The sequence below is a fragment of the Fibrobacter sp. UWH1 genome (genome assembly GCF_002210365.1).
Lineage (GTDB): Bacteria > Fibrobacterota > Fibrobacteria > Fibrobacterales > Fibrobacteraceae > Fibrobacter.
The window spans coordinates 1-57,076 of sequence record NZ_MWQG01000022.1 but is presented as its reverse complement, the minus strand read 5'-3'; the positions used below and the strand labels follow the sequence as shown (position 1 = coordinate 57,076).

Sequence of the window (57,076 nt, the reverse complement as noted above, 5' to 3'; positions counted from 1 at the left end):
CGACCCCGACCTTGGCAAGGTCGTGCTCTACCAACTGAGCTATTCCCGCGGGGTGTGCCATATTTAACTATTTTTTTTTAGCTTGTAAAGGGTCTTTTCTGATTTTATTTAATTTTTTTGAAAAATTATTCTTCCGTGATTTTAAAAGAGTCCGGCAGCTGCAAGGAGAATATCAAAGTACCGTTTCTCTTTCCGCGAAGTTCAAAAAGACCTGCCTTGGAACACATGAAATTGTGAGGCAAGGGGAGGGGGAGCTTGGCGAACAGGTCTTCCGAAATCAGGAAATCCTGGCCTAACTTTGAACAGAGCGTCTGGATTCGGGCGGTCGTATTCAGAACGTCTCCATGGTATGCCATTTCACTTCCGAAGTTTCCCACCTCAGTGGCGATCACTTGTCCGCAATGGGCCGCAGCCTTAAAGTCTGGGGCAATTCCGTAGCGTCTCAAAAAGCGTCTTTTGGTGTTGTGTAGGCATTCCTTGAAGTCATAGAAGCAGTTCAATGGTCTTGCCCTGCTGCGACAAGCACTTGTTTTCCAGGTAATAAAGGCTCCATCGCCTGCAATCTGATAGATTTCTCCATGATTTTCTTCGCAACAGTTCGATAAAAGCTTGTAGTAGTCTCGAATAAAGTTGCTGTATTTGATGTTGCCCAGTTCTTCACAGATGGTGGTGGAATTCTTCAAGTCGATGAACATGAATACCAGGTCCTCTTCCACTGGATCCTGGTATTTGCCTAGGACCGTGTTGATGAAGACTCTAGATCCGAATTTTTTGTGGACTGAACGGACGAATGTAATCAAGTGGCCCAGGAGGAACAAGCCGACAATCAGAACCTGGTTACCGTGTTCCTTAAATGCGGCCTGTACCTGGCGCAGTGCATTCTCGTTAACAAGACCTTCGCGGCTGTCGATGTACCAGATTAGAATGCAGAGCATCAAGTTGACGCAAATGCTAGACAAGAAAAACCAGGAACGGATTAACAAGGACGTGGCCACGGGGCGGCTGTCCATTTCGTCCTGAAGAATCACCACGTCGTAGATGCCGTGGGACAGACCTGTGAACAGGGACAACTGCAACATGAATAGCAATCTGGTGGGGTCCATGCCGTCGATGTTTCCGTAGGTAGACAAGGCCGTCGCACCCATAGAAACTACAATCCACGACAGGATGTAGAAACAGATCGCCTTGAATTTACGCTGTGTCATGCGTGTCATTGCCATAGGAGTATCCCGGTCAATGAATGAATAACGGCAGGGCCCAGATCATGGCAATGATGACGATGTCTTTGTAGGAGTCGTCCAGCAGAAGGGTTGATGCCAAGAAGAAAATGACGGTAGAAAGCGTCAAAAAGAGAATGAGGGGAAGGCGCTTCCTCATTTTCTTTTTCCAATTCTTCTTTTCGTTATTCTCCATATACCTTATATAATCTAAATTTCAGTGAATGTTTCTCTAAAAGTAGTAGATTCTGTTGTAAAAAAAATGTTTGGACTGTATATTCACATCCCTTTTTGTGCGAAAATTTGCGATTATTGCGATTTTCACGTGATGCCTGCGTTTCCGAAGCTCTATCAGGAGTATACGGATCTACTTTGCCGTGAGGTTGAATTTTTTGATGCCGCCCATCCGGGATTGCTAAAGACGGCGCAAACCTTATACCTTGGTGGGGGAACCCCGTCGATTCTTCCGTTGGACTGCCTGAGCCAGATCTTTGGCTGTTTGAGGTCTTTGGGGGTGGATGTTGACTCCCTAAAAGAAGTTTCCATGGAATTTAACCCGGAATCTACCCGAAAGCATACGGTAGAGAAGGCTTTGGAACTTGGAGTTCGACGTTTTAGCCTGGGGTTACAGACATTTGACGGGAATTTGTTGACTACCATAGGCCGTTCCCACTCTGTGGAAGCGGGTATCCAGGCTCTTGACTTGTTGACTTCTTCCGGCGCTCAGGTTTCTGGGGATTTGATGTTCAATCTTCCCGGTCAGACTGTTAGAAGTTTCCTGAATGATGTGGATCGGCTGTCCGATTTTAACTTGAATCACATCAGTTTTTACGGTCTAACGGTTTCGCCTAGGTCTATGTTAGGGCAAAAGGTGTCAAAGGGGCTGCTGAATATCGATGAAGATTTGTATGAAGAAATGTACTTGAACGGCGTTGAACTTCTTGGTCGAAAAGGATTTGAACGTTACGAAGTCTCAAATTTTGCCCGCCCTGGTTACGAAAGCATCCATAACCGGAACTATTGGTCCCGGGGAGAATATGCCGGTTTTGGCCCGGGAGCCCATAGTTTTTTGGGAAACACCCGTTTCTATGCACCGGAGATGTACCCTCGATGGAGGGATTTTGTCCGTGAGGGGGCACCGGAATCCCGACTTACTACTGATAAATTAAATGATGAGGATGTGCTCATGGAACTCCTCTGGCTGTCATTAAGACAGTCGTCAGGCCTTGATCTTCAAGGACTTAGCTCATTTGGAGTGCGTCTGCCGCCCTCTTCATACGAAAAATGGCTTAAGAAGGGGTTCGTTTCGATGGAAAATCATGACCGCCTAAAGCTTTGCGGCCGAGGTTGGATTTTTATGGATGAAATCGTTACGGACTTGGCTAATTCCTATTCTGAATTGGAATAAATGAAACTGTAAAATAGCGTGAGATTCAAGTCACAAAGGCGTAAACCCCTTTTGCTTTTTCTTAAAAAAAACATATCTTTGTAAAAGAGAATTTGCATAAAGAAGGATGCATTTTTCTCCTGTTATTGAATTTTGAATTGGATTAGAGGTTTAAGATGCAGTTGTTTAAGTCACATATCTCCGCTATGTGGGCGTTATTGCTCCTGTTGATTTGCTCGACAGCGGCCTTTGCCGAAAATGTAGACTGCGTCAACTACAACAAGAATGACCCCAAGGCAACACCGGACGTCCGCTGCAAGTACGCCCGAATCTGGTCTACCCGAACAGCAGTGCTTTATGTGGTGGATCCGGATTCTGCCATCATGAGAAAGAATGCTATCCCTTACAAGGACTTCCTGGTTTACATCCCTAAGGAAGTTAGCACTGACACTCTGACCGTTACCAAGGCTTCTGACTCCACTCAGATAAAAAATCTCACTCCTGTGAATTCCGGTGCGGATTCTGTTGTCGAAGTCAATATTTATGGCCACTACGCTTATGAGAACTTCCAGCTGGGTACTGCAGTCTCCGAATCGGATATCGATCCCATTGTAAGTCTTGTCTATAACTTCTATGCCCCGGAACTGGAATACAGCATTGATGGTAAGGTCATAACCGATGTGTCTAAACTGGACTACAAGGTTGGCGATACTGTAAAAGTTGACGTGCGTGCTGTTATTCCCTATGGCCCCCAGGCTGACAGAACGGACTCCACTCTTGAAAGGACTTTCTTCTTCTCTGCTTTTGGCGATAGCAAATCCCTCAAGTTCCTGAGCCCCAGTGGTTCCGACCTGACCTTGAGTGATGGATCAGTCCGTCTGAAAATCGAAAACGGTAAGTCCAGCTTCCTGGTTGTGGCAACAAAGGCCGTTACCGATGGTTCCACCTTCACTCTTGGTGGCTTTGATGATGGTAAGGACTCCTCTGGCAAGACCAAGTTCCTTGTGGATGAGAAGTTCCCCGGCGAATTGCAGTTCAAGAATCCGGATATGCCTTCTCTGGACGGTGCTGCCATTTATGATACCGATGGTGATGGTATTGGCGATAGCATTGCTACCTGGTTCAGCGGCAATATGGATTCTGTGTCTGTGGACAGCTTCTACTACAGCTGGCCTGATGATGAATCTTTCAAGAAGTATTCCGGCGATGTCAAGGAAAATAAGAATGGAGATATCTTTGGCCTGCCCGATGTGAGCGTGAAACTTCAGAAGGATTCCGCTACCGGTGCTGTTAAGGCCTATGTATGTTCCACCTTGGGCAACCGCTGCGATACCCTGAAGACCGATCTGAAGGATAGCATCGGCGCCGCCATCCAGTCTGCATCCCTGATCAAGGGCAATGGCAAGACTGACACCCTGGTTGTCCGTTTCAACAAGGACATGGATGAGTCCTGGACTTCTGGTCGTGGCCTGGTCCTGAATGGAGAAGCCATTGATGTCAATGCCGTCAAGAAGGATGGCAATGTCTGGACCTTCGTTGTGAAGACTGGCGTGGTTGAAGTTGGTGACATGATCAAGATTGAAACCGTTTGCGGCAAGGATAAGTGCCCCGACGGCATCCTGACTTCAGCTGACGGTGTGCCTACGTCCAAGAACAATAAGGAAGTTCCTGTTGACAACGCTGGCCGTGTTTATGCAGACAACGAAAATAACGGCTTCTATGATCGAGATGGTGACGGCCGTATGGATAGTGTTTCTCTGGGCTTCAGCACTCCTATTACAGAAGATGACTTGAAGAATCTGGAATTGAAGTTCTACTGGTTGGATAAGGATGGTGATGTTGTTGAAATTGTTCCGACTAGCATCTATGACCTGGTCATTTCTGACGATGGACTGGTGGTTGGTTATGCCCTGGATCCAGATAAGTACAACATCAAGCCGATGCTGACTTCTATTGATTCCGTTTCTTCTAAGGGTAAGGAATATGGCTATGCCAAGCTGATCAATAAGGTTACTATTGACGGCGAAAAGACCGAAGAAGAAACACTCTGTGGAATGCACGACTATATGCCGCCTGTTATTTCCACGACCTTCCTGAATCCTGAGTCTTTCCAGGAAATGGAACCGGATCGCTTTACCGTTACCTTCTCTGAACCCATCGATTATAAGAACTTTAACTTGACCGATGACTGCCTCGCCTTCTATGTGGATGGGGAATGGGTCCATTACGACTTGAGTGACGCTCAGTGGAGTAACGGTGGACGTACCGTTACCTTTATGATGGAAGCAGGAGCTGATCTGACTAGCCGTATGAATCCTGCAGATTCTGTTCGCTTTGACAACTTCACTTCTGGCTTGAAGGATCTCGAGGGCAATAACGTTGCCGAAGTCACTCCTCCTGTGATGGTGAAGGGCGATCCTCGTGTGGTTATGAAGACAACCTCTATGGCTGACTTGAACCGCATGGAAGAACTGAGCGAAAGAGCAAAGCCCTTTACTCTTGACCATGTGGAATCTGAACTGAGCGAAGAACAGAAGGCTTCTCTGGGTGTCCTGATGGATGTCAGCTTTGCAACCATTATGAAGAATGGTTCTGATGGTGTATCCAAGGTGGATATCGATAAAATCGGATTGAAGTGGGAATTGTATGTGTATACAAACCTTGGCGCATATGTTGGACACGCCTCGGGCAAGATTGATTGCGACGATCCGTTCTTTGACGGCAATTGCCTTGAAAATCCGGATAAGTTGTATGTTCGCTGGAATATGCGTTCCGACAATGGCCGTAAGGTTGGCGTCGGTATCTATTTGGCAAAGTTTAATATTCGCGTGTACGGCGCAGAGGAAGATTTTAAAGTTGAAAGAGTCTTTAGATGGGGCGTTTCCGCAACTAAGCACTAGGGACGATTTCAGAGGGTAGTGATATGAAGAAGATTACAAGATACATAACAGCTATGCTCATGGCGGCTGGTTCCGCTGTGGCCGCAAATATGCCCGCCCCGGAAAATCCGGCGACCGGTATTTGGATTCAGCAGGTGGGTGACATTGTCCCTCATCCCTCTTCCAAGGCTACTCTGTACTACACAAAGTACCAGAATGATGGGGTCGGTGACCGTGTCAAGGGTATCAGCTATCAGTACAACGGTGCTGGCTACCTGCTAATGAAACCTTCTGATAAGAAGGTGGTTTGTTCTTACAATGATGGTGTTCATGGTGCCGACGGTATTGTTCAGCATCCTGATGGTGATTTGCTTGTTGCAGGTCAGGAACAGAAGACCATCTATAAGGTGAGCAAAACTGCTGGTAATGGAAACAACTGTGTTGTGAAATCAGGTACTCCTGCTCAGGAGACTTCTGGTATTTGGCACTTGATGATGGATCCTACCCAGAAGATTTTGTGGGGTTCGGGTATTCCTGGGCCTCTGTTTAGGTTCTCTACCGAAACGGATGTGACCGAGAAGAACTTCTCTTCTAAGGGTTATCACGTTGAACTTAGACCGAATGCTTCGAATCGCCGAAAGGATAAGAATCTTGCTACGATAGTTTGGGATGGTGATGGAACTGCGTTCTTTACCTATTCTGACTATATGGGTGGTGGTTGCGAACCGAATCACGAAAATTGTACTGCCGATAAAATTAAAGAGAGAAGGGGTGGCGCCTATTTCGGGTATTTCACTGATACAACCTATGTAACGGTAACTGAAGGAAATATCGGTACCTATGGTGGAAAGGTGGGCGAAAAGGTCATCAAATCCTTTGGCACGAAGATCTTGATTGACTCTTTGGAAGGTGCTCATGGTGCCACTTATGATGAATACTCCAAGACCATCTTCGTATTCGGTGGTTCCAAGATTGTTCAGATTCAGCCCTACCGTGAAAACGGTGCCTTGAAGGCCAAGGTGGTCGCCACCATCGATATGCGTGAATATTTCTTTGAGGAAACTCTTGAAAATTTGACTCTCCCGAGAACGAAGGATGGTGCTTATACCGGTTGGCGCCTTGACCAGGGTACTGTCGATGGCTATGGTCATTTGTTTGTTGCCAGTAACACAGGCCACATGGTCTTTGTGGACTATGTTGGCAATTCCCAAAAGCTGATCAAGGATAATATTCTTATCCATGTGCAGTGGATTGACAACTTTTTGGACGATTTGGCCCCTCTTAAAGGTGTTATTGTCGACCGCGCTGGTGGTACGTCTGGCGCAGACGAAGATCTTTCCGAAGAAACCTATCAGAGTAGTTCTGCTTTGATTACCTATAATGGATCTAGCAGTAGCCTGGGTGGAAGCAGCTCTTCTAAGGGTGGCTCCAGTACTTCTGGCAAGTCTAGCAATTCCAACGGAAGTTCTAACTCTAATAGTAGTTCCGGCTCTAACGGTGGCAATGGTTCCAGCGGTTCCAATGGTAATGGCAGCTCTGGTTCCAATGGTGGCAATGGCTCCAGCGGTTCCAATGGTAATGGCAGCTCTGGCTCCAATGGTGGCAATGGCTCCAGCGGTTCCAACGGCGACAATGGCTCTAGCGGCTCTAACGGTGGCAATGGTTCCAGCGGTTCCAATGGTGGCAATGGCAGCTCCGGCTCCAATGGCGGCAATGGCTCCAGCGGTTCCAATGGTGGCAATGGCAGCTCTGGTTCCAATGGCGGTAATGGCGACAATGGTTCCAGCGGTTCCAACGGCGGTAATTCCGGTAGCAATTCCTCTTCTAGCAGAAGTATCGGAGCCGGTGAAGATGTTGACGGAAAGTCCAGCTCCTCCAGAGTCTACTATGGTGCTGATGATTACATCCAGAATGAAGGTTCTGATTACGAAAGCTATCCCTCTGCAGATGACTTTGACAAGGGTGACTCTGCCGTGGCTAGCGTAATCGTCTTGAATCCCACGACTCCGGGTACTAAGAATTCCGTGGTAATTAATGGTAACAGTTACCTGCTGAATGATAAGCCCAAGGGTGATTCTCTGAATCTGGAATACAACTCTGGAAAGAATACCGCAAAGGTTGGACAGGTTCTGGCAATTACTCTGGACTCTTCTAAGGTGAAGGAATACTTCGGTGATGTGGATTCCCTGGAAATTATTTCTGAATCTGTAATCGCCTTGATCGATAAGGAAAATGGCGGTACCAAGACTCAGACCATCAAGGTTAACTCTGATGGTTCCGTGACCTTCTACGTAACTTCTGATAAGGTGGTTTCTGGTGGTGCCATTAAGGTTAGAGGTGGCGGTGAAATGATTATCATCGACAACATCACCTTCTACGATCCTATTCCTGATGCTCGTGTCGGTTACATCAAGGATACTGATGGCAACAATACCTTGGACTACATGGAAATTCTCCTGAACGATTCCCTCTCCGGCAACTATGATCTGGATAGCGTGAAGATCGTTCTGGGTAAGGATACTATCAAGTGCGCTAATCCGAAGCTTAATGATTCCAAGGATCGAATCCTGGTTGACGTAAGCAAGGTCAAGGGCTTGCCGGCCGTGGGCGAATTCCCGAAGGATGCAAAGGCTCTGATTTACTACGGTGATGGTAAGGGTGCTACTTATGGTAGAGAATCTTCCATTGTTGAAGTGGGTAGCTTTGTGATTAAGGATGCATATGCAATCCGCAATGCTAACGGTATGGACTCCCTGTTCCTGCAGTTCAGTATTGATCTGATTCCGGCTGACGTTGGTTCTCCTGAAATGCTGATTATGCTCAAGCAGGAAGCTGAACGTTATGGCTTCGACGTGGGTCAGATTAAGAAAGTGTACATGCCTACAAAGGATATCGTGATCCTGGTTGCAAAGACCTTTGATCTCAAGGGCGGCAAGAAGGATAGCGTGTCTCTGTATCCTAACGTGACCTTCAGCAGCTTGCCGTACATTACTTCTGATGAATACGATCGTGAAATCCCTGTGACGGTAACGGACCGCTTTGCCTCTGCAAAGAACTCGGAATACTGGGATACCGATGGAGACGGCGTTCTGGACCAGATTGTGACCGTGTTCGACAAGAAGCTGACGGCTGCAGATCTTGAGTCTGTGTACATGTCCTTCCCGTGGTATAGCAGCAGAGGCTTGCTGATTCAGCTGCAGGCTCAGCCTGGTGAATTGCGTATTGATCCTAAGGACTCTACCCGAGTCATCTGGGATGTTCATGCCGCAACTCCGCTGGCTTCTGGAGTCACCAGCATTCGCGAAGATCTGCCCGAGGCTACCATCTACACGTACTACAGCGTGTTTAATGAAACCTTCGTGAATGAAGAAACCGTGCCTCCGGTTGACAAGATGTCTCCTGTGGTTTCTCAGGCCTTCCTGAGCTATGGTTCCAAGGCTGACACCTTGATTGTGACCTTCTCTGAACCGATTCTTACCAAGAACCTCAAGGGCGAAGACTTCTTCTCCTATATTCATGGAGGAAAGACTATCGAACTGGATCCCATGCGTATGGAATGGTCCTCTGATGGCTACTCTGTCAAGTTGATTCTGGATGGTGGCGTATCTACCATTATGCCGGGCGACTCCCTGATTGTCCGTAAGGGTGCCAAGGATGCCATTAAGGATAACTATGGCAACGTTGCTGGCGACGATCCTCAGCCGGTTATTATTGGTGGCTTGCTGAACCATTTGGTTGAGGCTACTAATATGGGTACCTTCGATGCCAATGATGATCGCGTCGTTGACGAAGATGGCGATAAGAGCTACACTCTCCAGACTGTAAGCTCCGTGAACCTCCGCTATGTGCCTGGGTCGACGACTAAGGAAGACCTGCAAAAGGAAGGCGCCTTGGGTCAGCTGGTTCAGTTGGGTGAACGCTTCGTGCCGCAGCTCCTGGATCGCGCTCAGGTCGGTGTAGATGGTTCCTACGATCCTTCTGTGCTGGATTCCCTGAAGCCTGAAGATGTCTACATCTCGTTCATCGTGAACTTCTTCGACCATTTGGGCCAGTATGTGAATGACACCATTATTACGGTTCCCTGTAACAGCCCCAAGTTTGGTGGCAACTGCCTGGAAACCGATAAGAAGGTCTTCGTGAACTGGAACTTCAAGGATCATAACGGCCGCTTTGTTGGAACTGGTGTGTACAACGTCCAGTTCAAGATGGTGGTCCGCTATGAAAACAAGAAGATCGAAGAAGAGATTAAGGATAAGTGGGGCGTTCGCCGCAAAAAGAGCAAGAAGAAATAATCCGCTGTCCTAGAAAATTGAAAAGGCTTCCGCAAAAATCGCGGGAGCCTTTTCTGTTCAATGAGGTGGGCGGAGCCCCCTGCGTCAAAGCGATCGCCGGCAGTACCTACAAAAAACGCAGACGATAAAAATCGTCTGCCAAGGGGTCTAGGGCTAATGAACACTTGGCAACTTAGTTGCCTTAGTGAGAATTGTCCTCATAGGGGATGTGCAGGGGCCCCTGCATCTAAGCGGCCATTACTTGTTAATGGCTGCCAAAAATGCGTCTTTCTTTTCCTGGAGGAATTCCTTGCTGTTGTACTTGCGGATACGGCGGAGTGCCTGGTCACGCAACTGACGCACGCGTTCGTGGGAGATGTTCATGGATTCGCCCACTTCACGGAGGGTCTGAGGAGCTTCCTGGTTGATACCGAAGATGCCGGTAATAACCTTTGCTTCGCGTTCCGGCAGCTGTTCCATAAGGTCGCGAGCCAATGCTTCGACGCTCTGGATTTCGGATTCTGCTTCGGGATTGGAAGCGCCGCCATCGGGGAGCACTTCGGCGTAAGTTGCCTTGGAGTCTGCCTTCAGGGGGCTGTCGAAAGAAACGCCGCGCTGACCGATCTGGATAAGTTCGCGGATTTCTTCGTTGATTTCCTTACCGCGGGACTGTTCGTGCAATGCCTTACGCACACGTAGGTGCTGGTTTGCAGGGAGACGAATCAGGTTGCCCTGTTCGTTGATAGCGCGGGTAATATAAGCCTTGATCCACCACACGCCATAAGAAATGAACTTAAGGCCACGGGTGTGTTCGAAAGATTCGATTGCGCGGACGAGGCCCATAGCACCTTCGCTAACCAGGTCCGGCAGGGGGATGGGGCAACCGCGGTACTGGATTGCCACCTTCAAAACGAAACGCATATTTGCAGAGATCAGCTTTTTACGGGCGATTTTATCGCCTTCTTTTGCTTTCTGGAAAAGAATCTGTTCTTCATCTCTGGAGAGGGGAGCGGTGCGACGAATATCTTCTAGGTAACGCTTTAGAGTAGTATCAGTAGAATCAATATGCATGTTTAAACCTTACTCCTTTAATATCGCATTTTTTAAAGCAAGTTGCGTGCCAATAGTGTAAATTTTTGCGAAATAAAGGGCGAAAAGGGCATTTTATTTCACGACGTGTAACGAAATTTAGAAAAATTAGATGTTTTGTCTTGAAATTTAAACAAAATTTGTCATTATTTTATGACTTATGGCAGGATGTTCGTATTTGTTGCATTCGTAAATCGGGGGCCCACTTCTTTTTGACAAATTCGTATATTTAGCTCGTTATGTCAATTAAAGAACCCGATCAATCTGTCTGGAACAGGTTTTGGAAAAGAAAGAACGATATGGACAAGGTTTACCCTTCGTCCCCGTCGGTCATTGAAACGATTAAGAAGAATTTTAAGCTGGAAGGGCTGAAGGTTCTGGAAGTGGGGGCCGGTACTGGTCGCGATAGCGCGGAACTGGCCCGCCTGGGAGCCGAAGTCTATGTCCTGGATTTTGCCGAAAATAGCCTGAAGATTGTGAATTCCCTTCGTGAAAGGGAAAACCTGACCAATCTTCATCTGGTTCGCGGCGATGCGTTCAAGGCTCCCTTCCCGGATAATACCTTTGACCTGGTTTTCCATCAGGGTCTGGCTGAACATTTCAAGGATTCGCTGCCCCTGCTTAAGGAAAACTACCGCATTGTGAAGCATGGTGGGCATTGCCTTTGTGACGTGCCCCAGACGGTTCATCCTTACACTGTTATCAAGCATATCCTGATTGCTATGGATAAGTGGTTTGCCGGTTGGGAAAAACAGTTTACCATGCCCCAGCTGAAGAAGCTGATGAATGACGCCGGCTTTGAAAATGTCTACCAGTATGGCGACTGGATGCGTCCCAATCTGTATTATCGCATGGTTCGTGAACTGGGCTTTAAGGTGGGCATTGAACTGCCTAAGTATCCCTTGCAGGGTACGGCCTACCAGAAGATCAAGGATTCCTTGCTGGATTCCCTGGAAACCAATCCGCTTATGCATTACACTCAGCTTTGCATTGGAGTCTTGGGTCGTAAGCCCTAGCTGATGAACATACTTGTCGTTAACTATCGCGATCGACTGCACCCCGCTGCCGGGGGCGCCGAAAAGCACCTACACCGAATTTTTTCGTTAATTGCCCAGATGGGCCACAAGGTGGTCCTGTTTACGACCGCGTTCCCTGGATGTAAGTCCCGGGAAGAAGTGGACGGAATTACCGTAATCCGCAAGGGTGGCGATTTGCTGTTCCAGGTGAATACGGCGCTGAACTTAAAGAAGTTGGATCGGGAATTTGATTTTGATGTGGTGGTGGAAGACCTGAACAAGCTTCCCCTGTTTACACCTTATCTGACGAAGAAGCCTGTGCTGGTGCAGATGCATCACTTGTGGCGTGGTTCCATTTTCCATGAGGCGTCCTTCCCGGTTGCCTTGGGCGTGTGGCTCTTTGAGACCATCATTCCGTGGTTCTACCGAAAGGAACCCTTTGTGGTGGTGAGTCCCAGTACCAAGCGCGAACTGAACGAGATCGGCGTGGATGAGTCCCGTATTTCTGTAATTTATAACGGTTCCGATGATTGCCGCGTTGAGGATAGTTCTTCCGTTGGCAGCGTTGCCTCTGCGGGTATGGGCGTGCCTTATTTCTTGTGGCTGTCCCGCGTTCATCGCTATAAGGGAATCTGGACGGCTCTTGAGGCTTTTGAAAAGTTTGCCAAGAATCATCCGGATGTGAAACTTGTGGTGGCGGGTGATGGCCCGTTGTTGAAGAAACTTCCTGCTTGGTTGCAACAGCATAATCTTGAAAGTCAGGTGGACCTTCTTGGCTTTGTCAGTTCTAAAAGAAAACGTGAACTGCTTGCCGGAGCCACGGCCTTGCTGCAGACTAGCTATAAGGAAGGCTGGGGTCTTACGGTTGTGGAAGCGGCGAAGCTTGGTACGACGACCATTGCCTGCGATGTGCCTGGTCTTCGTGACAGTGTGCGTAATGGCGAGACGGGCCTGCTCTTTCAGGCGGGTGATACGGATGCCTGCGCTTCTGAGATGGATCGCCTGTATAGTAACGATGACTTGAGGACTCGCCTGGAGGCCGGTGCCGCTGCTTATGCCGATGAATTCCGCTGGGATATTGCGGCTGACATGACTTTGAACTTGATGCAGAATCTTGTGATCCAACATCAGGTTGGGGGTGACGATGAAGAATAATCGTATGAAGCCCTTTATGGTGTTCTGCCTGAAGCTGGTGGTGACGCTGGTTCCTGCTTACTTTGTGTATAGGAACATAGTGTTGGCGCCCGATTGGAACGTCGGGGACTTGTACGAATTGTTCAATGTCAAGAGCGTGCTCCCGTTTGTGCTGGCGCTTCTTTGTCTGGGTTTGTCCAACTTTACGGCTTGCTTGCAGTGGAAACTTTTGCTGGAGCGTCAGAATGTCCATCTTTCTTATGGACGTCTGTTGAAGTTGTATTATGTCGGCTTGTTCTTTAACAACTTCATGCCCGGTAATGTTGGTGGCGACGCCAAGAAGGTTTATGATATCCGCATGCAGGGCGGGCAGGATACTGTCGGGGCTGGACTTACGGCGACGTTCTTTGATCGTCTGTTTGGATTGTTCTTTATTACGTTGTTTGCACTCGCTGTCGGTTTTCTGTTCTTTATGCATGATGCGGAACAGCGTGCCTTTATGTGGCCTTCAGTCTGGATATGCCTTGGATTCTGCGCCTTATTCGCCTCCCTCTTTAGTCGTAGGCTCGGCCGACTGCTTTGTAAGATCATGGCGAAAGTTTTCCCGGAGAAGGTGAATGCTCGCATGCTCCGTATGTTTGAACGTTTTCAGCATTTCCGTTCTGTGAAACTCTGGGTTTCTATTAGCAGTTTGTCGGCGGTGACGCAGGCTTTGCGAATCCTTGTGCATTTCTTTTGCGGAATTGCAGTCGGTGTAGATCTTTCGATTTCCTGGTATTTCTACTACATCCCGCTGGTGGCGATTATTAGCGCCTTGCCTATTTCCATTGGCGGATTTGGCCCTCGTGAATTGCTGGCTCAATCTTTGTTTGCGAAAGCCGGTGTCCCTAACCTGGAATCGGTGGTGATCCAGCTCCTGGCTTACTTCGTAAGTTTGATTCTCAGCTTGTTTGGGGCTTTCGTTTTCTTGCTTGGTGGATCTGCGAAAAATGCGGATCCTGCCGAGAAGGCCGACTAGGGCTGTCTTAACTTGTCCGTTTATAGAACGGTTAGACGTTCTGTTATGCGGTCTTTTTATATACCGGTGGTGATTTACATGTAAATCATCCCATTCCATACGGGTTTGTATGGATATGAAATCTGCCGAAAGTCCGGCTGAAAAAATTCTCTCTGGTTTGAATTCTGACCAGAGGGCCGCTGTTTTGCATGATCACGAATCTGGGGCTCAGCTTTTGATTTTGGCTGGTGCGGGGTCGGGAAAGACATCCGTGTTGACCAAGCGCATCCAGTACCGCATACTTTGCGGTGTGGCTCCCGAAAAAATTCTAGCGCTGACTTTTACGGCTAAGGCGGCTGCTGAAATGCGGGAGCGTGTACAGGCCTTGTTCCCTAATGCGGGGGTGCGCCTTTGCACGTTTCATTCTCTTGCGCTTTATATGTTGAAGTGTAAGGTTCCTGCAAATGGGGATGGTTCTTCGGGGGAGGTGTGTGCGTACGAGTTGCTGGGGTTTAAGAAGATTCCCTCTCCGACAGAATCTGCAGAGAGAAACTTTGCCCATCGGCTTATGGAACTTAAAATAAAAAGTGGAACAGTCCTTCGTGAAAATCTCTTTTCTTATGGGTTGTCGGCAAAACTGCAAAAGAAGTTGGCACCCCTCCGGGAGGAAGTCCATCAGACTGGTCGTGTGGTTTTTGAAGATTTGATATTTGAGGCGATTCGCCTGATCGAAGAGTTTCCCTTTGTTCGGGACTATTTTCAGAGTCTTTGGTCTGAAATTCTTGTTGATGAATATCAAGATATCAATCCGACTCAATACCGTATGGTTAAAGGTCTGCTTGGAAATCGGAAATCCCTTTTTGTTGTGGGGGACGATGACCAGGCTATTTATGGTTTCCGCGGGGCTGATATCGGCAATATTAACCGCTTCCGAGACGATTTTAGGGAGAGTACGCTGATTCGCCTGGAATGGAATTACCGGTCTGTTCCCAATGTACTTCATTTGGCGAATCAGATTTTTACGAATAAGCCCATTCATTTGCGGAAGGTCCTGCGTGCTGGAAATCCTTCGGGCTCCAAGGGGAATCCCATCTTCAAGGAAAATCGGAAACCTGAAGTGTGGGTGTCCGATAATCCGGTGGAGGAAATGCAGAAGGTTGTTCAGTCCATTAAGGAACTTCGGATGGGCTATGACTTGGAATGGAAAAACTTTGCCATTCTTGTAAGGTATAACCGCCAGCGGCTTTATTATGAAGAGGCCCTGCGGGATTATAACATTCCCATTGCGGGAGGGCCTGCAGAAAATGGTGAGGAAGGGGCCGTCCTGGAAAACGGGGTGCATGTGGAAACTGTGCATGCGTCAAAGGGGTTGCAGTACGCGGTGGTCTATTATGCGGGGCTTGCCGAGGGGTTGACTCCTGGGGCGTGTACGGGATCTAGGTCTCAGCGGAAAAGGCAGTTGGAAGAGGAGCGTCGTCTGTACTATGTGGGGGTGACTCGTGCGGAGGCCTGTCTGATTTTGTTATATTGCAAACGTAGATTTTGGAAGGGGCAGTTGTGTAAGTTCAAACGTTCCAGTTTTTTACCGAAGGAAAGCTCCTGTAAGTCTAAAGGTTTGATGATGCCTCTCGTTTTTTTTAGAATTTATGTCGTCCTGATTGTTCTTGGCTACTTGTGTGTGCAGATGATTCGTGTGCCCTATGCCAAGTGGCGGCATGGCGGAGATATGACTCCTTGGGTCGATGGCCGTATCCAGTTCTTTTCTGCTTTCTGTTTGAAGATGCTCCGTGTGGAATTGAATATTGAAAATCAGGCTGCGCTCGGCAAAGTGGATTGGACTCGCCCCGTATTTGCGGTTGGAAACCATGGCTCATTTTCGGATATCCCTATGGTTTTTCTTGCCCTTCAGCGGACATTTGGTTTTGTGGCCAAGGAGTCTCTGGGCAAGGTGCCGTTCCTTCATTTTTGGATGAAGCAGATTGGCTGTGCCCTGGTGAACCGTTCCAAGGGTGGTGCCGCAGCCGCCGTACGACGTGTTATCGCGGAACGAGGAGCTGCTCCCCGCTTGTTTATCTTCCCTGAAGGAACCCGCAGTAAAGACGGAGCTTTGGGTCCTTTTAAGAGTGGCACTTTCTATTTTGCCCACGAAAATGACGGCTTCATTCTTCCCTTGGTCATCAAGGGCTCTGCCGCTGTCTGGGAGAAACGAAAGAATGCCGGACCGTGCAAGGTGACGGTGAAAATTCTTGATCCTATTGACGTGAAGGCGTTGAAGGAATCCAATCCCGATATTGATCCGAAGCAGGATTTGTGTCCTATGGTTCATGATCGTATGGAAAGTGCATTGAGGTAGGGACTGCTATGATTGGTGTTTTTGATTCCGGTTTTGGCGGTCTAACTATTTTGCGGGATTTGCAAAAGGTGTTGCCGCAGTACGACTACCTGTATCTGGGGGATAATGCCCGCGCTCCCTATGGTTCCCGTAGCTTTGAAACCATTTACCGCTATACGTTGCAGGCGGTTCGTGAACTGTTTAGTCGTGGATGCCCCCTGGTGATCCTAGCTTGCAATACAGCTTCTGCACGAGCCCTTCGCAGTATCCAGCAGCAGGTGCTTCCTTTTGAATTTCCTGATCGCAGGGTGCTGGGGATTATCCGTCCCACTGCAGAAGAAATTGGACGTGTCAGTAAGACGGGGCATATCGGGATTTTTGCGACGGCAGGAACGGTTTCTTCGGGAAGCTATCCCATCGAGATCAACCATTTTTATCCGGAGCTGAAAGTGACTCAGCATGCGTGCCCCATGTGGGTGCCCTTGGTTGAGTATGGCGAACGGGAATCCGATGGTGCTCGTTACTTTGTTAAAAAGGAGGTGGAGGCCGTTTTACGTGAGGATCCTGAAATCGACACCATCCTTTTAGCTTGTACCCACTATCCGCTGCTGGAAAAGGCTATCCGCGAATCTACTCCGCCGGGGGTGAACCTGGTGTTTCAGGGGAGTATCGTGGCGGACAAGACTGTCGACTATCTGAAACGTCACCCGGAAATAGAAAAACGACTTGCGAAAAACGGTAAAACCAGTTTTTTGACTACAGATACGGCCGAATTCTTTGAAAAAGGCGCCTTTTTCTTTGGAATGCAGGACATTTCTGCTGAATCGCTGACCTTTTAACTTACAAAATTAGTATCTTATACAAAAAACGACGAACCATCTAGGATGGTCCGCCCGTGAGAGTTTTAATTAAAGGGGGGACCTCGGGCCGTAGTCCGGGGTTCTCGAAGTCTAACCAAGTCGAATCTATTTCGAGTATAATTAACGGATTGTATAAAAATGCCGAAGACACAGATTAATCTCGATGGTTGGCAGGACTACCGCGGTAACGCCGCAGGCAGCTTGCTTTATGTAGAAACTAGCCACCAGTCTGAAATGCCGGTGCGCGACCAGCTCAACGAAAATGGCAAGGGCTTCCTTTCTGAACCGAACTACGAAACCAGCACCTATGGCCTCGTGAGCTGCTACAATGTGAAGGCTGTGAATGCTATCCTCAAGGCCAAGAGCCGCTACATTCTTTTCGGTACCCGCTACGAAGGTCTCAGCGATTCCGAAATGCGCAACAAGTACCTGATCATGGGTTATATGCGCATCGATAAGATCAAGGACGTTCGTACCCGCCACATCCAGCGCTACATGGCTAATCCGGAACTTCAGGAACCGGAATGCATGCAGATGGAACACAACTGGGCTGTTTATGGTCCCATGCGCTTTGTCTCCATGAACGATTCCTTTGTCGTTACCGACGAAATCCTCAAGGAATGGGGTTACCGCGGTCACGCTTCCCGTCAGCTGAAGGCTGTATTCCAGAAGGAACATCTTGAACAGATCCTTTCTTACCTGGATTCCAAGGAAGATATGATCGACGAATATATCGCTACCGTCGACGAATACAAGGAAGCTTTGGAAGAAGGTTAATCCTTTAAATTTTTATGCGAAAAAGGCCGTGGATGAAATCCACGGCCTTTTCTGTTTCTTTATTGTTAGACTTTATTTTTTGACGGCCCTAATAGAACTGGAGCTTGTCTTCAGGATGTATGTTCCCTGGCGGACGTCGAGGCGGAGAGTGCCGTTGTCGTTCAGTGCCTGGTTCTTTGTGCCTGTCCAGAGGAGGTTGCCGTTCAGGTCGAAGAGCTTGGCCTGCATGTGGTTGTCGTTGAAGGCGTACTTATAGTTGGAATGGATGGATGTGGTGCCGCAGCCGACGGCTTCGATCTTGGCAATGTAAATGCCGGATCCGTTGCTGTTGAAGGTGAGGCTGTTGGAACCGAAGGGTGCGCCGGATTCATCTTTTTCGTTTGTTAGAGGAATGGTGACTTCGCTCCATTCGGAACCGCTTGCGTCGTTGCCGTACTGGTAGCTAGTCCATTCGGATCCGCCTGCGCCGCCGATGTTCACGGAGTTGGTGGAATCCACGCCGCGCATGGTGATGACGAGGTCGCTGCAGACCTGGAGAGGATCGTAGACGAGGGCCATGTCGCTCAGGGCGTAAACGCCGTGCTGGTAACCGCAGTCATCCTGATTGCAACCTGCCAAGGGAAGCTTGACGTACTGGGACACGCCGTCCAGCGGGGTGGTGACCAGGGTGCCTTCGAATTCGCCACTCCACTTACCGGCGGAGGTTTCCTTGCTGAAGTCTACGATGGTAATGCTGGAGGGAATGTTGCTGCCGCCATTGCCGCCTTCTTCAATGGGGGCGTCTTCGCAGTTGCCGATATTGGCGCCAGCACTCATGGTGTAGACCAAGGTGGTGATGGAACGGGCCGGAAGATTGTAGCTGACGCTAGTTGTGATTTCCTTGCTCTTGGCTCCGCTCTCTACAGACTGAACTGCGTAGATGGCGTTGTAGCCATTGATGCTGGGAGCGTTCAGGCTTACGGGGGAGTTGGCGGTGTTGATGGCGATGACGGAGATGGAATCGCAACCTACACTACGGAAGGCTACCACCTTGAGTTCATCCTGGTCGGAAGTACTGGTGATGACGCGTGCGTTGGGATTTACGAACTTGGAGTAGTGTCGCATGGCGTGGTACTCCGGTGCGATAACGATTTCGTCCTTGGTGCAGTTGCCCCAGTTGGCGGCGCAAACGCCGATGAACTGACCCTTTTCGCCCCAGTACAGTTCCCAGGCGATGTAGGCGTTGAGCTTGCCGCTGGTGAAACCGACTTGCATGATGTGGGCGAGGCCGACCATGTCTGCTTCGCGGATGTCATTTTCCATGGTGCAGAATTCGGTCATGATCAAGGGCTTGGTATCGCTACCCCAGCGGGAGGCGATGGAACTCATGGGCTTGCGGAAATTTTCCGGGTTCAGGTAGTTCTGTCCGGAGTTGTCGTTACCGTCGCCGGCGTGGTACAGATGGTAGGCGTAGCCTCCCAGCTTGCTGTCGTCCAGCTTGGCCATGTAGTTCTGGAAATTGTTGAAGCCGATGCCCAGCGGTTCGGGGCCGATAATCTTGGGCGGGTTGGCCAGGCTGTTCAGGGAGTCGCTCACTGCCTGAAGTGCTTTGTCGTAACCGGCGATGCCATCCTTTTCGGACGGTTCGAAAAGCGTTTCTTCGTACTCGGCGTTCATGTCCGGTTCGTTCTGCAGGGAGATGTAATCCGGTGCGATGCCCATGGCTTCGTAGGCCTGGTAGGAAGTTTTCCACCAGTGTGCGAAGTCGGCGTATACGAAGGCACCGTAGGGGTCGGTGGATGAAGTCTTGAGGGTGTTGTTCTTCTTGTCGCCGTTGCCTGCGCTACCATTGATGCTGTTGCTGGGCTTGAGGCTCGGAGGGGCGCTCCAGGAAGACATTTCGATTTTCAGCTTGTTGCCGAGGCGCAGTCTTGCGGCCTTGATGATCGCGGCGTCGTTGGCCAGGCTCTTTTCGCTGTCCTGCTTCCAGTTGCCGATACGCAGGATGGAAAGATTTAGACCGGTAAAGGCTGTATCGTAAAATGCTTGCTGGGTAGCATTACCCATGGCGGTAACCCAGTCCTGGTAGTAAACGCTACCGGCTCCGAATCCAAGAATTTTTTGCTTGGTGTCGGCAGGATCTATGGTAATCGTTGCGGCAGATGCAACTACAGCGGAAGCCAAAGCTGCGGGTACTAATTTCCTGATCATGTTGTTTCCTTTCTATACACCAAGACAAAAATAATTTTTTTGTATTTGCAATGGAAAAACGTTAAACTAAAAGTAAGAACGTAAAAAACGGCCCGTTATAAACGGCCCGTCCTTTCGAGATTCCTGGTTCCAAATTTTTTTATAGGGCCAGTTTTTTCCTAAATAGGCTCCAGGAGCCAATCTTTTAGGCCTATTTTTTAATAGGCTCCGGGAGCCAATTATTTAGGCCTACTCTTTAATAGGCTCCGTCGCCCTTGAACACGACCTTGAATGTCTTGAGGATGAGCTTGATGTCGTCGCCCAGCTTGCCGTCGCGGCGGATGTAGTCGTTGTCCAGGCGCATCTGACCTTCGAAGCTAATGTTGCTTCGGCCGCTGACCTGCCAGATGCAGGTAAGGCCCGGTGTGACGGACAGACGCATACGGTGCCACGGTTCGTACTCAGCCACTTCCGAGGGAATAGGCGGTCGCGGACCGACGATACTCATGTCGCCCTTGATGATGTTGAAGAACTGAGGCAGTTCGTCGAGGCTGAACTTGCGGAGAACTCTGCCGAAGGGGTAGATTCTCGGGTCGTTCTTCATCTTGAAGGTCTTGCCGCCGGTTTCGTTCAGCTTCATCAGTTCCTTCTTGCGTTCTTCGGCGTCGGCGTACATGCTGCGGAACTTGTACATGGTAAACAGTTTGCCGTTCTTGCCTACGCGGACCTGCTTAAAGATGACAGGACCCTTGGGATCGCTGATCTTGACTGCGGCGGCGCAGAACAGAAGCAAGGGGGAGCAGAGAACGATGGCTGCGCTGGTGCAGACCACATCCACGATGCGCTTGATAATGTGGCGGAAGCGGATGCGGTGGGGGTGCTGCCAGATATGGTCCAGGTTCAGGCGCTGCAACGAGAAGAAACTTCCGTTGGTGCTGTTGAACTCGTCAAGCTTGGCCTGCATTTCCAGGTTGTTCTTTTCCTGGGAACCCATATAGAGGTGGGCTTCGAAAATGGGTTTTCTGGGCTTGATTCGCAGGGACTGGATGAGGCCGGCGTCGTTCAGCTTATGGAGGATTTCCTTACGGATGGACTCCAGGGTTGACATGTCGGAGTTCAACAGGATGATACCAAGGCCGTTTCCGTCGGGGAGGTAGCCGAGGACATCAATGAACCTCAAATGGGAGAACATGGTGAGTATGCTGATTCGCCATGTGTTTTCTACGGTCTGGTTGGGGCTGCCCCAGCCAAAAAAATCGTACTGATGAGCGTAAATCTTGATGTAAAGGAATGGCTTGCAGGTTCGGTTTGCACGAAGGAATTCCTCGTTGAGACGGGCTCTGAACAATCGTGCTGGATACACGATGTTCTTCAATTTCTGCTCGTCGAGAATAGAACCGATTGCCGGATTTACAGATTGCTGATCCATGGACGCAAATATAAAAAAAGAAGAATTTACTCCGGTGTAGCAAAAAGGGGTAAGGGTTTGTAATTGACTGTTTTAAGGAAAAAACTCCAAAAAACATTTTGTTAATTTGTATGAACATAAAGGTTTGCTGCAGAATAGGGACGTTATACCGGTAAAATAGGACGTTCGAAGGGCCTGCTTTCGTGAAGAAAAGCGGAACTTTTCTAATTTTGGGCTGTATAATTTTAAAATGGAGACGCTCTATGTTGCGTATTGGTCTTATTGGTACAGGTACCGTCGGTGGCGGTGTTATTCAGATTTTGGAACAGAAGATTGCCGAATACAAGGAAAAGCTCGGTGTCGAAATGGAACTGGCTTGCATTTGCGCCAAGTCCGACGAAGAAGTGGCTCCCTTCAAGGCTAAGGGCTACAAGACCTCTACCAATGCCGACGAAATGATCGCTTCCAACGACATTGACGTGTTGGTGGAACTGGCTGGTGGCTACAATATGCCCCGCAAGTGGATCCTGGCTGCCCTGGAAAGTGGCAAGCATGTGGTTACCGCTAACAAGGCTTTGCTGGCTAAGTACGGTCACGAAATTTTCCCGCTGGCTGCAAAGAAGGGTTTGCATGTTCTGTTTGAAGCTGCTGTCGGTGGTGGCATTCCTATTATCCGTAGCCTCCAGGAAGGCCTGCTGGGCTCTACCGTCGAAAACCTGAGCTGCATCATTAACGGTACTTGTAACTATATCCTGTCCCGTATGGCTGAAGAAGGCCTGGACTTCGATGTGGTTCTTAAGGATGCTCAGCGTCTCGGTTTTGCTGAAGCCGATCCTACCTTTGATATTGAAGGTATCGACTCCGCTCACAAGACTGCTCTCCTGGCTTCTCTCTGCAGCGGCCACCGCGTAGACTTTGAAAAGATTCACGTGACCGGTATTTCCAAGATTACCGCCCAGGATATCGCCATCGCCAAGGAACTTGGCTGCTGCGTGAAGCTTCTGGGTATCTACCGCCGTGAAGGCAATCGCGTGGACGCCCGTGTCCATCCGTGCCTGGTTCCCATGGAACATCAGCTGTCCAGCGTAAACCGCGTTCTGAATGCAGTCTACCTGCAGTGCGACAATCTGGGTGAAACCCTCCAGACCGGTGCTGGTGCTGGTCGTCTGCCCACCGCTTCCGCTGTTGTGGCTGACCTGGTCTCTCTGGCCCGCTCTACCGACTGCGGTTCCCGCAAGGCTCTCCCCATGGGCTGGTTCAATGTTGAAAATTCTGCCACCCTGGTTCCCATTTCCGAAACCAGCGCCCGCTACTACCTGCGCTTCACTTCCCGTGATGCTTGCGGCGTTCTGGCTAAGATCACCAAGATCCTGGCCGATAATAACATTTCCATCGAAACCATCATCCAGAAGAACGTCAAGGATCCGGGTAAGGTTTCTGTGGTTGTCATTACCGAATGCACCCAGGACAGCAAGGCCCAGAAGGCAGTGGATGCCATCGACGCTCTCGCTGAAATCGTGGAAAAGAGCCAGGTTATCCGCTTCTTGGCTTAAACGCTTTAGGATGGTTCCCGTCACGGGTTGATGGGAACCTTTCCTCTTGTTTACTTCTTCCGTTGGATTGTGTATGATTCGAGCGACCACATTGGAACGTATGCTTGTTGTCCTGTCGGACTTTGTTGCGTTGTCCATTTGCTTTGGCTTGGCCTTCTGGGTGCAGTTCCACAGTGGGTGGATTGCTGACAAGTTTGATCCTAGCCGAGCTTTTGCTGATTACTACCACATGGGCATTGTGCTTAATGTGGGGTGGCTCTTTCTGTTTGTTTGCGCGGGACTTTATCGTTCCTGGCTTCTGCAGTCTAGGACTCATCAGATTTTGCGGGTGCTGCGTGCGGTGGTCCTTGGAATTATCCTGGTGATTCTTTGCCTGTTCGGTGCGGAATTCCTGGGCAAGGTTATGTCTAACGAACCCTTGAACAGCGGTTATCTGTATGGATCTCGCTTCCCCTGGATTTTTATATACGGTGGTTTTGCACTTTGCCTGGTGGTCAGTTTTAGAATGATCATCTACCAGTGCCTTCGCGGTCTGTTGCGTCTCGGTTATGGTGCCAATAACATTCTGGTACTTGGTGCAACCGAGGCTGGTCGCAAGATTGCCGAAGAACTCGCCAAGACGCCTCAGCGTGGTCAGCGTGTTATTGGTTTTGTCGATGAACGTTATCAGGTCATGGACAAGGAATTTGCCGGTGTCCCCGTTCTTGGTAAGTATTCTGACTTGCCCGCGTTGATTAAGAGTAAGAAGGTTTCTGGCATCATTATCGCCCATGATAGTACCTCTCCGCAGGAAATTATGCGAGTGCTTGTGTGGGTTTGCGAATGCGCTGTACACATCTACCTCGTTCCGGAACTTTATCAGGTGATTCATGGTCAGTTCAAGGCAAATCTGGTATATGGCTTTGAACTCCAGGAACTACTGCCTTTTACCATGCCGCCCTGGCAGGTCCGCGTCAAACGTATGGTGGACATTTGCTTCGGTACCTTCCTTGGAATTTGTTCGTTGCCCATTTGCCTGCTTGCGGCTATCGCTATCAAGCTGGACGATCGTGGCCCGGTTTTCTATTCCCAGGAACGAATCGGTTTGTATGGAAAGCCTTTCTTTGTGTACAAGTTCCGTACCATGCGTACCGATGCCGAAAAGTTTGGCGCTCAGTGGGCTACCAAGAACGATCCGCGAATTACCCGCATTGGACGATTCCTGCGTAAGACCCGTATCGATGAACTTCCCCAGATTCTGTGCGTGCTGAAAGGTGATATGAGTATGGTGGGCCCCCGCCCCGAACGAGCTGTGTTTATCGGTAAGCTCCGTGAACAGATTCCCTTCTACATCAGCCGTCTGAAGATGAAGCCGGGGTTGACTGGTTGGGCTCAGGTCTGCCATCATTACGATACCAGCACCGAAGACGTGAAGATTAAATTGCAGTACGATATGTATTACTACGAGAATATGAGCCTCTTGCTGGATTTCCAGATTCTTGTACGTACTGTTTATGTTGTTTTAACAGGAAAAGGCGCTCAGTAGGTTTGAGGGCGTTCGCTCCGCTCACTTTGAGGGGTGAGGTCGGGCTACGCCCTAGAGGTTGTAAGTATCCTCATACCTCAGAGCGAATGAAATGAGCGACCCCATACCTCATACCAAAACGTTTATATAAGGACCTTGATTATGTACGGTGATAATTCTACTCCGGTGTTTCCCACAGAAGATGCTTTGACTATGATCCGTCTGGCTTTGGCTGAAGACGTTCGCACTGGTGACGTGACCAGCATGTGGACCATTCCTGCCGACCAGAAGCAGCATGCTCGTTTGATCGCTAAGGAAGATGGCGTTGTGGCTGGTCTTCCCATTATCGAACTGGTGTTCCAGGAAATGAAGGCAAATGCTACCGTGACCCTCCACAAGAAGGATGGTGACGTGGTAAAGAAGGGCGATCTGATTGCCGAACTTGATGGTACCACTCACGAACTTTTGACCGGTGAACGTACCTTGCTGAACTTCATCCAGCAGCTTTCCGGTGTGGCCACTGTGGCTCACACTTTCCAGGAAGCATTGAAGGGTGGTAAGACCAAGGTCCTGGATACCCGTAAGACTATTCCCGGTTTCCGTACCTTGCAGAAGTATGCAGTTCGCGTTGGCGGCGGATCCAACCACCGTATGGGTCTCTTTGACATGGTGCTGGTGAAGGACAACCACATTGCTGCCGCCGGTGGCGTGTTGGAAGCTCTGGCAGTTGTCAAGAAGAATAACACCCAGAACCTTATGGTGGAAATGGAAGTGGAAAATTTCGACCAGCTGCGCGCCTTGCTCAATAAGGGTGTTGACGTGATTATGCTGGACAACATGAGCAACGAAACCATGGCTGAAGCCTTGAAGATCATCAAGGAAAGCGGCGACAAGTGCCTGGTGGAAGGTTCCGGCAACATGACCCTGGAACGCGCCAAGGAAATCGCTACCCTCGGCCTGGACTTCATCTCCGTGGGTGCCCTTACTCATAGCGTGAAGGCTCTCGACTTTTCCATGAGAATTTAAGCTTTGAGGTCGGGCTTCGCCCTTTTAGGTGTGAGGTCGCAGCAGAGCTGCTTAGAGGTATCGAATTGATTTCGTACCTCATACCTCAAAACGAACGAAGTGAGTGACCTCACTCCTCATACCCGGATAAAAGAGACTATGGCAGATTCTGTAACATTAGTTGTTGACGTAGGAAACACCCACACGGTTCTTGGCATTTTCAAGGGAACCAAGGTGGTGGATTACTGGCGTCTGACAACCCGTAAGGAAACCACTTCCGACGAGGTGATGAACCGTATCGGAGGTCTTCTCCGCTTTTCTAAGATTAATCCGGAAGAGATTACCCATGTGGGTCTTTCGACGGTGGTGCCCGCTCTTGAGCGCCCCTGGATCAAGGCTCTGGATTCTCTGCTGAAAAAGCACGTTCAGGTTGTCAATTCCAAGAACTGCCTCGGTTTGAAAATTGATTACCAGAATCCTTCCATGGCTGGTGCCGACCGCCTCTGCAATGTGATTGCGCTCCGTGAAGAAGGCCTGAAAAACGGTGTGGTGGTGGATATGGGAACTGCAACCACCTTTGATGTCATGAAGGATGGCGCTTTTGTCGGGGGCGTGATTATCCCCGGTATTAACGCTAGCCTGGATGCCCTTACCGAAAAGGCCGCCCGCTTGCTTCCGGTAACTATCGAATGGCCCGAAAACGTGGTGGCTGACAATACGGATGATGCTATTCGAGCTGGTCTTCTTTATGGCTTCCTGGCTCAGCTGGAAGTGCTGATCGGTAAGATCAAGAAGGAAGTGGGCTGCGAAGACCTGCCTGTCTATGCGACGGGCGGTTGGGGCAAGACCATTGCCCGCCGGACAACCCTTATTGACAAGTATGACCCTTTCCTAACTTTGCGGGGAATCCGTCTGGTGGCTGTCAAGGGAAATTCCGTTGCAGAAGTGGAACGGGATACCGAAGAAGAATAGCCAGAACATCTGTTTTTGAAAGCCTTATCCTGAGGAATAGGGCTTTTTTTTATGGGAAAAAAGCAGAAATGTGCTTATCGCAAATTAAACTTATTATATTATTACATAAGTTAAGAAGGTGAAAATCGTGCTGGCAAAATTCCTTAAGACGTTATCGCAGAACAGAACGTTGATCTTTTTGGTCATGTGTCTGTTTGTCCATATATTCAACGCAATCTATTTTTGTTCCATTGGCTTAACTCCGCTGGTGGTGCTGAATATTGGTAGTTCTTGTCTGTATGTCTTGTTCCTGACCTTGTTCAAGAAGAATAGTGACCTGCAGATTGTATTTGCCTATTTCGAAATAATCATATTCTCGTTCTTGAGTGAAGTTGTGGCCGGCGGTCACTTTAGCTATGTGAACTTTATTATCGGCATGGTGGCTGTGGTGTTCTTTCTGCTGCCCTTTAGGAACAAGAAGAAACATATTTACCAGTTCATTGGTGCGGTGTCAGCCATTGGTGTAAGCCAAATTACGGTGTTCGAATATTCCATGTTCCCGGAATACTTACCTATTGTTCTTGAACATAAAGTATTCATTTCCTGTCTGAATCTTATCATTACCTTGTTTACCCTTTTCTATGTTTCCAACCTTTATTTGGTAGAGCTGAACGAGGCCAGGGCCAAACTGGATTATTCAAGTAATCATGACGTGCTGACCGGTCTTTATAACCGCCGCTTTTTTGAAGGCATCATGAAACGCAGCAAGGAAGAAAACGAGAATGCCTTTTCTGTGGCCATGGTGGATGTGGACGACTTTAAGCATATTAACGATACTTACGGTCACGAGGCCGGCGACAAGGTTCTGGAACGGGTGAGCCACCTGCTGGCCGATGTGCTTCCCAAGAATGCCATTGCCGTCCGTTGGGGTGGCGAGGAATTCGTGCTTTACCTGCCCATGATGAGTGTGGACAGTGCCCGTGGAGTCCTGGAAAATTTCATTACGAGACTTCGCGAATGTTCCGTTATTTACCGGAATCAGGAAATCAGGATTTCTGCGACAATCGGCGTGTGTACCGGTGACAGTATTTCGGAATATGAGAATTACATCCGCCAGGCAGACGAAAAACTCTACTGGGGAAAGAAACACGGCAAAAACCAGATTGTGAGTTAGAAGTGTTCTACTCGTAAGTTTTGAAAACTTCAAAAAAAGTTATATTATCGGTGATTAAATATTGGAGCGTGTATGCGTTGTTTAGTTACCGGTGGTGCTGGATTTTTGGGTAGCCATCTCTGTGAACGTCTTCTGAATGATGGTCACGAGGTTATTTGTCTTGATAATTATTTCACTGGCCGAATGGCTAATGTGGCCCACCTCCGCGACAACAGGTGCTTCGAGCTGATCCGTCACGATGTAACGGAACCAATTCTTCTTGAAGTGGATCGTATTTTTAACTTGGCATGCCCTGCCAGCCCTGTGCATTACCAGTATAATCCGGTAAAGACCATCAAGACCAGCGTCATGGGTGCGATCAATATGCTGGGACTTGCCAAGCGTGTGAAAGCCCGCATTCTTCAGGCCAGCACCAGCGAAGTTTATGGCGACCCTGCTGTGCATCCGCAAACAGAAGACTATTGGGGAAACGTGAACCCCATCGGTATCCGAAGCTGTTACGACGAAGGCAAGCGTGTTGCCGAAACCCTCTTTATGGATTATCACCGTCAGAACAATGTGGATATCCGCATCGTTCGAATTTTCAATACTTACGGCCCTCGCATGCTTCCTAATGATGGTCGCGTCGTTAGCAACTTTATTGTGCAGGCCTTGAAGGGCGATGATATTACCATTTATGGTGATGGGTCCCAGACCCGTAGCTTCTGCTATGTAGACGACCTTATTGAAGGCTTTGTCCGCATGATGAGCCAGGACAAGATTATCGGACCGGTAAATATCGGCAATCCCGGTGAATTTACCATGCTGGAACTTGCAAGGGAAGTTCTGGACTTGACCGGTTCCAAGAGCAAGATTGTCTTCCAGCCGCTGCCGGGTGACGATCCCAAGATGCGCAGACCTAACATTGACCTGGCCAAGAGTGCCCTGGGTTGGGAACCGACGATTCCCTTGCGTCAGGGGCTTGAAAAGACTATCGTCTATTTTGATGAACTGCTGAAAGAATAAAGCAAACTTTTAAAGGCGAGCGGAAACGCTCGCTTATTTTGTTTTGCAACCGATGGTGCTGCAAATGGGACATTGATCCACTTTGTGTCCCATGGCCTTGCAGTAGGTTCGTCCGAAGAGAATTATTTGCAGATGCTTTCGTTCCCAGGATTCGGGAGGAAAGATTTTCTTTAAGTCTGCTTCAGTACGTTCTACGGAACTTCCGTCGCTTAAGCCCCAGCGGGCGGCCAGTCGATGGATGTGGGTGTCTACAGGAAAGGCCGGTATCTTGAAGGCGTGAATCATCATGACGCTGGCGGTCTTGTGGCCGACGCCAGGGAGGGCTTCTAGTTCTTCAAAGGTCTGCGGGACTTTGCCGTTGTATTTTTCAACGAGAAACTGGGACAGCTTGAAAATGTTCCTGCTTTTATTCTGGTAGAGTCCGCAGGGTTTGATGTATTCCGCAATTTTATCCACGCCGAGGGCTACCATTTTTGCGGGAGTGTCGGCAACTTTGAAGAGCTCTGCGGTCACCAGGTTTACTCGGGCGTCGGTACATTGGGCACTCAAGACTACCGCGATTAACAAGGTGAAAGGATCGCGGTAGTTTAAGGGAATCGGCGGGTTTGGAAACAACTCGTCCAACTTCTGGTTGATGAATGTGATGCGATCTTTTTTGGTCATGCGTCGCGGGTGAAGTCCTGCTCCATGTTGAAGCTGGGCATTTCATCGTGGGGACGACCAACTTGAACGGCAGGCACTCCAGCGTACGTTGTGTGTGCAGGAACGTCGCTGACCACAACGGCACCCGCACCAATCTTGGCACCGTCGCCAATATGGATGTTTCCCAGAAGCTGTGCATGGGCGCCCAACATGACACCGTTACCAACCTTCGGATGACGGTCGCCGATTTCGTTACCAGTACCGCCTAAGGTGACTCCATGAAGGAAGGAAACGTTGTTGCCGACGACAGCGGTTTCGCCAATGACAATGTTTGTAGCGTGGTCAACAAGAATTCCGTATCCAATGTTTGCTGCAGGATGAATGTCCATGCCGAACTTGCGGCTGATGATGCTCTGCAACATTTTTGCGGGGAAGGTGCGTCCTTCGCTCCACAAAATGTGGGCAGCACGGAATGCCTGTAATCCTTGGAAACCCTTGAAGAACAGCAACGGCTCCAGATAGCTGGTGCAGGCGGGGTCACGGAGCACGGTGGCGTGCAAGTCCTTGGCGGCGCTCATCAGAAGTTCGGGGTACTTGCTGTAAAGCCCGCTGAACATCTTTTCCAGTTCAACTCTGTCGATGACTTCGCCTGCCAGCTGACAGGAAAGGGTGACACCCAACATTTCGCAGAAACTGTTACGACATAGAATTTGTTCGTTCAGCATCAATACAGAGAGGGGCTCCTTCTGTACCAGAATTTCGGCTTCGTCACGAATTGATTTTTCTATGTCTGCAATATTCATTTTTTATCCTTAGAGGGCTCGTCGTCGTCGAGGGTGGGAATAACCTTGTTTTCCTGGCAAAGGTTTTCTTCGCGGATTTTAAAGGTAAAGTCAACCAGATTGTTTTCGAACATTTTCTGGTAAGGCTTCTTCTTCTGCACGCTCTGCAGGGCGCAGGTACAGTAATTTATGCGCTGGATTAGGATGTTGTCGTTACGGGGAGCGCCCTGGGCGAACACGCATTCGTGCATGATGGCGTATTCCATGGCGCGGTCGTAACGGTACTTGCACTTGTTTGGCAGATCAGGTTGGGCTGCAACTCTTTCGATTGTTCCCTTGGCAGGAACGTTGTGCATAATGCTGCTAGTGATGAATCCAGCGACAAATACCAGGAAGCATCCTACTAGGAGCAACAGGAACTTCTTGCCGCGGCTAATGTTGTTGTAGCTTCTGCCTACCGCCTCAAAGGCTTGGGTGGCGTGTAACTTGACGTCATCTAAATCTTTGTTTTTTGCCATATTACTCTCTCTTCACCTAATCCAAAACTAAACTTCTATCAGTGTCCAGACCTCGGGCAATGTTCTGTAGTCTTCGTTAAAGTCTAGTCCGTATCCCACGACGAATTCGTTGGCTATCTCGAATCCGACATAATCGGCGTGGAAATCAACAGTTCGACGTTCTTCCTTATTCATAAGAACGCAAGTACGTAACTCTGTAATTCCTGCTTCCTTTAACATGCCTACCAAGGTGAACATGGTGTTGCCAGTATCCAGGATGTCGTCCACAACTAGTACTCGCTTGCCCTTTAGTTCCTGCAAGTCCAGACCACTCACCTTCAGCTTGCCGCTGGATTCCATTCCGGAACCATAGCTAGAAGCCTTGATGAACTTAATCTGATGCTTGGGGTTGGCCATGGCGCGAACCAGGTCCGTGGTGAACATGAACGCTCCGGTGAGAGCCGAAAGGACAATGTCGAATTCAAAGGATCCGCCGATTTCTGTAGCCAGCTCCTTGACGCGGGTCTGGAGCTGCTGTGCAGAAATCATGGGCTTTGCGGACATCTTGTACATTTACACCTCAAAGTTCAGCCAGCTGAACATGGGCTTCAGGGCGGCAAGCTTGCCTTCGGGATTCTTGTTGTATTCCTGGAAGAAGGGGAATACCTTGTTCTCGAGGCTTGTCTTGTCGATGCCCAGACGGAGCCAGTCGGCCACGGTAATGAGGCCGGTGATGTGGCTGACGGACTTCTTATCCAGTTTGACGGAGACTGCATCAATCAGTTCCACCAACTTGGCGTGGAACATACGTCCGGTACCGCCGAAGGAGAAGTGGGTGTTCAATGCAGTAGCTTCTTCAACCAGGTCGTGGATTTCGTCAAAGACCTTCTTGTCGTCGGTTTCCATATAGGAAAGGGCGAGGTGGTGGATCTTGGAGTTGATTTCCAGAGACAGGATCTTGCGCATGGTGTCGGGCAGGGTATGGTCGGGGTCGGCCATGCTGTCGATGGAAAGACCATGGGACAAGGCGAAACTGCTGAAGGATTCCGTAAGACCGGAAAGGTACTTGCGGGTAGAAATCTGGTTGATACGCTTCAGGGAGTCGCTCATGAGGTTGCGCATGCGGACCACATAGGCGGTGGGATACATTTCCTGGAGCTGTTCGGTTCCCATATTGGGATCTTCTACGAACTTAAGACCGTTCTGTTCGTTTTCGCCATCGGCAACCACCAGGTTGATTCGGCCCAACTGGTCGGTAATGGCAAGAACGGAGGATACTCGGGATTCGCCGACGAACTTGTCGTTGAATTCTGCACGGACCAGAGTCTGACGACGGCGGGAAGCAATCTTTGTCGCAGTGATGCGGGCATCCTTGTTGTCGTAACCGTCTTCCAGGTCCAGGTGGAAGATGGCGGCACGTTCTGCCATTTCCTTGACAACCACGGGAACCTGTTCTTCGGCATAGCGGGTAAAGACTTCGGCACCGTTCCACTTGTGTTCGTTACTGGTGGCGCGGGCGAGGATGCTAATGAACTCGTTACGGATATGGTGGCCGTAGGGCAGGAACGGTTCCAGCAGTTCCATGGCGCGGAGGGCGTAACGCATGTTCTGTACCGGTTCCAGACCTTCGATATCGTTGAAGAACCAACCGCAGCTGGTGAAGCTGAACAGGCAGAACTTCTGGATTTCGAGAAGGCGGATGGCGCGGGCGCACTGTGCTTCGTTGGAGGGGTTCTTTACTGTAGCTTTCAGGAAGGCTTCCACGCGGGATTTGTCTTCGGGAGCGACCAAGGTCTGTACGTAGTTGTTACGTGCGTCCCAGGGGTTTACGTCGGAAATCTTTTCGAATTCGCGGACAAAAACGTCGTCTGCCAGTTTCTTCAGGTGGTTGAAGGCGTCGCGGAGAGGACCGCGCCACTTCTGGTTCCAATCGGGGCCACCGCCAGTGCAGCAACCGCAATCGCGGTACCAGCGGCCAACGCCGTGGGCGCAACTCCAGGCGCAACCTTCGCTATGGAAATTCTTCAGAAGGACTTCGTGCTGGGGTGGAAACTTTTCCAGGAACCAACCGTAGTTCACGGGAACCATGTTGTTCTCGGGTGCAAAGTGGTTATAGAGCCAGGCAGCGCACATGTCGCCGAACGGTTCGTGGTGTCCGTAGGATTCGCCATCGGTACCGATGCTTACCAACTGTGCGTCTTCGCGATTTTCATCCCAGGCGCTCTTGATCTTGTTGCCGAAGGTGCCTGCGTCACGGAGCAGGTGTTCGAAACCCACTGCAGAAGAAAGCCAGGGGTTGTAGAAAAATACATCCAGGTAGCCGTCGCACACCAGGTTGCCTTCCTTGTCGCGGGGGTAGATGCGGTAGGGGCGGGTGGTGTCGATATCGGTGTTGGAGCAACCTTGCCATTCTTCGCTGCCCAACTTGCGGAAGCTATCTGCCTGGGTGGGGGAGAGAATGGTGAACTTGATGCCGGCCTTGATGAGGGCCACAACCGTTTCGAAGTTGATGGCTGTTTCTGCCAGCCACATGGCTTCGGGCATACGTCCGAAATGGAACTTAAAGTCTTCGATACCCCATTCAATCTGGGTCTTCTTGTCTTGTTCGGAAGCAAGAGGCATGATGATGTGGTTGTACACCTGGGCGATGGCGTTACCGTGGCCCAAACGTTCAATGCTTCTCTTGTCAGCTTCCTGAATGCGCTTGTAGGTATCGGGAGTGTTGGTGCGGATCCAGCCCATCAGGGTGGGACCCATGTTGAAACTCATGAAATCGTAGTTGTTGACGATATCTACGATGCGGCCGTTGGGGGAAAGAATACGGCTTGCGGAGTTGGGGCTATAGCACTGACTTGCAATGCGGTCATTCCAGTCGTGGAACGGACGGGCGCTGGGCTGGTTTTCGATGACTCCGGTCCAGGGGTTTTCACGGGGCGGCTGATAAAAGTGGCCGTGGATTGTAAAATACAGAGGATGTTTTTCAGACATAATTACACACCAAAAACGTTTTGGCGAAAGATAGAAATTTGCCATATGCAGCGTGGCTGCGTGGGCGTGTTGTAGGGGCTTTCAGATACGAAAAAACGCAGCGGTTAGGCTGCGTTGATTTGGGGTTCACTTAAAAGGAATCGCTAATTGTTTTTATTTCAGCTTGATGACTCTGGAAACACTGTATTTTCCGGCAGATGCGCGGAGTACATAACTTCCATGGGCCAGTGCACTCAGGTCAAAACGATGGCTTCCGGCAACGAGATTGCCTTGGGCAAGAGTTGCAATGCGATGGCCCATCATGTCGAACAGCGCCACCGTTCCTCGGCCTGCCTGGGGAATGTACAAAGACAAAGTTTTTTCTTGAACGGATGCCGTTATGTTGTTTGCGAAAGGTACGGTGTTGCGAATGGAACTGGGGGCGACGATGGCGCCTGCGCTATTGGTGTCTGCAACCACATTGTCCCAGCCCGGCATATTGTCCAAGGCGATTACTCGTTCGTCATCCAGGTTGCGCTTCCACATATCGGCGGGAGTCTTTTCCAGGAAGTTTCCGCTCCATGTCTGACTCCAGGTCATCCAATAGCTCCAATATGACTTGTCTTCGGCGATGCTGTCGATGTCGGGAATGGCGCCGTTTTCGCTGAGGGCGATCATCTTATTGGTGCCCACTTCATCGATAATCTTGTTCCAGTAATCGGCTGCAGAATAATGGTTGTTCAGCGGGTCGTAAATGTCGACGGCAACGATATCCACGTATTCGTCTCCCGGATACCATTCTCCATTGAGGGCAGAATAGTCGTAACCAAACTTAGGATCGGTATTGATGTTCCAGACCCAGATCAGGTTCCTGTTCTTGTTTACGTTAACCATGCGGTTGAATACAAGACGCCACAGCTGAACATAACATTCCGGAGAACCGACGCCCCACCAGAACCAGCCGCCACTTGCTTCGTGGAGAGGACGCCAAAGAACGGCAATACCCTTTTCTTCTAGCTGCTTGAAGTAACCGGAAACAATATCTACGTCGGCAACGATGTCCTTGTATACCTCGGAAGTGGGGTCGGCGTCAAGGCATACTGTCTTGGTTGCTTTGCATTCGTTTTTGGTGGAGTCCATATCCGTACATACGGAATCCGTCTTGAATGCCTTGGTGTAGTTGAAACAGGTGTTGTTTTCTGCGGTTCCAGCAACGTCTTCGGTACAGCCTGCATTCTTGAAACCCTGCATCTGGGTGTAGAAAACGGTGTCTTCGCCCACCTTCCAATGCCAGGTGTATGTGGGGATGCCGCCCATGCTCCACAGGTCTTCGGTCATGACCAGATTGTTTTCTGTATAGCCCCGGAACCATCCTTCTTCGTGATGCCCGCCTGCAGCGAAGAGCATGTCAAAACCACCGATAGCAGGATAGTGGCCGGAACGCTTGTAAAATTCGTCGATGTCGGTCTGGCCTTTCCAGGTGTCTTCACCATTCAAGAACTTGCAGGAGTCTGCAGGAGTGCATTCTGCGGCGGAAAGCAACTTCATGTTGCCGTAATCATAGTTGAAATTCTGGTCGCTGATCATCATGCCGCTGATAGTCTTCTTCATGAAGTTGTCGCGGAGGAAGGTCTTGACCTTCATGGCGCTTTCGGTGGCGCCGGGAGTTACGGGCAATGCACTAATCTTGAATTCCGGATCAGGAACCCGTTCCACGATAATGTAGTCTACGCCGATGGAGGCATTGCCGACGGTAACCGTATTCTCGCCAGCCTTCATCTTAGAAGTGGCGGATACGACGTAGGCGGAATCGCAGTTGCGGGGTGTGGTCAATTCAGAACCAGCCAGCTCCCCATTGACCATGATTTTGGAGGTGGTCCAGTCGTACTGTTTAATCAGAACCTGGGTGGTCACCTTATAGATGGCAGTTTCGTCAACCTTGATGGAGAACGTCATTCCGTCAGAACCGGGAACCACATACTTGCCACCAGAAAAACTGGCGTCTTCCTTGATGTCGGCGGCTGTTACGCCGGGCTGATCTTCGGATTCATACTTGGTGGCTGTGGTTGCTGCAAAGCTTGCTGTGGCGAGCCCCATGAAGGCAACGAAAGAGAATGCGCTCTTGATGGCGCTGTTAAAATGTAATCCCATAAACACTCCTTAATTAAACCGCCTTAAATCTATATTTGAAAACCGAATTTTTAAATGGAAGATCGCCTCGAAAAGCTTAAATCGTTGAAAAGTTCGCATCAATTGATGCTTTTTTTTAATAAAGATTGCAGAAAAGGCCGCGTTTTTCGCGGCCTTCGATCGTCTAATTTTACAAGGAATTAGTTATTGGGAAATTTCTTTCCTGTAAGGTCAAAAATTTTGGGTTGATCCTTGTTTTGATCGACCTTGTGGACCTGAACTTTATTTCCCTTGATTATGAGTCTTGTTCCTGCAGATTTAAAGTTCGTTTTGGTCTCTTGCTTACCCTTAAGGCTTGCAATTTCAGACACGTCTGCCAATTCGTACTTGTCCCAACCCGGCATATCTTCCAGGGTGATTACGAAGTCGTTGTTCATGACGGTCTTCCAGGTTTCAGCCGTATTGTCGTTGGCCCAGCCTTCCATGGCGTAGTCACCGTACCAGGGCATGAACCAGCTCCAGTTGGCTCCATCGGCCTTCATTTCGTCGGGGAAGGGAACAGAACCATTTTCACTTAAGGCGATAATCTTCTTGCCGCCGTAAATATCCTTCACGGTTTCAAAACTGCCCACCAGGCTGGAGTGGTTTGCTTCGCGAGGATAGTAATAGTAATCGCGGCCCACAACGTCTACGTATTCGTCGCCAGGGTACCAATCGATGGCGTCCTTGGCTTCGTCGGTGGTCCAGACCCAAATGAGATTATGCAGGTCTTTTTTGTTGACGAAAATATCGAACATCAAACGATAAAGGGCGACGCAGGCTTCGGCACCATCGGTACCCCACCAGAACCACTTACCGGCGGCTTCGTGAAGGGGGCGCCACAATACGGCAACACCGGCTTCCTGTAAAGTGTGAAGGCTGTCGGCAATCATTTCCAGATCGCGGACAATGGCCTTGTATTCGTCGGATTCTGTTTTCCACTTTTTGGTAGTCAGGTCGTAAGCCTTGGTGACGCTGAATGTGGTGAATGGATCGTTTCCGCTGGACTCGGTGTAGAAGGCTTCCACATCCCACATGGGGTCTTTCCAGTGCCAGTTAAATTGAGGGATGCCTCCCTGCTTCCAGACGTACTTTGCCATTTCCAGGGTGGCGTGGGTGTAGCCCTGATGCCACATGCCGTCGGAGCCGCTGCCGCTGGCGTGCAAGAAGTCAAAACCTACCAGCACCACGTTCTTGCCGGAGGCATCTGCGATGTACTTCAATTCAGTCTGAGTTTCGTAAGTCTGAGGCGTGTACTTACCGTCATTTTCGAAGGGACGTTCCGTCATGACGCCGCTAATGACTCGCTTTCCAAAATTTGTCAGCAGGAAGTTATAGAGCTTCTGTGCGCTTTCGGTAGGTTCCGGTGTCACGGGACTTGCGCTCAGACTGAATGGGGCAGCTTCGTATTCGGTAAGCTCGATGTAGTCCAGATTCACCCAGCCCCAGGAATGTACAATACCGATGGTGTTGTCGCCCTTGTTCAGCTTGATTTTTCCTGCACCCTTGATGGTGGAAAACTCGTCGTTCATGCCGAAGGAAATTTGACCTGCGGAGATTCCGTTGATAGTCAAGTTCTGAATTTTGTCAGTCCCGTCGGTAGGGAGCATGTAATTGGCCCACAGGGTGTAATAACCTGTTTCAGGAACGTTCACCTTGAATTCCAAATTGCCCTCTTTCATAGCCACATAAGAGCCTCCAGAAACGCCTGCCTTGGAAACAACTTCAACCTTATGGTCGTCGGCGAGAACGGCGTCTTCGGCTTCTAGGCGAATTGCTGCGGCGTTGGCCGAAACCAGGGCGGCCAATCCAAAAAACGGGGCTTGTTTAAACATGTTCATTCCAAAACTCCATGTATACATATTCTTTTAGAAAAAAACGCCGCGGTGTCCCGCGACGTTTTCCCACACATCAAACTTGATGAATTACTTGATGATGATCGGCTGGGTTGCGGTGATGCCTGCGCCCTTGACGCGTACGATGTACTGACCCTTGGACATGTCGGTCATATCGAATGCGTGGGTGCCTGCAGACAGGGTTCCGCGATAGAGGGTGGCGACGCGCTTGCCGTTCATACCGAACACATCTACGTTGACCAGGCCCGCGGAAGCGGCAGTGAACATGATGCAGTTTCCGTTTACAGACATCTTTGTAGCAGGTGCTGCTGCGGTAGCCTTGATTGCTGTCGTTGCCGGAGTTCCGTCAAAGTAAGTTTCCACCTTGGTAATGGTAGCCTGTTCCGGGGAGAAGGTGTCGAATTCTGTATCGAAGTTGTTGATGACGATTGCTCCACCATCAACGACCACATTGTCAATCATAACTTCGCCGCTGAAGGCATCCGTAGTCATCTTGATAATGACTTGGCTGAGGTTGCCTAGATTGCTGGTGATGGGGAAGTCGTCTTCCCAGTAGGCGAACTTGTTGATGGGGAAGGTGCAAGTTGCGGTTTCGCCTGCTGCTACGTCGCAGTAACTGTTGGCATTGTACCAGCCCCATTTGATGTGAGTATCGCTGGCGTTGGTCTTCATGGCCATGGTGTACTGAAGATCGCTGGTGGAGTTGTTCTTTACGGTAAAGGTAATAGCCTTTGCTGTTCCCAGGTTGGTTGTGAAATTGTATGTCAGGTTTGCTCCTTCAGAAGCGTCGACGCCAGCGTAGGTCACCTTCATCCAGCCGTTCTGTCCACCGGCGGATGCGGTAAAGTCAGAAAGTTTCACCTTGGTGGAATCCAGTTTGTAGATGGTTGTAAGAGCTTCTGCGGAATTGGCGAGGCTCCAGATGGCGTTCAGGTAGAAACTGTTGCCGGCTTCTTCATGGAGTGTCCAGCCCATGGCGCCGGAATAGCCGTTCTTGAATGCGTAGGTGTAAGCATCTGCAATGGTCATCTGGCGAGATCCAGCAGGGTCGCTGCTGAGGTTGCCACCACTGGTGTTCACGTTCACCCAGTCAGCACCCGGGAGCTCGCCTACCACCATGGGCTTGTCCAGCATGTAGTAGCTGTATGGGTTGTGGAAGGGACTTGCGCTGTTGGGGTTCCATTCGGGATAGTAGTGAACTTGGTAGAAGTCCAGAGTTCCCTTGGGGTACTTGTTTTCGCCGGCGGCCAGGAGCATGGCGTCGGTATAGTAGTTCTTGCCGCACTTGTCGCTGGTCATAGTAAAGCGGGCGCTACCGTTAGAAACCAGGTTGTTGGGGGCTTCCTTGTGGATGGCGTCGGCAGTCATGTTGATGACGCGCTGGATGTACTTGATGTCCACCAGCTCGGTGCCCCAGCCGTTGCCGAAGTTCTCGGTGCTGGTCATGCCTTCCGGTTCATTGAATACTTCCCAGGCGAGGAGTGCGGGATGATTCTTGTATGCCTTTACCAGCGGAAGCACAGCCTTGTCAATGAAAGCCTGTGTGGCGGCTTCTTCCTTAAGAATCAATTCGTTGGCGGTAAAGTCAAAACGACCGCCCCAACTTGTTGTGCTTTCGTAGTCCTTCTTCATCATGTCGAAGGAAAGAAGGCAGAGGTCTACCACGATGCCGTATTCTTCGGCGATATCCAGAACCATACCGACGTTCTTGATGGTCTGTTCTTCGATGCCTGTGGCGTAATGGGTGGTGGGATCAAAGCTTGGGTCCATGGTGTTGTTGGTGAAAAGCCACCAACGAATGGAGTTACCGCCTGCAGCGCGAAGATCCTTCAAATCCTTACGGACTGCATTTTCGTCGATGGTCATCAGCTTGCCGTTGGCGTCCTTACCAACGTCCTGGCTGAAATTCCACCAGGCGATATTCATGCCGTTGAGAAATACTTCATTGCCGTTGTAGCAGAGCTTGCTCTTGTCGTTTGCGCAAATGCTCATTTTATAACCATCGCCGTTTGCGGCCATGGCTGAAGTTGCGAAAAAGGCGCCGCCCACCAGGGAAAGCGCTAAAGCTTTTTTTAAAATTTTGTTCATAAGTATACTCCAAACAAGCGTCTTCAGAGACGCAAAAATACCAAACAACAGAGTTAATATAATTTATTTTGGTAGTTTAAATCAAAGTGTTTTTTTTTTTTATCAAAACAAAAAATGCTTCGGAATTTTATCCCGAAGCATAAACTTTTACCTTTGTAGAAAAAGGGATTACTGTGCGCCACCGATAATGGTTGCGTCCATGAACTGTCCTTCCTGGACTTCAACTGTGGCGGGTTTGTTGAAATCGCTCAAAGCTGTTCCGTCGTCTGCGACAACATCGTCGTAGAAAATCGTTCCGTTTACACCCGGGGTGGAAATTTCCAGGAGGATTGTGGAAACGTCTGCGAGATAGGCTGTCAGTTCTTCACCTTCAAGAACGGTCTGGTTTGCGGCTGTTGTTGCAAGATCAATTTCACAGGCTTCCTTGGCGCCGCCGTTAATCCAGCAGCCGTCGGGCTGAGCCCATTTCCACTTGGAGTCCATGAAGGCGATGGTGAACCACAGACCGTCTCCGTTATTGGAATTGTCAACATTGAATGTGAGCTTGGTTGCCTTGGACAGGTCGACGACGGAACCTCCGTGGAGGACTACGTTGCCGCGAACGGTGTCTTCTGGAGAACTTGCTGTCATGACAACCTGCAAGTATCCATTGGTGGCGATGTCTTCAGGAAGCACGAGGGGTGCCTTTTCAACGGCGGTATCCAGGTCTGCAAGGGCGTATCCGACGACGCATGCTGCTGCAGGAGCGTTGCTGATGACGTAGTTGTCCCAACCGGGCATGTCTTCCAGGGCGAATACGCAGGGGTCTGCCAAATTAGCTGCCCAGACGGTGTTCTTGGTCTTACTGACGTACTTGCCGTCCCAGCTTTCATACCAAGGCATGTTCCAGCTCCAGACGGCGTTGTCGGCGTGCATCAGGGATGCGTCAGGGATAGGACCATTTTCAGAGAGTGCGATGATCTTGTCGCCATGAATAGTCTTCATGTTGCTGAATACAGCTGCGTTGCTCTGATAGTCATAGGACTTGTTGTAGATGTCTACGGAGAACACGTCGTAATAGGCACTACCCGGATCCCACGTTGCATCGCTGAAGATTGTCTTTTCTGCATTCCACACCCATACCAGGTTCTTTACACCGTTGACCTTGACCATGCGGTCATATACAAGGCGGTAAAGGGCTGCGTATTCTGCGCCCTGGTGCATCTTGTCGGTGGCGCTCCACCAGAACCAGGCTCCACCGGATTCATGAAGGGGACGGAAGATTGCAGCTACGCCCTGTTCCTGAAGCTGGAGGAAGTATTCAGAAATTTCATCAATGTCGGCGACAATCTGCTGGTAGGCTTCGGATGTTTCGTCCCATTCGGTGGTTCCTGCCTTAAAACCTGCAGCGTAGTCAAAAGTGGTAAATTCGCTGGCGTTACCCTTCTTGGTGTAGAAGGCGTCGATAGCGTGGCTGGGGTCCTTCCAGTGCCAGGAGAAGGCCGGAATACCGCCCTGCTTCCAAAGGTCCGCTGCTGCTTCCACAGCCATCTTTGTATAACTCTTGTACCATGCATCTCCGGCATTGACACCGTTTGCGAACAGGAAGTCAAAACCCACCAGCGCGGGATATTTGCCTGCGGCTTCGTATACGGCCTTGACGTCGATCATTTCCTTGACGGTGGCTGTGTTGACGTCACCGGTCTGAACACCGGAAACTGTACGAGAACCGAAGTTGGTGGCGAGGAAGTTGTAAAGCTTCTGGGCGCTAGCAGTAGCTCCTTCTGTAACCGGAGCGTAGCTGAAGGTTCCGGGCACGTTGGTAATCGGAGTGTTGTTTCCTTCGTTTCCGTTGTCAGATACTGCAGTGGTATCGATGGTCGTGTTAGATGTGTCGGTAGGAGTGCCAGAAGGTGTGCCGGTGCTGTCGCTAGGTGTGGCGGCGGGATCATCTCCCACAACGGTAGTCTGTTCTTCAGGACCGCTGCTAGAATCGTCTGAGCATGCTGTTGTCAGAATAGCTGCAGTTGCAGCCAAGCCAAATGCCAAGAGGGATTTCTTGATATTCATAAACACTCCATACAAAAAGATTTACTTGACTAAAATTATATTCCTGAGAGGAGAGAATTCTTTTTTTGATGTTCTATGTTGTAATAACGTTGAATGGAACACAACAAACTTTTTAATGAAAAAAATGGCGTTTTCTTTCGAAAAAAGCCATTTTCTTTAAGTGTGTTGCGAAATAGAAAAGCTATTTCTCAATAAAGTTGAAGCCGAACTCAAAAGTGCGGGATTCGCCCGGAGGAATCACGATGAGACCGCGGTGATGGTTCAGGGCATCCGGTTCCGTGGTCATGGGCTCGATGGCGATGCTCATGCGGTCGGGGGGAGTGTACATCTGGATGGCGTTATACTGTTCGATACCGGCGCGCTGCCAGATGTCCAGCAGGTACTTCTCGCTTTCCAGCAAAACGTGTGCGTTGTTGATGAAATCTGCATCGGCGGGAGTCTGGGCGAATTCCTTGCCCAGGCAGAAACAGTCATTGATGAATTCATCGGAAATCTTGCGAGACGGGACGAAACGGGAGTCTTCCTTGAAGTTGCCGGTGGGGAGGTCTGCGGAATCCAGCACGGCCAGATTTGTCACAGGCATGGAGAGGGTTAGTTCGTCAATCTTTTCGCCCAGGCTGAAGTAGGGGTGCCAACCTTCGGAATAGGGCATGTCCTTCTGGCCCAGGTTTTCGACCTTGGAGTAGATGGTCACCTTTTCACCTGTGTAGATGATGGTGTTGGTGGCGCGGAAGGGGAAGGGGAAGCCGGCGTAGGCGCCAGACCAGTCGCAAGTGAATACTGCTGTGCAGCAGTCGTTATCGCTTTCAAAACTCTGGAAAGTCCATTCCCTGTTCTGCAAGAAACCATGAAGGGCGTGGGGAGCCCAGCTGACGTTGTTTTCCAGCTGGTATTCGTTGCCGTTCCAGTTGAATTTGGCAAAACCGGTTCTTCCCGGGAAGGGGGTCAGTCGGCAGCCGGCGTTGGTATCAGGGCCCACCTGGTGGATGGTGGAACCGTCGCGGTAACCGAACAATAGATCAAGCAGTTCGCCGTGTTTTTCATTTACGGGTACGCGCCAGGCGTTAAGGCCTCCACCGTAGCCGCTAAGGATTTCGAATTCTGCACCGTCATCGCGCTGCAATACATAACACTGGACAGTACCCAGGGGGCGAGAAATAATCTTGAACTGACTCATATGTAGGGAATCTAGATAATAAAATCAGCATTCCAATAGTGAATATAGCCGAGTAATAAAAATGTATTAGTCTTGCCAATTTGTGGAAGTTTTTTGTAAGCATGATTTGCCGTAAATCACAGTTAACACAATTCCGTCAATGGTCCATTTTGTTGTATTGGACAGAGAAAAATGAATTTCTATTTTTCACACCATGGAAAAACAGACTATTGTAGCCCCGATGACCCCCAACGGCGTAAGTGCCGTGGCTGCCATTCGTGTCAGCGGCCCCCAGGTGAAATCCGTGGTGAAGACCCTCTTTGGTGAAAAGGCCGTGGCTGGGCTTAAATCCCACATGGCAAAACTGGGTACAGCCAAGTGGCCAGCTTCTGTTGAAGGTGGATGCCGTGCCGGGGCTGTGATTGATAGTCTGCTGTACTTGTATTTTGAAGGTCCCAATTCTTATACTGGCGAAGATGTCCTGGAACTTTACCCCCATGGCAATCCCCTAATTGTCCGTGACCTGCTTCAGGCTTGCCGAATGGTAGAGGGGGTGCGCCTGGCTGAACCGGGTGAATATACCCGTCGAGCTTTTTTGAACGGGAAGATGGACTTGACCCAGGCGGAGTCTGTGGCTGACGTGATTCACAGCGCAAACCGTTCCGAATTGGAAAACGCCCACCGTTTGCTGGGAGGCGCCCTTTCTAAAAAGGTTTCTGCCCTCACCGAGCAGGTGAAGGATATTTCTGCCCGCATGGAACTGGATGTGGATTTCGCCGAAGAAGAGGCGGATCCGGATTACGCTGGCTGGGAAACCCGCTTTGTGGCCATTCGCCAGTCGGTTCAGGGAATTCTGGATAGTTTCCGCGGCAAGGCTGAAGTGGGCCGCTTGCCTCTGGTGGTCTTGTATGGAGCCCCTAATGCAGGTAAGTCCAGCTTGGTAAATGCATTGCTAGGTGAAGACCGTATTCTTGTCAGTGACATTGCGGGAACCACCCGCGACTTCGTGGAAGTCCGTCTGTTCCTGGATGGTGGCGAAATCCGTCTGGTGGATACCGCTGGCCTTGCCGAAAAGGCTGCCGACGCTCTGGATGCCTTAAGCATGGAAAAGAGTAAGCAAATTTTGGCTGAAGCGGATATGAAAATCTTGTTAGTTGATGGAACAACTAGCGTCATCCTGAACCCCGAAGGGGTGAAGGATCCAGTAGGCATGAATGTTCATCCGGATCTTGTTCTGCAAACGAAGGCTGACCTTTCTAGGGATGTCGCTCTGAACTCGGTTCAGGGGCAACTTGCCATATCTTCAAAAACAGGCGCAGGTCTCGCTGAACTTAAATCCGCTCTCAACGCCCGCCTTTTCAAGAATCGCGAAAATTCCGAAGACCTCTGGATCACAAGCGAACGCGAAAAGGCCTGCCTCGAAGATGCTCTTGCCGGCATCGATCGCGTGCTTCTACAGTTGCGTTCCAATCCCGCAGTAGAACTGCTGGCCTTTGAAATGCAAATCGTTCGCCGCGCCCTCCAGAGCATTACCGGCGAAATCTCATCTGAAGACGTTTTACAATCCATCTTTGCGGGGTTCTGCATTGGGAAATAGTTATATTGGCGCGCTGCTCGCCATTTTCATATTTGGCTCCTACATGGTGCCGCTGAAGAAATGGTCTTCCTATTCTTCCTGGTCCTTCCTTTCCATGATGACCACGGGGGCGTTAATTTGTTCCCTGGTGATTGCCTTTGTGACAGGATCTTTCAACTTGAACCCCATGGGCCTGCTTTGCGGTCTTTTGTGGGTGGCAGGCGGGGCTTTCAGCTTCTGGGCGGTTCAAGCCGAGGCTGACCTTGCTGGAGCAGGTGTCCGTGCCATGGGAGTGAGCATCCTGGCTTCCTTCCTTTCCGGTGTTCTGCTGTTTGGAGAACCTTCCAACTTTGCGTTGTCCATCCCGGCGATTGTATGCTTTCTGGTGGGCCTGTCCCGCTTGACGCCTTCCTCAGGAGGCTCCGTTTTTAAGAACTGGCGTTCTTTTTTGGGCGGTTTTGTTTTCGGTACTTACCTCATACCTTTCAAAATAGCGACTGCCCATGGCCTTCAGCTTTCCGACCTGGAATTTATGTGCCCCCTTTCTATCGGCATCTTTGTGGGAAGCCAGATTCTGGTGGGCATCCTCATGCTCAAACGTAAGAAGGCATTTGATTTCCCGCTGGTGCCAAGCCTCATTTGCGTGGGTACAGGTGCCCTTTGGACTTTTGGCATGCACGGTTGCTTCTGGGCTATCGCTCCTATTGCTGCAGGCGGTTCCTTGGGATATGCCGTTGGCTATCCCTTGACTCAGCTTAATTTGCTGGTGAACCTTTGCTGGGGTGTGATTGTCTTTGGCGAATACAAGACTGCCAAGGAACGCATCAGACTTCTGCTGGCGACATTTGTAATTCTCGCCGGCGCAGTGCTCTTGACCCTTTCCAAGGGGTAATTGAATCTTGGATGTACGCGAAAAAGGCGGTGGAAAACCATTGTTTGAAGCTCTTTCCACTGCCTTTTCTTTATTTTGTGTGTAAAAATCCTACGCGAATTTGGACCGTAGCGGTGAAAATTGCTCCTTTGGGAGCTATTTTTGTATGTGTTTCACCTTATTTTGTGGATAACATAATAAAAAGGCGGTGGATTTCTCCTGTCTAGGACTCTTTCCACTGCCTTTTTGAGTGAGTACTCTTGAGCGACCTTACTTGACGGCAATCTTCTTTACGGTATTACCTACCTTCACAATATAAACGCCGCTCTTCAGAGTCTGCAGGTTCAGAGTGGCATGGCCTGCAACTGCCGGCTGGTTCATGACTTTGCGGCCCTTCAAGTCTGTCAACTGGATACTAGAAGACTTTGCATTCTGCAGGTTTACAATCAGGGTTCGGCCATTCAGGCTCATGTTGAAGCCTGTTGCGATTTGAGTAACGATTCCGTCCTTTGCGCCTGTTGCTTCTCGAGTCACTTCGTCATAGCGGGTGGCTAGTGCCATCAGGTACCAAGTGCTGTGGGGGAGCCACTGTTCAATCCAACGCCAGTTGTCCCAAGATTTTCCGTTAATGGCGTTGACGTCGTCCCACACGATTCCGCTACCGTCTGTGTTCAATCCGGAAATGCCGTTGGCGATACCGCCTTCGAGGGTGGCGTCGTAATTGGAAGATCCATCATAGATGGCGGGATTCTTCTTTCCCTTCTTGTACATCATGCACACGCCGTAAGGGTTCTTTCCCAAAATCCAGTCCAGCTGATCGGTAGCGTACTTGTTGATTTCTTTTTTGTTCGGGGTGTCTCCTAGAACTTTTGTTGCGTATACGGCTGCGGCAGAAAGGCTGGCCAATCGAGCGTCTTCGCCTTGCCACCAGTAATTACTTTCGTTATCGTGGGGGATAAAGAAGGTGTTCTTGATGGTGTTTTGTGTCTTGGCGGTTTGACGTGCGTAACCGAAGGGATTGCCCACTTCGTTTGTAACGGAGATAAGCCAGTTTAGATGCTTGCTGATAGCGTCTTTAACCACGGGAAGTTCGCGGGAGGCGCAACCGCCACCGGGGCACAAGTCCATTTCGTGTGCTAACTCTGCAAAACGGCATAGCGCGACTAGAGGAAGCCCTGCGTCGCTGGCGTGCCAGAAGGGACGAGTCTTAGCGTCATCGCTCCAGAAGAATCCTTCATCACTGAGTCGGTCAATCAGGTGTTCTGCGCGTTTGAGGGCTTCGTTGTAGTAGTCATGTTTTTCCGATGAAGCACCTGCGCTATATAGTTCCATTGCTGCCAACAGCGCGGTGTAATCGTCGATGATGTTTTCCTTGCCGTCGTCGCAATAGGCGCAGCTTCCACCAATAGACTGCTTGGACTGCAAATGTTCAAAGCCCTTCTTTGCTGCGGCCAGGTATTGTTCGCTGGTGTAGTCGCCGTTCTTCTTCAGCATAGAGGCTCGGGCAAGGCCTGCAATCGCCATGCCGCCACCTTCGCGGAATGCGGTCTGGTACTTGGAACTTCTTGTGCCTTCGCTTCCGCTAAAGGCGCAGACGCTACGGTCGGCTTGTCCCCAGCTATCGAATACGGTCATGTAGAAGTAGCCTTCTTCGCTCAGCATGCGGACTAGGAAGTCTGCGCCGTAGATGGCTTCATCCACTGCGGTAACGGTAGACGGATTGGCGCTCAATGCGGCGGGCATTTTTTCTGCGGCGAATGCCAAGGCCCACACCGTTAGCGGAATTTGCTGCGGGTTCAAATAGTTTGCATAAGACAGGTGGCTAAGGTACTTACTCACGTCGCCGCTGGCGTCATACCAACCGCCGTGAACGTCCACCTTGGTGCCGCTCCCTTCCAGAGGAACACTCTTGTCCCAGCCCACGATAGGATCCTTGTCGGCGCGATCCTTGTAGAAGTAATCCATCACGGACTTCAAGGTGTTGGCGGCCAGGGCGTTTTCTGCAACCACGAAATAATCTGATGTAGAAGGGGAGCCTTCGTTGACGCTGACGTAGTATGTGCCTGCTTTAAGGGAATCGCCCAAGTCGATGACATAGTATTTGCCGTTCTTGCTCCAGTTATCCGGATTGACGCCTGCGCCAAAAGTTCCGCCCTTGATGCTGCCGCCCAGCATTCCATCGGAACCGCCGCCGAACAAAGTCCAGTTGACCCCTTCCAGGTTCTTGTCGCTTTCCACGATAACGGAAACGGGCTGACCTACGTCATAACCCACCTGGTTGTAGTAAAAGGCGTTGTCTGCGTTGGCGATGGAGGCCAGCGCTGCTAAAGTCGATACGGTAAAAATCTTAGTTCTCATGAGATAAAATTTAATTCCGTAGTTCAAGAAGATTAAAAGGGGATGGATGGACATCGGGAGAACGAAGCTAACCTTTTAGATTAACAATTACGCAAAAATTGCGTTAAAATAAAGGTGGGTTGGCCCGTCATAGGCTTGTCGACCTTGATGGATTCTATGGATTGTGTTGAAAATGAGGTGATTTTATGCTTTTGTAATGTCCTGAATACCATCAAAAATAGGGTGTTAGAGTGTTATTAACGCAAAAAATGCGTTTAAAATGCATAAAGTTCTTCTCTAGGTTAGCTGTCCCCTTGTGCGAACCCACCTATTAATCTACCTTTACCCTCATAAGAAATCGGGCCGCAGGCCCTTTAACTTTTACACTTTAACCTTTAACCTATAAGCTACTATGTACTACGAAAGCATTAAGGTTCTCGACTGCACCATCCGCGACGGTGGTCTCGTCAACAAGCACGACTTCTCCCTGGAATTCGTCCGTCGTCTTTACACCCTCCTGTCCGCCGCTGGCGTCGACTACATGGAAATGGGTTACAAGAACTCTCCGGAACTGTTCGACCCCAAGGAATACGGTCCGTGGAAGTTCTGCGATGACGATCTGCTGTGGAAGGTGAAGGACGGCATCGATTCCAAGATGAAGATGGCCGTGATGGCTGACGTGGGCCGCGTGAACATGGACGCTGTGAAGCCCGCTGACCAAAGCCCCTACCAGATGTTCCGCGTTGCTTCTTACGTGAAGAACATCGACAAGGGTATCGAAATGGTGAACGCCTTCAACCAGATGGGTTACGAAACCACTCTGAACATCATGGCTGTTAGCCGTGACCGCGGTCCGGAACTGGATGAAGCTCTGCACCAGGTGAACGAAGAATGTAAGGCTGACGTTCTGTACCTCGTAGACAGCTTCGGCGCCTTCTACCAGGAAGACATCGATAAGGAAATGGCTCGCTACCGTGGCATCGTGAAGAACAAGCAGTTCGGCTTCCATGGTCATAACAACCAGCAGCTGGCTTTCTCTAACACCATTCAGGCTATCATCAACCACGTTGACTTCCTGGACGGTTCCGTTTCCGGTATGGGCCGTGGCGCTGGCAACTGCACCACCGAACTTCTCCTTGGCTTCCTGAAGAACCCCAAGTACGATCTCCGTCCGGTTCTCGATGCTTACCAGGAACTGTTCCTCCCGCTCCAGGCCAAGTACGAATGGGGCTACATCATTCCGCAGATGATCACAGGTATGCTGAACCGTCACCCGCAGGATGCAATCGCCGTCCGCAAGACCGAAGACAAGGACAACTACTCCAAGTTCTACAACCATATGATGAACGACTAAAGAGGTTTTGGTGCGCAGGCAAGTAAACTTGCCTGGATAACAAAACCTTTGGCCGTAGACTCGCAGCCCGCGGGGCAAGAGTCCCACGATTAAGAGCCGAGAGTCGCTTCATAAAAAATCCCGAGTTCCGTTTTTTTCACGGACTCGGGATTTTTTGTTAGAAGGAGTAGATGAATTCTTGATTACTGCAGCTGCCACTGCTTCAGGAATGCCCAGGCAGATTTGCCGTCAGCATAGGAGTGGCCTGCGTTAGGATCGTTGCGGAATACAACCTTCACGCCGTCCATGCAGTTGGAGTATTCCTTCACGGTGACGTTGCCGTCTCGGCTTTCTGTGGGGTTGCCGGTACAGCCATTCTTTTGGCCCCAGAAGGTGAAGTTCTTTTCGGCGCCGAGGAAGTTCAGGCCGTCGCCGCGACCGCTGTCGCCACCCTGATAGACGCAGACGCCATCGCTAGTGCTGCGGTACATGATAATGGGAATGGGGCGAGCCGGGTTGCAGGATGCGCTGTTGACGGTATTCAGGTCCATTGCGGAAGGTGCCACGGCGGCCAGTTCATCGGCCAAGTTGCAAGCCAGATGATTGGTCATGCCACCGCCCATAGAGAAGCCGCTGGCGTACACGCGCTTCTTGTCGATGCAGGCGGATTCGCTGGCCGCCTTGATCATTTCGCGGGTGAACTTTACGTCGTCTGCGGTAGAGCAGCAGGGGCCTACGTTCCAGGCTGCGCTTGCTCCGTTGGGGTACAGGGAGATGACGCCTTCAGGATCAGTCTGAGCCCTCAATTGGGTTCCGCCCATCTGTCCCTGACCATTACCGCCGATACCGTGGAAGTCAATGACCAGAGGGACTGCCTTGTCGCCCTTGTAGGCGCTGGGAACGTGCATGATGAAGGTTCGGGTCTGTCCATCTACGTTTACGCTCATGGTCTGATCGCCGGCCTTTGCAGTCTTGCTGGCGCAATTTACAATCAGTTCGACGCTGGAGCTGGATCTTGCTGTGGAGGCGGAACTCTGGGATGCGGAACTTGCCGGTCCCCAAGTCATAGAAGAAGAGCTAGGCTGCTCCCAAGTCATAGAAGAACTGGATGCTGTCAAGTCCTGCTTTTCCAAGGTAAAGACTTTTCCAGTTTCCTCCTCTTCGGCCATGGTATAGCTGAAAATCTTGTATCCGGTAAGAGAGAATGCCAAGTAGGGCAGAGGGTCGCCAGCCTTCATCAAGGCACCGCGACTTACGATGTAGTTGTCGTTTACGCTACTGCTGGACACCTTCAGAATCATGAATTTCTGGCCAGCGAATTTCTGAATGTCGATGGAGGTGTTCTGTGAATTGAACTCCTGCTGCATCATCATCTTGCCAAGAGCGTCCATCATAGAAACCTTGAAGGGATTACCGCTGGGGTTGGCAATGCTCAAGACGTTTCCATTTTTGGCTACGGCAATTTTGTTTTGAATAGAGGCGTCTGCAATTGCAGTCGTTATTTTATCGCCGATGGAAAATCTTCCTTGGGCGTCGCTTGTTGCGGTGTAGCCACCATAGTTGTAGCAGGTGATGTTAACGCCTTCCAGAGGCTCGTTGTCTGTGTTGACCACGGTACCGTCAAGATTCCACGCGGAGGCTGCAATTGCGGTGACAAGAACGCCACCCAGGGCATGCTTCAAAAACATAAAATCTCCTTTAGAGTTTTATCCCGAACACACCTTGATTTACAAAACCAAACTCAAGTTAGAATAATTACGCAGAGAATCCCCTGGAAAAAGATGATAAATAAAACTGACATTAAGAAAAAACGGGGTGATTGTTCTCGTTTGCGTTTCCTTCGGGAATAATGTTCCCGAATAATAAAAAAGTCTCCGCCGTAGCGAAGACTTTCTCTCTCTCTTGCCGCGCAGATCCTGGTCTGCGTGGGATTATTTCTTCTTGCGTTTTCCCGGAGGGCCAGGCATAAAGGGGCTGCTTGCCTTTTCCTTTTCGGCCTTGACTTCGGTCTCGATTTCCTGGCCGGTAATCACGACGTCACCAACGCTTAGACCCTTCAGGATTTCCACGTTCACGCCGTCGCTAATGCCAATCTTGATGGGGCGGGGGGCAGCCTTCCCGTTGACGCTGACCCAGACCATGTTTCTGCCTTTCTGCTTGCCGGGCTTACGCTTTCCGCCAAAGCCACCCTTGCCGAATCCGCCAGGACCGCCGGGACCCATTCCCGGGGGAGGGCCGCCAGCACCAGGACCGCCAGGAGGAGGACCATCCATTCCCGGGGGCGGCGGGGGCATTTCGCCTTCCTTGAATCCTGGCGGCGGGCCGAAACCTTCGGGAGGCATAGGCGGGCGTGGCATATCCTTGAAGTCCGCCATGGGAGTGCTTTCGTTGGGTGTAAACTTCAATGCCTTTGCCGGAATGGAAATGGCGTCCTGAACTTCCTTCGTTACGATGGTACAGGTGGCGGTCATGCCCGGCAGCAATTTCTGATCCGGATTGTCGGCGGTAATGACCACGGTGTAAGTCACCACGTTGCTTGTGGTGGTGGGGTTCAGGCGTACTTCCTGAACCTTGCCGCTGAACTTGTCGTCCTGGAATGCGTCCACTGTAAATTCAACACGCTGGCCGGCTTTTACCTGTCCGATATCCGCTTCGTCTACGTCGGCCATAACCTTCATTTGGCTCAAGTCCTTTGCGATAATGAACAGGGTGGGGGTGCTCATGGAGGCGGCCACGGTCTGGCCCACGTCTACGGCGCGCTTCAAAACTACGCCGCTAATGGGGCTCTTGATGGTGGCGTAACTGAGATTCAGGCGGGCCTGGGCCACTTCGTTCTTGCGCTGTTCCATGGTGAACTTGGCGGCATTTACGCTGTACTCGGCAGATTCCAGTTCCACGGCGCTGGCGCTGTTGCTTTCGGCCAACTTCTTGGTACGTTCAAAAGTTTTTGTCTTGTAGTTAAAATCGTTTTCGGCTGACTTGTAGGCGATTTCGGCCTGGTTCAAGGTGGCCTGTAACTTGGACTTGTCCAGCTCCGCAATGACCTGTCCCTTTTTGACCTTGGAATTGAAATCCACGAAAAGCTTGCTGATATCGCCAGAAACCTGGGTGCCCACTTCCACCTGGTCTACGGGTTCCAGGGAACCTGTTGCAGAAATAGTGGTAGAAATGGTGGCCAGGGTAACTTCCGAAGTGACCAAGGTGGCAATCTTCGCTTCGGCCCCCTTGTCAAACACAAACGTCTTGACTCCATAGCCAACGCCCGCCAAAATGGCGATTACAATTAAGAATTTCAATAGCTTCATCATACTTTACGGAGAAAATTTAGAAAGTATTAGACTTTTTACAGCTATTTAGATGCGCTAGCAAGGGGATTCGTTGCAAAGAAAGACGCTGGCGGGAGACGCTTAATTGTCCCCTGAGGAACTAATTTGAAACATACCCGGTGTTTCCTCCTTTTGATGCGCAATTGCACAGATGCAAACCCGTGTAAAAGTTCTGCAAATTCACTATTGCACTTATGCATTGCCATGTATTCATGGGTTGAACCCACTATTGCGTACACGTATACCCTGGTATTTATGGCTAGAAAGCAGATACGAGATACAAGATATGAAGTGTCATCCAGAGCGAAGCGAAGGATCTAGATATCGGATATGAGTTTTCATAATCGTGCCGGAGGCGCCCTTACCAGCGGTGAGTTTTCAGTTGTGAGCTATGAGTTTTTATAGTCGCGCCAAAGGCGCCTTACTTTTAGCTCACTACTCACTACTCATCACTCATAACTAAACTGCTCAAGGTCTCGTGCGTTTATGAGATTCTGAAACAAGTTCAGAATGACAGTTTGCGAATGTTCAGGACGACACCCCACTATCCACTCTTCACTCTTCACTGTTCACTGTTCACTCATATCTACCCCGCAGTTTATGTCCTTCCTTTCCCCTTAGTCCTAGTCTTTTTTTGAACAGGTTGCTAAATTAGGGGTATGACTCGCATCGTTAAGCAAGATGACAGCGCCGAAGTGCGCCATGTGACCTGGGTTGGCCTGGGTTGGAACGTGGCTCTGTCTGTGGGCAAGTTCTTCGCCGGTTTTATCGGTGGTTCTCAGGCCTTGATTGCCGATGCTATTCATAGTGCGTCTGACTTTTTGACGGATATTGCCGTTATTGCGGGTTCCAAGTTGTGGAACTGTCCGCCGGATGCTAACCACCCTTATGGCCACCGCCGTTTCGAGACCCTGATTTCTGTGGGGATCGGTGTGGCGGTTTGCGCTGTTGGCTTGGGGCTTGGGTACGATGCCATTCAGACCCTGCGATTGGGAGAAGAGGGCGCGTCTCATCCGGAATGGATTGCTGCTGTTATGGCGGCACTCTCCATTGCCATTAAAGAGGGCTTGTTCCGTTATACGCGCAAGGCGGGCAAGAACATCCGCAGTCAGGCTCTCGAAGCCAACGCCTGGCACCATCGCAGCGATGCCTACAGTTCTATTCCCGTGTTGATTGCGGTGGGGATCGGCATCCTGTTCCCGGAACTTTGGTTTGCGGATTCCGTGGGCGCTCTGATTGTGGCTTGCTTTATTCTGCATTCGGGCTACGAAATTGCCTGGCCTGGAATTCACCAGGTGGCAGATATTGGTGCCCCTGAGGAAACGGCGACGAAATTAAAAACGTTAGCCCTTGAAACTCCCGGCGTCATTAGTATCCATGGTTTCAGGACCCGCTTTGTGGGTAGTGACCTTCATGTGGACCTGCATATTGTGGTTCCTGCCGATATGACCCTCCTGGCTGCCCATGATCTTTCCGAAGAAGTGGAGCGCCGAATCCTGGAAGCGGGCGAAAATGTGGTGGATGCCATGGTCCACGTAGACCCCTTCGACCCCAAGAAGGCCTTCAAGTAAAAAATTTTCTGTGCAAATTGCATATTGCCCCGAAATGGTATAGATTTCTCTAGAAAACTTGCCTTCAAAGGAGTCGTGCATGGTTTTAGATGAAGTTTTCAAACTGAGCAATGGTGTCCGTATTCCGAAAGTTGCCCTTGGCACTTGGCAAACCCCGAACGATGTTGCAGCCGACGCTGTTGTGGCCGCCATCGATGCAGGTTATAAGCATATCGATACCGCCGTTGTTTATGGTAACGAGGCTGGGGTTGGCGCCGGATTGAAGGCTGCCCTCGAAAAGACGGGAATCCACCGCGAAAGTATTTTCTTGACCACAAAGGTGCCCGCCGAAGTCAAGAGCTACAAGGGGGCGGAACAGTCTATTCAAGAAAGCTATGAACGTTTGGCTACGCCCCATATCGACATGATGCTGATCCATTGGCCCAAACCCTGGATCGAAATGAAGGACCCGAATGCGCCTTCTTACAATGCCGAGAATCTGGAAGTGTGGCGCGCCATGGAAGCCGCCTACGACGTGGGCAAAATCCGCTGCCTCGGTGTTTCTAACTTCAGCATTGACGATATCAAGAACATCCAGGATAACTGCAAGGTCCAGCCGGTGGTGAACCAGATTCGCGTTCACATTGGCCATGTGCCTCTGGAACTGATCGAGTATTGCCGCTACAACGGAATCCGCGTGGAGGCTTATTCGCCCAATGCGACGGGCCGCCTGATGAACATTCCTGCGGTGTGCGAGATGGCCAAGAAGTATGGCGTGTCTGTGCCCCAGCTGGCAAACCGTTTCTGCCTGCAGTTGAACCTGGTGACGCTTCCCAAGTCTACCCACGCCGAACGCATCCGCGAAAACGGCGCCCTGGACTTTGAAATCAGTGCCGCCGATATGGAACAGCTGCTGGAAATGCCTGAAATTTAAAGAAACATCTTAACTTTTTCGGGATTTCAGTAAGTCGATATAATCCTCGGAATTGATTTTTGCTTCAAAGAATGACATGATAAGTATGCTATCATGGTCAAGGATTCTCAAGGGAATAAGCTTGGTTATGTTCCCCGGAAAAATAATGTCGTGGTGGCCAATTTGATGGATGCGGGAAAGATGGTTTATGCGTCTGTTCATGAAAATCGTTGGTACGCCATGACTCCGGATGTAACTATTGATTTGTATATGGAAGATTAGGGGGTATCTCTTTGGCGTATTCAATCAAAAATGCTATCTTCGGGGTATGAAGTTTTCGTTCAAGAATTTTGCCGTGTGCGCAGCCTTGGCTTGCTGCGTGTCCAGTGCTTTTGCCGAAGTGAATCTTGCCGTGCATAAGGAAGTTTTGCCTAACGGTCTGACGGTTCTTTTGCACCCCAATAAGCAGGCTCCTACGGTGAGCTGCCGCCTGTTCTATGTGACGGGTTCTGTCCACGAGGTTCCGGGAAAGTCTGGCCTGGCTCACCTGCTGGAACATGAACTGTTCAAGGGAACCAAAAAGGTAGGCATTACGGATAGCATCGCCGATGTCCGCTTTATGGAACTGCAGGATAGTCTGCAGGCCTTGATTCGTCCGGCAAAGATTGCAGGTGATACGGCCACGGTCCGCAAGTTGACTGCGGAGCACGATTCCATTGTGAACGAACACCGCAAGATTTTTGTGAAGGATGAATTGTGGGGCGCTTACCAGGCCGCCGGCGGTACTGGGCTGAACGCCTTTACCACGGACTTGATGACGGCTTACATTGTGACCTTGCCCAAGAACAAGATCGAACTGTTCATGTGGCTGGAAGCCGACCGTATGCAGAATGCGGTGCTCCGTGAATTCTATTCCGAACGTGATGTGGTCCGCGAAGAACGCCGCATGCGTTACGACGACAAGCCCACGGGCCGCTACTACGAAAGTCTGAATTCCCTAATTTACGAGGCCTTCCCCTATCGCGTGCCTACCATTGGCTGGCCTAGTGATATTGCCAACCTGACCCGCGAAATGGCCGACGAACATTACCGCAAGTATTACAAGCCCCGCAATGCCATCTTGGTGTTGGCTGGCGACCTGGATACCACCTCTACCATGGAAATGGTGAAGAAGTATTTTGCGGATATTCCTGCCGGCGAAGCTTTTCCGCCTTTGACCATCCGCGATCCGGAACAGGCTGGCGAAAAGCGCCTGACGGTAAAGCGCCCCGATGCTCCCAACCTGTTTACTCTGGTGTTCAAGACTCCCGAAGTGGGCGACCCGATTCTTTACCCTCTGGATATTGCCGAGGGCGTGCTGAATGGTCGCAGCGGCAAACTTTACAAGCGTCTGGTGGAACAGGAAAAGCTGGCGGTGAATGCTGGCGCAAGCAACAGCCCCAACAAGTATGTGTCTGAATTCAGCGTCACCGTGAACATGCGCCCCGATGCCGACCCCGCCAAGGTGGAAGCTATCGTTTGGGAAGAACTGGAAAAACTGAAGACCGAAACGGTTAGCGAACGTGAATTCCAGAAGGTGAAGAACCGTGCCTACGCTGGCCTGGTCCGTAGCCTTACCGACATGGAAAACGTGGCAACCAATCTGGCCTGGTATGAAATGTTCGGCGACTATCGCATGTACCTCACCTGGGCCGACGAACTGAACAAGGTTAGCGCCGCCTCTGTGCAGGAAGCCGCCCAGAAGACCTTCGTCCGCGATCACAGCGTTGCAGGCCTGCTGCTGAAAGAAAAGCCTGTGGCTGCAAAGCCAGCAGAAACGGCTGTGAAAACTGCAGAACCCACTGCTGTAAAAACGGTGGAATCTGCAGCAAAGGCTGCAAAAAAATCTGACAAAAAATAAAATGGGTTAAGTCGGAAATTAAAACCGCAAACCTGAAATAAAAAAAGAGGAAGTTCCTTGGGAACTTCCTCTTTTTCGCATTAAAGACCGCGTTGAATTACTTCAGCTCTTCAAGAGCTTTCTGGTTCTTAGCGATGATATCTTGCTGGGTTGCGAGCTTCACGCGTTCGGCGTTGACCACGGCTTCCGGGGCACCAGAAACAAACTTCTCATTGGAAAGTTTGCGTTCGATAGATGCGGCAAAGCTCTTGGCCTTTTCGATTTCCTTTTCGAGGCGTGCAATTTCTGCAGCCGGGTCAAGGATACCTTCCAGCGGGATGAAGAGCTCGCCACCGG

Annotated in this window: 40 protein-coding genes and 1 pseudogene; 22 read left to right on the top strand and 19 right to left on the bottom strand. The window is 50.2% G+C overall.

Annotated features, from left to right (window positions below):
• Window positions 1-125 precede the first annotated feature (125 nt).
• Together B7992_RS10830 and B7992_RS10825 are read right to left on the bottom strand one after the other, a co-directional pair.
• Window positions 126-1,220 (bottom strand): adenylate/guanylate cyclase domain-containing protein, encoded by a 1,095-nt coding sequence (locus B7992_RS10830; RefSeq protein WP_073155852.1) that lies wholly within the window; start codon window positions 1,218-1,220, stop codon window positions 126-128.
• Between the two features lie 13 nt (window positions 1,221-1,233).
• On the bottom strand, window positions 1,234-1,377 hold the full coding sequence (locus B7992_RS10825; RefSeq protein WP_158535411.1) for a hypothetical protein: 144 nt from the start codon (window positions 1,375-1,377) through the stop codon (window positions 1,234-1,236).
• Between the two features lie 102 nt (window positions 1,378-1,479).
• Here B7992_RS10825 and hemW point away from each other — a divergent pair, with 102 nt between their 5' ends.
• The 3 genes from hemW (at window position 1,480) to B7992_RS16715 (ending at window position 9,775) form a co-directional block, all read left to right on the top strand.
• Window positions 1,480-2,625: a radical SAM family heme chaperone HemW gene (gene hemW / locus B7992_RS10820; protein WP_073233649.1), complete on the top strand. Its 1,146-nt coding sequence runs from the start codon at window positions 1,480-1,482 to the stop codon at window positions 2,623-2,625.
• Window positions 2,626-2,780: 155 nt separating this feature from the next.
• Complete coding sequence (locus tag B7992_RS10815) at window positions 2,781-5,504, top strand: hypothetical protein (RefSeq protein ID WP_139259068.1); 2,724 nt, start codon at window positions 2,781-2,783, stop codon at window positions 5,502-5,504.
• 23 nt (window positions 5,505-5,527) lie between these two features.
• A complete protein-coding gene (locus B7992_RS16715) occupies window positions 5,528-9,775 on the top strand; it encodes a hypothetical protein (protein WP_176421921.1) in 4,248 nt (1,415 codons plus the stop codon).
• A 237-nt stretch (window positions 9,776-10,012) separates the two neighbouring features.
• Here B7992_RS16715 and B7992_RS10805 read toward each other — a convergent pair whose 3' ends face one another.
• Window positions 10,013-10,825, bottom strand: coding sequence for an RNA polymerase sigma factor RpoD/SigA (locus tag B7992_RS10805; protein WP_073155865.1), 813 nt, complete (start codon window positions 10,823-10,825; stop codon window positions 10,013-10,015).
• Between the two features lie 317 nt (window positions 10,826-11,142).
• Here B7992_RS10805 and B7992_RS10800 point away from each other — a divergent pair, with 317 nt between their 5' ends.
• The 6 genes from B7992_RS10800 (at window position 11,143) to B7992_RS10775 (ending at window position 17,959) form a co-directional block, all read left to right on the top strand.
• On the top strand, window positions 11,143-11,859 hold the full coding sequence (locus tag B7992_RS10800; RefSeq protein WP_254794841.1) for a class I SAM-dependent methyltransferase: 717 nt from the start codon (window positions 11,143-11,145) through the stop codon (window positions 11,857-11,859).
• A 3-nt stretch (window positions 11,860-11,862) separates the two neighbouring features.
• Window positions 11,863-13,014, top strand: coding sequence for a glycosyltransferase family 4 protein (locus B7992_RS10795; RefSeq protein ID WP_073155871.1), 1,152 nt, complete (start codon window positions 11,863-11,865; stop codon window positions 13,012-13,014).
• A complete protein-coding gene (locus B7992_RS10790) occupies window positions 13,004-14,011 on the top strand; it encodes a lysylphosphatidylglycerol synthase transmembrane domain-containing protein (RefSeq protein ID WP_073155874.1) in 1,008 nt (335 codons plus the stop codon). The genes B7992_RS10795 and B7992_RS10790 overlap by 11 nt, the downstream gene beginning before the upstream one ends.
• A 109-nt stretch (window positions 14,012-14,120) precedes the next feature.
• Window positions 14,121-16,343, top strand: coding sequence for a UvrD-helicase domain-containing protein (locus tag B7992_RS10785; RefSeq protein WP_249505332.1), 2,223 nt, complete (start codon window positions 14,121-14,123; stop codon window positions 16,341-16,343).
• 8 nt (window positions 16,344-16,351) lie between these two features.
• Window positions 16,352-17,161, top strand: coding sequence for a glutamate racemase (gene murI / locus B7992_RS10780; protein ID WP_073155876.1), 810 nt, complete (start codon window positions 16,352-16,354; stop codon window positions 17,159-17,161).
• A 159-nt stretch (window positions 17,162-17,320) separates the two neighbouring features.
• Window positions 17,321-17,959 carry a hypothetical protein gene (locus B7992_RS10775; RefSeq protein WP_073155879.1) on the top strand — a complete coding sequence of 213 codons (639 nt, stop codon included), beginning with the start codon at window positions 17,321-17,323 and terminating at the stop codon, window positions 17,957-17,959.
• A gap of 72 nt (window positions 17,960-18,031) precedes the next feature.
• Here B7992_RS10775 and B7992_RS10770 read toward each other — a convergent pair whose 3' ends face one another.
• Both B7992_RS10770 and B7992_RS10765 read right to left on the bottom strand, forming a co-directional pair.
• Window positions 18,032-20,149: a glycoside hydrolase family 30 beta sandwich domain-containing protein gene (locus tag B7992_RS10770; protein WP_088666272.1), complete on the bottom strand. Its 2,118-nt coding sequence runs from the start codon at window positions 20,147-20,149 to the stop codon at window positions 18,032-18,034.
• A 235-nt stretch (window positions 20,150-20,384) separates the two neighbouring features.
• Window positions 20,385-21,557 (bottom strand): sugar transferase, encoded by a 1,173-nt coding sequence (locus B7992_RS10765; RefSeq protein WP_073282875.1) that lies wholly within the window; start codon window positions 21,555-21,557, stop codon window positions 20,385-20,387.
• Window positions 21,558-21,799: 242 nt separating this feature from the next.
• On the opposite strand from B7992_RS10765, the gene B7992_RS10760 reads away from it, so the two are divergent.
• From B7992_RS10760 to B7992_RS10735, 6 genes are all read left to right on the top strand, one after another.
• Complete coding sequence (locus tag B7992_RS10760; RefSeq protein ID WP_088666271.1) at window positions 21,800-23,089, top strand: homoserine dehydrogenase; 1,290 nt, start codon at window positions 21,800-21,802, stop codon at window positions 23,087-23,089.
• 73 nt (window positions 23,090-23,162) lie between these two features.
• Window positions 23,163-24,614 carry a sugar transferase gene (locus tag B7992_RS10755; protein WP_073155890.1) on the top strand — a complete coding sequence of 484 codons (1,452 nt, stop codon included), beginning with the start codon at window positions 23,163-23,165 and terminating at the stop codon, window positions 24,612-24,614.
• A 141-nt stretch (window positions 24,615-24,755) separates the two neighbouring features.
• On the top strand, window positions 24,756-25,619 hold the full coding sequence (nadC, locus tag B7992_RS10750) for a carboxylating nicotinate-nucleotide diphosphorylase (protein WP_088666270.1): 864 nt from the start codon (window positions 24,756-24,758) through the stop codon (window positions 25,617-25,619).
• A gap of 138 nt (window positions 25,620-25,757) precedes the next feature.
• Window positions 25,758-26,570 carry a type III pantothenate kinase gene (locus B7992_RS10745; RefSeq protein ID WP_073233670.1) on the top strand — a complete coding sequence of 271 codons (813 nt, stop codon included), beginning with the start codon at window positions 25,758-25,760 and terminating at the stop codon, window positions 26,568-26,570.
• Window positions 26,571-26,697: 127 nt separating this feature from the next.
• Window positions 26,698-27,723: a GGDEF domain-containing protein gene (locus B7992_RS10740; RefSeq protein WP_176421920.1), complete on the top strand. Its 1,026-nt coding sequence runs from the start codon at window positions 26,698-26,700 to the stop codon at window positions 27,721-27,723.
• A 72-nt stretch (window positions 27,724-27,795) separates the two neighbouring features.
• Window positions 27,796-28,728, top strand: a complete 933-nt coding sequence (locus B7992_RS10735) for a UDP-glucuronic acid decarboxylase family protein (RefSeq protein ID WP_073155902.1) — start codon at window positions 27,796-27,798, stop codon at window positions 28,726-28,728.
• A gap of 33 nt (window positions 28,729-28,761) precedes the next feature.
• Here the strand turns inward: B7992_RS10735 and nth are convergent, their stop codons facing one another.
• The 10 genes from nth to B7992_RS10685 all read right to left on the bottom strand — a co-directional run bounded on the left by nth (window position 28,762) and on the right by B7992_RS10685 (window position 42,955).
• Window positions 28,762-29,391, bottom strand: a complete 630-nt coding sequence (nth, locus tag B7992_RS10730; RefSeq protein ID WP_088666268.1) for an endonuclease III — start codon at window positions 29,389-29,391, stop codon at window positions 28,762-28,764.
• A complete protein-coding gene (gene cysE / locus B7992_RS10725; protein ID WP_073155908.1) occupies window positions 29,388-30,173 on the bottom strand; it encodes a serine O-acetyltransferase in 786 nt (261 codons plus the stop codon). Before cysE ends, nth begins: the two co-directional genes overlap by 4 nt.
• Window positions 30,170-30,670, bottom strand: coding sequence for a hypothetical protein (locus tag B7992_RS10720; RefSeq protein ID WP_073155911.1), 501 nt, complete (start codon window positions 30,668-30,670; stop codon window positions 30,170-30,172). The genes cysE and B7992_RS10720 overlap by 4 nt, the downstream gene beginning before the upstream one ends.
• A gap of 27 nt (window positions 30,671-30,697) precedes the next feature.
• The gene (gene hpt, locus B7992_RS10715; RefSeq protein WP_073233676.1) at window positions 30,698-31,222 is read right to left on the bottom strand and encodes a hypoxanthine phosphoribosyltransferase; all 525 of its coding nucleotides are present in this window, start codon (window positions 31,220-31,222) and stop codon (window positions 30,698-30,700) included.
• The gene (locus tag B7992_RS10710; RefSeq protein WP_073233678.1) at window positions 31,223-33,637 is read right to left on the bottom strand and encodes a DUF3536 domain-containing protein; all 2,415 of its coding nucleotides are present in this window, start codon (window positions 33,635-33,637) and stop codon (window positions 31,223-31,225) included. It lies immediately after the preceding gene.
• Between the two features lie 153 nt (window positions 33,638-33,790).
• Window positions 33,791-35,767 carry a glycosyl hydrolase gene (locus tag B7992_RS10705; protein ID WP_088666267.1) on the bottom strand — a complete coding sequence of 659 codons (1,977 nt, stop codon included), beginning with the start codon at window positions 35,765-35,767 and terminating at the stop codon, window positions 33,791-33,793.
• Window positions 35,768-35,946: 179 nt separating this feature from the next.
• A complete protein-coding gene (locus B7992_RS10700) occupies window positions 35,947-37,626 on the bottom strand; it encodes a glycosyl hydrolase (RefSeq protein WP_249505560.1) in 1,680 nt (559 codons plus the stop codon).
• An 84-nt stretch (window positions 37,627-37,710) separates the two neighbouring features.
• Entirely contained in the window at window positions 37,711-39,729 is a 2,019-nt protein-coding gene (locus B7992_RS10695) for a T9SS type A sorting domain-containing protein (protein ID WP_088666266.1), read from the bottom strand.
• A gap of 168 nt (window positions 39,730-39,897) precedes the next feature.
• The gene (locus B7992_RS10690; RefSeq protein WP_088666265.1) at window positions 39,898-41,778 is read right to left on the bottom strand and encodes a glycosyl hydrolase; all 1,881 of its coding nucleotides are present in this window, start codon (window positions 41,776-41,778) and stop codon (window positions 39,898-39,900) included.
• Between the two features lie 181 nt (window positions 41,779-41,959).
• Window positions 41,960-42,955 carry an aldose 1-epimerase gene (locus B7992_RS10685; protein ID WP_088666264.1) on the bottom strand — a complete coding sequence of 332 codons (996 nt, stop codon included), beginning with the start codon at window positions 42,953-42,955 and terminating at the stop codon, window positions 41,960-41,962.
• A 193-nt stretch (window positions 42,956-43,148) separates the two neighbouring features.
• On the opposite strand from B7992_RS10685, the gene mnmE reads away from it, so the two are divergent.
• A complete protein-coding gene (gene mnmE, locus B7992_RS10680; protein ID WP_073282896.1) occupies window positions 43,149-44,531 on the top strand; it encodes a tRNA uridine-5-carboxymethylaminomethyl(34) synthesis GTPase MnmE in 1,383 nt (460 codons plus the stop codon).
• A complete protein-coding gene (locus tag B7992_RS10675; RefSeq protein WP_088666263.1) occupies window positions 44,521-45,402 on the top strand; it encodes a GRP family sugar transporter in 882 nt (293 codons plus the stop codon). The genes mnmE and B7992_RS10675 overlap by 11 nt, the downstream gene beginning before the upstream one ends.
• 249 nt (window positions 45,403-45,651) lie before the next feature.
• Here the strand turns inward: B7992_RS10675 and B7992_RS10670 are convergent, their stop codons facing one another.
• Window positions 45,652-47,739, bottom strand: coding sequence for a glycoside hydrolase family 9 protein (locus B7992_RS10670; protein WP_254917684.1), 2,088 nt, complete (start codon window positions 47,737-47,739; stop codon window positions 45,652-45,654).
• A gap of 391 nt (window positions 47,740-48,130) precedes the next feature.
• On the opposite strand from B7992_RS10670, the gene B7992_RS10665 reads away from it, so the two are divergent.
• Window positions 48,131-49,072, top strand: a complete 942-nt coding sequence (locus B7992_RS10665; protein WP_073155937.1) for an aldolase catalytic domain-containing protein — start codon at window positions 48,131-48,133, stop codon at window positions 49,070-49,072.
• 182 nt (window positions 49,073-49,254) lie between these two features.
• On the opposite strand, the gene B7992_RS10660 is transcribed toward B7992_RS10665, so the two are convergent.
• Together B7992_RS10660 and B7992_RS10655 are read right to left on the bottom strand one after the other, a co-directional pair.
• Entirely contained in the window at window positions 49,255-50,739 is a 1,485-nt protein-coding gene (locus B7992_RS10660; RefSeq protein WP_088666262.1) for a PHB depolymerase family esterase, read from the bottom strand.
• A gap of 243 nt (window positions 50,740-50,982) precedes the next feature.
• Window positions 50,983-52,356 carry an efflux RND transporter periplasmic adaptor subunit gene (locus tag B7992_RS10655; RefSeq protein ID WP_254917686.1) on the bottom strand — a complete coding sequence of 458 codons (1,374 nt, stop codon included), beginning with the start codon at window positions 52,354-52,356 and terminating at the stop codon, window positions 50,983-50,985.
• A 680-nt stretch (window positions 52,357-53,036) separates the two neighbouring features.
• On the opposite strand from B7992_RS10655, the gene B7992_RS10650 reads away from it, so the two are divergent.
• The 4 genes and pseudogenes from B7992_RS10650 to B7992_RS10640 all read left to right on the top strand — a co-directional run bounded on the left by B7992_RS10650 (window position 53,037) and on the right by B7992_RS10640 (window position 56,740).
• On the top strand, window positions 53,037-53,948 hold the full coding sequence (locus B7992_RS10650) for a cation diffusion facilitator family transporter (protein WP_073155945.1): 912 nt from the start codon (window positions 53,037-53,039) through the stop codon (window positions 53,946-53,948).
• A gap of 79 nt (window positions 53,949-54,027) precedes the next feature.
• The gene (locus B7992_RS10645) at window positions 54,028-54,861 is read left to right on the top strand and encodes an aldo/keto reductase (RefSeq protein WP_088666261.1); all 834 of its coding nucleotides are present in this window, start codon (window positions 54,028-54,030) and stop codon (window positions 54,859-54,861) included.
• A gap of 87 nt (window positions 54,862-54,948) precedes the next feature.
• Window positions 54,949-55,122 (top strand): annotated as a pseudogene (locus B7992_RS16380) (HIRAN domain-containing protein); the annotation flags it as partial.
• A 46-nt stretch (window positions 55,123-55,168) separates the two neighbouring features.
• On the top strand, window positions 55,169-56,740 hold the full coding sequence (locus B7992_RS10640) for a pitrilysin family protein (protein ID WP_088666260.1): 1,572 nt from the start codon (window positions 55,169-55,171) through the stop codon (window positions 56,738-56,740).
• Window positions 56,741-56,837: 97 nt separating this feature from the next.
• Here B7992_RS10640 and B7992_RS10635 read toward each other — a convergent pair.
• Window positions 56,838-57,076, bottom strand: a 239-nt coding sequence (locus B7992_RS10635; protein ID WP_141100447.1) for a hypothetical protein, incomplete at its 5' end; no start/stop codon positions are given.

Coding starts and splice junctions, on each gene's coding strand:
- B7992_RS10795 (WP_073155871.1), top strand. CDS start 11,863: ATGAACATACTTGTCGTTAACTATCGCGATCGACTGCACCCCGCTGCC.
- B7992_RS10660 (WP_088666262.1), bottom strand. CDS start 50,739: ATGTTTTTGAAGCATGCCCTGGGTGGCGTTCTTGTCACCGCAATTGCA.
- B7992_RS10800 (WP_254794841.1), top strand. CDS start 11,143: ATGGACAAGGTTTACCCTTCGTCCCCGTCGGTCATTGAAACGATTAAG.
- B7992_RS10830 (WP_073155852.1), bottom strand. CDS start 1,220: ATGGCAATGACACGCATGACACAGCGTAAATTCAAGGCGATCTGTTTC.
- B7992_RS10815 (WP_139259068.1), top strand. CDS start 2,781: ATGCAGTTGTTTAAGTCACATATCTCCGCTATGTGGGCGTTATTGCTC.
- B7992_RS16715 (WP_176421921.1), top strand. CDS start 5,528: ATGAAGAAGATTACAAGATACATAACAGCTATGCTCATGGCGGCTGGT.
- B7992_RS10790 (WP_073155874.1), top strand. CDS start 13,004: ATGAAGAATAATCGTATGAAGCCCTTTATGGTGTTCTGCCTGAAGCTG.
- B7992_RS10755 (WP_073155890.1), top strand. CDS start 23,163: ATGATTCGAGCGACCACATTGGAACGTATGCTTGTTGTCCTGTCGGAC.
- B7992_RS10805 (WP_073155865.1), bottom strand. CDS start 10,825: ATGCATATTGATTCTACTGATACTACTCTAAAGCGTTACCTAGAAGAT.
- B7992_RS10825 (WP_158535411.1), bottom strand. CDS start 1,377: ATGAGGAAGCGCCTTCCCCTCATTCTCTTTTTGACGCTTTCTACCGTC.
- B7992_RS10775 (WP_073155879.1), top strand. CDS start 17,321: ATGCCGAAGACACAGATTAATCTCGATGGTTGGCAGGACTACCGCGGT.
- B7992_RS10650 (WP_073155945.1), top strand. CDS start 53,037: ATGACTCGCATCGTTAAGCAAGATGACAGCGCCGAAGTGCGCCATGTG.
- B7992_RS10665 (WP_073155937.1), top strand. CDS start 48,131: ATGTACTACGAAAGCATTAAGGTTCTCGACTGCACCATCCGCGACGGT.
- murI (WP_073155876.1), top strand. CDS start 16,352: ATGATTGGTGTTTTTGATTCCGGTTTTGGCGGTCTAACTATTTTGCGG.
- B7992_RS10745 (WP_073233670.1), top strand. CDS start 25,758: ATGGCAGATTCTGTAACATTAGTTGTTGACGTAGGAAACACCCACACG.
- mnmE (WP_073282896.1), top strand. CDS start 43,149: ATGGAAAAACAGACTATTGTAGCCCCGATGACCCCCAACGGCGTAAGT.
- B7992_RS10645 (WP_088666261.1), top strand. CDS start 54,028: ATGGTTTTAGATGAAGTTTTCAAACTGAGCAATGGTGTCCGTATTCCG.
- B7992_RS10770 (WP_088666272.1), bottom strand. CDS start 20,149: ATGATCAGGAAATTAGTACCCGCAGCTTTGGCTTCCGCTGTAGTTGCA.
- B7992_RS10640 (WP_088666260.1), top strand. CDS start 55,169: ATGAAGTTTTCGTTCAAGAATTTTGCCGTGTGCGCAGCCTTGGCTTGC.
- B7992_RS10695 (WP_088666266.1), bottom strand. CDS start 39,729: ATGAACAAAATTTTAAAAAAAGCTTTAGCGCTTTCCCTGGTGGGCGGC.
- B7992_RS10655 (WP_254917686.1), bottom strand. CDS start 52,356: ATGAAGCTATTGAAATTCTTAATTGTAATCGCCATTTTGGCGGGCGTT.
- B7992_RS10700 (WP_249505560.1), bottom strand. CDS start 37,626: ATGAACATGTTTAAACAAGCCCCGTTTTTTGGATTGGCCGCCCTGGTT.
- hemW (WP_073233649.1), top strand. CDS start 1,480: ATGTTTGGACTGTATATTCACATCCCTTTTTGTGCGAAAATTTGCGAT.
- B7992_RS10685 (WP_088666264.1), bottom strand. CDS start 42,955: ATGAGTCAGTTCAAGATTATTTCTCGCCCCCTGGGTACTGTCCAGTGT.
- B7992_RS10785 (WP_249505332.1), top strand. CDS start 14,121: ATGGATATGAAATCTGCCGAAAGTCCGGCTGAAAAAATTCTCTCTGGT.
- B7992_RS10735 (WP_073155902.1), top strand. CDS start 27,796: ATGCGTTGTTTAGTTACCGGTGGTGCTGGATTTTTGGGTAGCCATCTC.
- nth (WP_088666268.1), bottom strand. CDS start 29,391: ATGACCAAAAAAGATCGCATCACATTCATCAACCAGAAGTTGGACGAG.
- B7992_RS10690 (WP_088666265.1), bottom strand. CDS start 41,778: ATGAATATCAAGAAATCCCTCTTGGCATTTGGCTTGGCTGCAACTGCA.
- nadC (WP_088666270.1), top strand. CDS start 24,756: ATGTACGGTGATAATTCTACTCCGGTGTTTCCCACAGAAGATGCTTTG.
- B7992_RS10705 (WP_088666267.1), bottom strand. CDS start 35,767: ATGGGATTACATTTTAACAGCGCCATCAAGAGCGCATTCTCTTTCGTT.
- hpt (WP_073233676.1), bottom strand. CDS start 31,222: ATGTACAAGATGTCCGCAAAGCCCATGATTTCTGCACAGCAGCTCCAG.
- B7992_RS10670 (WP_254917684.1), bottom strand. CDS start 47,739: ATGAGAACTAAGATTTTTACCGTATCGACTTTAGCAGCGCTGGCCTCC.
- B7992_RS10720 (WP_073155911.1), bottom strand. CDS start 30,670: ATGGCAAAAAACAAAGATTTAGATGACGTCAAGTTACACGCCACCCAA.
- B7992_RS10760 (WP_088666271.1), top strand. CDS start 21,800: ATGTTGCGTATTGGTCTTATTGGTACAGGTACCGTCGGTGGCGGTGTT.
- B7992_RS10710 (WP_073233678.1), bottom strand. CDS start 33,637: ATGTCTGAAAAACATCCTCTGTATTTTACAATCCACGGCCACTTTTAT.
- cysE (WP_073155908.1), bottom strand. CDS start 30,173: ATGAATATTGCAGACATAGAAAAATCAATTCGTGACGAAGCCGAAATT.
- B7992_RS10765 (WP_073282875.1), bottom strand. CDS start 21,557: ATGGATCAGCAATCTGTAAATCCGGCAATCGGTTCTATTCTCGACGAG.